52 protein-coding genes and 1 riboswitch (2 of these 53 only partly in view) are annotated in these 56,879 nt (G+C 64.8%); of the genes, 22 read left to right on the forward strand and 30 right to left on the reverse strand.

Annotation, left to right across the window (positions count from 1 at the left end; translation table 11 throughout):
• From ACT54B_RS19090 to ACT54B_RS19130, 9 genes are all read left to right on the forward strand, one after another.
• A protein-coding gene (locus ACT54B_RS19090; protein WP_476047229.1) for a chemotaxis protein CheW crosses the window boundary here: on the forward strand, positions 1-347 show its 3' portion. It extends 1,195 nt beyond the left edge of the window; only the last 347 of its 1,542 coding nucleotides appear in the window; its start codon lies off the left edge, out of view; its stop codon occupies positions 345-347.
• Positions 348-361: 14 nt separating this feature from the next.
• Positions 362-1,474, forward strand: a complete 1,113-nt coding sequence (gene cheB, locus ACT54B_RS19095) for a chemotaxis-specific protein-glutamate methyltransferase CheB (protein WP_476047231.1) — start codon at positions 362-364, stop codon at positions 1,472-1,474.
• Between the two features lie 9 nt (positions 1,475-1,483).
• Positions 1,484-2,101, forward strand: coding sequence for a HEAT repeat domain-containing protein (locus ACT54B_RS19100; RefSeq protein WP_476047233.1), 618 nt, complete (start codon positions 1,484-1,486; stop codon positions 2,099-2,101).
• 6 nt (positions 2,102-2,107) lie between these two features.
• A complete protein-coding gene (locus tag ACT54B_RS19105; RefSeq protein ID WP_476047235.1) occupies positions 2,108-2,944 on the forward strand; it encodes a CheR family methyltransferase in 837 nt (278 codons plus the stop codon).
• A gap of 8 nt (positions 2,945-2,952) precedes the next feature.
• Positions 2,953-3,321 carry a response regulator gene (locus ACT54B_RS19110; RefSeq protein WP_476047236.1) on the forward strand — a complete coding sequence of 123 codons (369 nt, stop codon included), beginning with the start codon at positions 2,953-2,955 and terminating at the stop codon, positions 3,319-3,321.
• Positions 3,321-5,981, forward strand: coding sequence for a chemotaxis protein CheA (locus tag ACT54B_RS19115; RefSeq protein WP_476047237.1), 2,661 nt, complete (start codon positions 3,321-3,323; stop codon positions 5,979-5,981). Before ACT54B_RS19110 ends, ACT54B_RS19115 begins: the two co-directional genes overlap by 1 nt.
• Positions 5,971-6,219, forward strand: coding sequence for a hypothetical protein (locus tag ACT54B_RS19120; protein ID WP_476047238.1), 249 nt, complete (start codon positions 5,971-5,973; stop codon positions 6,217-6,219). Before ACT54B_RS19115 ends, ACT54B_RS19120 begins: the two co-directional genes overlap by 11 nt.
• A gap of 1 nt (position 6,220) precedes the next feature.
• Complete coding sequence (locus ACT54B_RS19125) at positions 6,221-6,586, forward strand: response regulator (RefSeq protein ID WP_476047240.1); 366 nt, start codon at positions 6,221-6,223, stop codon at positions 6,584-6,586.
• A 134-nt stretch (positions 6,587-6,720) separates the two neighbouring features.
• Positions 6,721-7,596, forward strand: a complete 876-nt coding sequence (locus tag ACT54B_RS19130) for a MerR family transcriptional regulator (protein WP_476047242.1) — start codon at positions 6,721-6,723, stop codon at positions 7,594-7,596.
• A 131-nt stretch (positions 7,597-7,727) separates the two neighbouring features.
• Here the strand turns inward: ACT54B_RS19130 and ACT54B_RS19135 are convergent, their stop codons facing one another.
• The 10 genes from ACT54B_RS19135 to ACT54B_RS19180 all read right to left on the reverse strand — a co-directional run bounded on the left by ACT54B_RS19135 (position 7,728) and on the right by ACT54B_RS19180 (position 19,332).
• Positions 7,728-8,096 carry a response regulator gene (locus ACT54B_RS19135; protein ID WP_476047243.1) on the reverse strand — a complete coding sequence of 123 codons (369 nt, stop codon included), beginning with the start codon at positions 8,094-8,096 and terminating at the stop codon, positions 7,728-7,730.
• A gap of 249 nt (positions 8,097-8,345) precedes the next feature.
• Complete coding sequence (locus tag ACT54B_RS19140) at positions 8,346-9,776, reverse strand: APC family permease (protein WP_476047411.1); 1,431 nt, start codon at positions 9,774-9,776, stop codon at positions 8,346-8,348.
• A gap of 120 nt (positions 9,777-9,896) precedes the next feature.
• The gene (locus tag ACT54B_RS19145) at positions 9,897-10,403 is read right to left on the reverse strand and encodes a flavin reductase family protein (protein WP_476047244.1); all 507 of its coding nucleotides are present in this window, start codon (positions 10,401-10,403) and stop codon (positions 9,897-9,899) included.
• A 5-nt stretch (positions 10,404-10,408) separates the two neighbouring features.
• Complete coding sequence (locus ACT54B_RS19150; protein ID WP_476047246.1) at positions 10,409-11,758, reverse strand: glutamine synthetase family protein; 1,350 nt, start codon at positions 11,756-11,758, stop codon at positions 10,409-10,411.
• Positions 11,755-12,435, reverse strand: a complete 681-nt coding sequence (locus tag ACT54B_RS19155; RefSeq protein ID WP_476047248.1) for a TetR/AcrR family transcriptional regulator — start codon at positions 12,433-12,435, stop codon at positions 11,755-11,757. The genes ACT54B_RS19150 and ACT54B_RS19155 overlap by 4 nt, the downstream gene beginning before the upstream one ends.
• A complete protein-coding gene (locus tag ACT54B_RS19160) occupies positions 12,432-13,721 on the reverse strand; it encodes an alpha/beta fold hydrolase (protein ID WP_476047249.1) in 1,290 nt (429 codons plus the stop codon). The genes ACT54B_RS19155 and ACT54B_RS19160 overlap by 4 nt, the downstream gene beginning before the upstream one ends.
• A 3-nt stretch (positions 13,722-13,724) precedes the next feature.
• On the reverse strand, positions 13,725-15,035 hold the full coding sequence (locus ACT54B_RS19165) for an acyl-CoA dehydrogenase family protein (RefSeq protein ID WP_476047251.1): 1,311 nt from the start codon (positions 15,033-15,035) through the stop codon (positions 13,725-13,727).
• 26 nt (positions 15,036-15,061) lie between these two features.
• Positions 15,062-16,111: a 2,5-dihydroxypyridine 5,6-dioxygenase NicX family protein gene (locus ACT54B_RS19170; RefSeq protein ID WP_476047252.1), complete on the reverse strand. Its 1,050-nt coding sequence runs from the start codon at positions 16,109-16,111 to the stop codon at positions 15,062-15,064.
• A 234-nt stretch (positions 16,112-16,345) separates the two neighbouring features.
• Positions 16,346-17,344 carry an Ldh family oxidoreductase gene (locus tag ACT54B_RS19175; protein ID WP_476047254.1) on the reverse strand — a complete coding sequence of 333 codons (999 nt, stop codon included), beginning with the start codon at positions 17,342-17,344 and terminating at the stop codon, positions 16,346-16,348.
• Positions 17,345-17,346: 2 nt separating this feature from the next.
• Positions 17,347-19,332: an oxidoreductase gene (locus tag ACT54B_RS19180; RefSeq protein WP_476047256.1), complete on the reverse strand. Its 1,986-nt coding sequence runs from the start codon at positions 19,330-19,332 to the stop codon at positions 17,347-17,349.
• A 144-nt stretch (positions 19,333-19,476) separates the two neighbouring features.
• Here ACT54B_RS19180 and ACT54B_RS19185 point away from each other — a divergent pair, with 144 nt between their 5' ends.
• On the forward strand, positions 19,477-21,513 hold the full coding sequence (locus ACT54B_RS19185; RefSeq protein WP_476047413.1) for an oxidoreductase: 2,037 nt from the start codon (positions 19,477-19,479) through the stop codon (positions 21,511-21,513).
• Between the two features lie 170 nt (positions 21,514-21,683).
• Here ACT54B_RS19185 and ACT54B_RS19190 read toward each other — a convergent pair whose 3' ends face one another.
• Positions 21,684-23,138 carry a TadE/TadG family type IV pilus assembly protein gene (locus tag ACT54B_RS19190; RefSeq protein ID WP_476047258.1) on the reverse strand — a complete coding sequence of 485 codons (1,455 nt, stop codon included), beginning with the start codon at positions 23,136-23,138 and terminating at the stop codon, positions 21,684-21,686.
• Between the two features lie 206 nt (positions 23,139-23,344).
• On the opposite strand from ACT54B_RS19190, the gene ACT54B_RS19195 reads away from it, so the two are divergent.
• Positions 23,345-23,605 carry a PilZ domain-containing protein gene (locus ACT54B_RS19195; protein ID WP_476047260.1) on the forward strand — a complete coding sequence of 87 codons (261 nt, stop codon included), beginning with the start codon at positions 23,345-23,347 and terminating at the stop codon, positions 23,603-23,605.
• On the opposite strand, the gene ACT54B_RS19200 is transcribed toward ACT54B_RS19195, so the two are convergent.
• The 16 genes from ACT54B_RS19200 to glpD all read right to left on the reverse strand — a co-directional run bounded on the left by ACT54B_RS19200 (position 23,592) and on the right by glpD (position 40,134).
• The gene (locus ACT54B_RS19200) at positions 23,592-24,371 is read right to left on the reverse strand and encodes a hydroxymethylpyrimidine/phosphomethylpyrimidine kinase (protein WP_476047262.1); all 780 of its coding nucleotides are present in this window, start codon (positions 24,369-24,371) and stop codon (positions 23,592-23,594) included. The two genes, ACT54B_RS19195 and ACT54B_RS19200, sit on opposite strands and share 14 nt — an antisense overlap.
• Positions 24,362-24,967: a thiamine phosphate synthase gene (locus ACT54B_RS19205; protein WP_476047264.1), complete on the reverse strand. Its 606-nt coding sequence runs from the start codon at positions 24,965-24,967 to the stop codon at positions 24,362-24,364. The genes ACT54B_RS19200 and ACT54B_RS19205 overlap by 10 nt, the downstream gene beginning before the upstream one ends.
• Positions 24,964-25,737 carry a thiazole synthase gene (locus ACT54B_RS19210; RefSeq protein WP_476047266.1) on the reverse strand — a complete coding sequence of 258 codons (774 nt, stop codon included), beginning with the start codon at positions 25,735-25,737 and terminating at the stop codon, positions 24,964-24,966. The genes ACT54B_RS19205 and ACT54B_RS19210 overlap by 4 nt, the downstream gene beginning before the upstream one ends.
• A gap of 3 nt (positions 25,738-25,740) precedes the next feature.
• Positions 25,741-25,938, reverse strand: coding sequence for a sulfur carrier protein ThiS (gene thiS / locus ACT54B_RS19215; RefSeq protein ID WP_476047267.1), 198 nt, complete (start codon positions 25,936-25,938; stop codon positions 25,741-25,743).
• The gene (gene thiO / locus ACT54B_RS19220; protein ID WP_476047268.1) at positions 25,935-26,894 is read right to left on the reverse strand and encodes a glycine oxidase ThiO; all 960 of its coding nucleotides are present in this window, start codon (positions 26,892-26,894) and stop codon (positions 25,935-25,937) included. The genes thiS and thiO overlap by 4 nt, the downstream gene beginning before the upstream one ends.
• A 3-nt stretch (positions 26,895-26,897) precedes the next feature.
• Complete coding sequence (thiC, locus tag ACT54B_RS19225) at positions 26,898-28,727, reverse strand: phosphomethylpyrimidine synthase ThiC (protein ID WP_476047270.1); 1,830 nt, start codon at positions 28,725-28,727, stop codon at positions 26,898-26,900.
• A 108-nt stretch (positions 28,728-28,835) separates the two neighbouring features.
• A riboswitch (TPP riboswitch) is annotated at positions 28,836-28,947 on the reverse strand.
• A gap of 113 nt (positions 28,948-29,060) precedes the next feature.
• Positions 29,061-30,194 (reverse strand): GTP cyclohydrolase II RibA, encoded by a 1,134-nt coding sequence (ribA, locus tag ACT54B_RS19230; protein WP_476047272.1) that lies wholly within the window; start codon positions 30,192-30,194, stop codon positions 29,061-29,063.
• A 124-nt stretch (positions 30,195-30,318) separates the two neighbouring features.
• On the reverse strand, positions 30,319-31,125 hold the full coding sequence (locus ACT54B_RS19235; protein WP_476047274.1) for a RibD family protein: 807 nt from the start codon (positions 31,123-31,125) through the stop codon (positions 30,319-30,321).
• Between the two features lie 116 nt (positions 31,126-31,241).
• Positions 31,242-32,297: a GGDEF domain-containing protein gene (locus ACT54B_RS19240; protein ID WP_476047275.1), complete on the reverse strand. Its 1,056-nt coding sequence runs from the start codon at positions 32,295-32,297 to the stop codon at positions 31,242-31,244.
• A gap of 168 nt (positions 32,298-32,465) precedes the next feature.
• The gene (locus ACT54B_RS19245; protein WP_476047278.1) at positions 32,466-34,190 is read right to left on the reverse strand and encodes an ABC transporter substrate-binding protein; all 1,725 of its coding nucleotides are present in this window, start codon (positions 34,188-34,190) and stop codon (positions 32,466-32,468) included.
• 95 nt (positions 34,191-34,285) lie between these two features.
• Positions 34,286-34,687 (reverse strand): DUF2160 domain-containing protein, encoded by a 402-nt coding sequence (locus ACT54B_RS19250; RefSeq protein ID WP_476047280.1) that lies wholly within the window; start codon positions 34,685-34,687, stop codon positions 34,286-34,288.
• On the reverse strand, positions 34,687-35,490 hold the full coding sequence (locus ACT54B_RS19255) for a carbohydrate ABC transporter permease (protein WP_476047282.1): 804 nt from the start codon (positions 35,488-35,490) through the stop codon (positions 34,687-34,689). Before ACT54B_RS19255 ends, ACT54B_RS19250 begins: the two co-directional genes overlap by 1 nt.
• A complete protein-coding gene (locus tag ACT54B_RS19260; protein ID WP_476047283.1) occupies positions 35,490-36,362 on the reverse strand; it encodes a carbohydrate ABC transporter permease in 873 nt (290 codons plus the stop codon). The genes ACT54B_RS19255 and ACT54B_RS19260 overlap by 1 nt, the downstream gene beginning before the upstream one ends.
• Positions 36,362-37,435: an ABC transporter ATP-binding protein gene (locus ACT54B_RS19265; protein WP_476047285.1), complete on the reverse strand. Its 1,074-nt coding sequence runs from the start codon at positions 37,433-37,435 to the stop codon at positions 36,362-36,364. Before ACT54B_RS19265 ends, ACT54B_RS19260 begins: the two co-directional genes overlap by 1 nt.
• A gap of 7 nt (positions 37,436-37,442) precedes the next feature.
• Positions 37,443-38,531, reverse strand: coding sequence for an ABC transporter ATP-binding protein (locus ACT54B_RS19270; protein WP_476047287.1), 1,089 nt, complete (start codon positions 38,529-38,531; stop codon positions 37,443-37,445).
• 7 nt (positions 38,532-38,538) lie between these two features.
• Entirely contained in the window at positions 38,539-40,134 is a 1,596-nt protein-coding gene (gene glpD, locus ACT54B_RS19275; protein WP_476047288.1) for a glycerol-3-phosphate dehydrogenase, read from the reverse strand.
• 296 nt (positions 40,135-40,430) lie between these two features.
• On the opposite strand from glpD, the gene ACT54B_RS19280 reads away from it, so the two are divergent.
• The 4 genes from ACT54B_RS19280 (at position 40,431) to ACT54B_RS19295 (ending at position 45,788) form a co-directional block, all read left to right on the forward strand.
• Positions 40,431-41,195 carry a DeoR/GlpR family DNA-binding transcription regulator gene (locus ACT54B_RS19280; protein ID WP_476047290.1) on the forward strand — a complete coding sequence of 255 codons (765 nt, stop codon included), beginning with the start codon at positions 40,431-40,433 and terminating at the stop codon, positions 41,193-41,195.
• A 137-nt stretch (positions 41,196-41,332) separates the two neighbouring features.
• A complete protein-coding gene (locus ACT54B_RS19285; protein WP_476047292.1) occupies positions 41,333-42,346 on the forward strand; it encodes an NAD-dependent epimerase in 1,014 nt (337 codons plus the stop codon).
• Positions 42,347-42,739: 393 nt separating this feature from the next.
• The gene (locus ACT54B_RS19290; protein ID WP_476047294.1) at positions 42,740-43,690 is read left to right on the forward strand and encodes a sugar-binding transcriptional regulator; all 951 of its coding nucleotides are present in this window, start codon (positions 42,740-42,742) and stop codon (positions 43,688-43,690) included.
• A 43-nt stretch (positions 43,691-43,733) separates the two neighbouring features.
• Positions 43,734-45,788: a bifunctional aldolase/short-chain dehydrogenase gene (locus tag ACT54B_RS19295; RefSeq protein ID WP_476047296.1), complete on the forward strand. Its 2,055-nt coding sequence runs from the start codon at positions 43,734-43,736 to the stop codon at positions 45,786-45,788.
• 360 nt (positions 45,789-46,148) lie between these two features.
• On the opposite strand, the gene ACT54B_RS19300 is transcribed toward ACT54B_RS19295, so the two are convergent.
• The 3 genes from ACT54B_RS19300 to ACT54B_RS19310 form a co-directional block, all read right to left on the reverse strand.
• Positions 46,149-47,192: a substrate-binding domain-containing protein gene (locus tag ACT54B_RS19300; protein ID WP_476047298.1), complete on the reverse strand. Its 1,044-nt coding sequence runs from the start codon at positions 47,190-47,192 to the stop codon at positions 46,149-46,151.
• 69 nt (positions 47,193-47,261) lie between these two features.
• Positions 47,262-48,308: an ABC transporter permease gene (locus ACT54B_RS19305; protein ID WP_476047300.1), complete on the reverse strand. Its 1,047-nt coding sequence runs from the start codon at positions 48,306-48,308 to the stop codon at positions 47,262-47,264.
• Entirely contained in the window at positions 48,305-49,831 is a 1,527-nt protein-coding gene (locus ACT54B_RS19310; RefSeq protein ID WP_476047302.1) for a sugar ABC transporter ATP-binding protein, read from the reverse strand. The genes ACT54B_RS19305 and ACT54B_RS19310 overlap by 4 nt, the downstream gene beginning before the upstream one ends.
• A gap of 145 nt (positions 49,832-49,976) precedes the next feature.
• On the opposite strand from ACT54B_RS19310, the gene mtnK reads away from it, so the two are divergent.
• The 7 genes from mtnK to ACT54B_RS19345 form a co-directional block, all read left to right on the forward strand.
• Positions 49,977-51,245, forward strand: a complete 1,269-nt coding sequence (gene mtnK / locus ACT54B_RS19315; protein WP_476047304.1) for an S-methyl-5-thioribose kinase — start codon at positions 49,977-49,979, stop codon at positions 51,243-51,245.
• A complete protein-coding gene (gene mtnA / locus ACT54B_RS19320) occupies positions 51,242-52,336 on the forward strand; it encodes an S-methyl-5-thioribose-1-phosphate isomerase (RefSeq protein ID WP_476047305.1) in 1,095 nt (364 codons plus the stop codon). Before mtnK ends, mtnA begins: the two co-directional genes overlap by 4 nt.
• 6 nt (positions 52,337-52,342) lie before the next feature.
• Positions 52,343-53,278, forward strand: coding sequence for a transketolase (locus ACT54B_RS19325; RefSeq protein ID WP_476047306.1), 936 nt, complete (start codon positions 52,343-52,345; stop codon positions 53,276-53,278).
• Positions 53,279-53,280: 2 nt separating this feature from the next.
• Positions 53,281-54,282 (forward strand): transketolase family protein, encoded by a 1,002-nt coding sequence (locus ACT54B_RS19330; RefSeq protein WP_476047308.1) that lies wholly within the window; start codon positions 53,281-53,283, stop codon positions 54,280-54,282.
• Entirely contained in the window at positions 54,282-55,403 is a 1,122-nt protein-coding gene (locus tag ACT54B_RS19335) for a RuBisCO large subunit C-terminal-like domain-containing protein (RefSeq protein WP_476047309.1), read from the forward strand. Before ACT54B_RS19330 ends, ACT54B_RS19335 begins: the two co-directional genes overlap by 1 nt.
• 93 nt (positions 55,404-55,496) lie before the next feature.
• Entirely contained in the window at positions 55,497-56,459 is a 963-nt protein-coding gene (locus tag ACT54B_RS19340; RefSeq protein WP_476047310.1) for a glutathione S-transferase family protein, read from the forward strand.
• A 302-nt stretch (positions 56,460-56,761) separates the two neighbouring features.
• Positions 56,762-56,879 carry the 5' end (the start) of an ABC transporter substrate-binding protein gene (locus ACT54B_RS19345; protein ID WP_476047311.1) on the forward strand. The gene runs 1,583 nt beyond the window's last position, so 118 of the gene's 1,701 nt are visible here — the first part of the coding sequence; the start codon lies at positions 56,762-56,764; the stop codon falls past the right edge of the window.

The raw sequence follows: 56,879 nt of genomic DNA on the forward strand, positions 1-56,879 counted from the left end.
AGGCGCCGGGCTTCGTGGAAGGCGTGATCAACCTGCGCGGCTCCGTCCTGCCGGTCATGGACCAGCGGCGACGCCTCGGGCTGGAAGATGCCGCCCGCAACGACCGGCAGCGCATCATGGTCTACGTGCTGGACGGCAAGCGCATGGGCTTCATCGTCGATGCGGTCTCCGAGGTGCTGAAGATCCCGCGCCAAGCCATCGATACGGCGCCGAAGCTCTCCGGCGAGCAGCAGAAGATTCTGGGCCGCGTCGCCAATCTGGAGAAACAGCGTCGCATGATCATGCTGGTCGATCCGGCCGCCCTGCTTTCGGGCACGGAAATGGCCGATCTGGCGAAGGTCGCTTGAGGGGAGAGCCGGGGATGACCGCTGTTCTGGTTGTCGATGACTCCGCCCTGATGCGCAAGCATCTCAGCACCCTGCTGAAGGGCGCCGGCATGGATGTACGCACCGTCAGCAACGGCGTGGATGCCGTGCGGGAAGTGCTGAACAATCCGCCCGATGTGATCACGCTCGACGTGAACATGCCGCAAATGGATGGGCTCACCGCCCTGTCGCAGATCATGACGGCGCGCCCGACGCCCGTCGTCATGGTTTCCTCCCTCACCTCCAAAGGCGCCATGGCCACGCTGGAAGCGCTGGCCATGGGGGCCGTCGATTTCATCGAGAAGCCGGGCGGCACCATTTCGCTTTCGCTCGACAGCGTGGCGGCAGGCCTGGTGGAAAAAGTGTCGACCGCCGCCCGCGCCCGTCTGAAGGCGCGGCCGGGCGCCGCTGTTGCCCGGGCTCGCGTGGACGCCCCGATGCCGGCCCCTCCCGCCCGGCCGATGCCGGTCGCGGCCGCTGCGCCGGCGCCGGCGCCAGCCCCGGTGACGGTCGCCCGACCCCGGGCCGCCGGTCTGCCGGACGGCCTGGTGATCATCGGCATTTCCACCGGAGGTCCGAAGACGCTGGAGGAGGTTCTGCCGCACCTGCCCGCCGACCTGCCCTGGCCGGTGCTGGTGGTGCAGCACATGCCTGCCTCCTTCACCGGGCCACTGGCGCGGCGTCTGAACGGGCTCTGCGCGCTGGAGGTCAAGGAAGCGGAGCAGTTCGAACGCATCGCCCGCGGAACGGTCTATGTTGCCCGGGGCGGCACGGATCTGGCGGTCGGCCTGCGCAACGGCATGATGGTGGCGATCAACAAGCCGGAATCCCCCCGCCATCCCTGGCACCCGTCGGTCGACGTGCTGGTCAGTTCGGCCATGGAGATCCTGCCAGCGGCAAGAATCCTCGGCGTGCAGATGACCGGGATGGGCAGCGACGGTGCGGAAAGCATGGCGGAGCTGAAGCGGCGCGGCGGACGCACCATCGCCGAGAGCGAAGAGAGCTGCATCGTGTTCGGCATGCCGCGCGAGCTGATCGAGATGGGCGGCGCCTCGGTCGTGCTGCCGTCACGCGGGGTGGCCTCCAAGATTATCGAATGGGTCAGGTAGGAGACGATCATGCCTCTCAGAAAAATGAAGGCCATACCGGGCGATCCTTCCGGGGAACTCCAGCCGCTCGATCCGGTCACGGCCGTCGCGGAACTGGATGCCAAGGAGCCGCACCGGCGACAGGCGGCGGCGCGCAGCCTGCACGGCCAGGCCGGCGCTGCCCTGGCGCTCTGCGAGCGGTTTGCCGTCGAGACCCATGTTCCGACGCGCGAGGCGCTGGCGGTGGCGATCATGCGCACCGGCGGAGCGGCGGCGGTGGAGCGGTTGCTGCCGCTTCTTTCCTCCGAAGATGCCGCGCTGCGCAACAGCGTGATCGAAATTCTCCAGGCGCTGCCCGACGACGTCGGCCCCCAGATGCGGCGATTGCTGGGCGATGCCAATTCCGACGTGCGCATCTTCGCCGTCAACGTGCTTCAGGCCCTGAAGCATCCGGATGTGGAAACCTGGCTGATCGACGTCATCTCGAGGGACCGCCACGTGAATGTGGTGGCCACCGCACTCGACATTCTGGGCGAGGTCGGCACCGAAGCGGCCATGGAGGCCCTGACCGGGGTCACCGAACGGTTCGCAGACCAACCCTATGTGCGCTTTGCCGCCTCCCATGCCATCAAGCGGATCGGAGCCTGATCCCTCATGTCGAACCTCACCATTGGACACGAGGATTTCCACAAGTTCCGGGAGTTCTTCTATCGGAAAACGGGGATCCTGTTCGAGGACAACAAGCGGTATTTTGTCGACAAGCGCCTGATCGAACGGATCGAGGCGACGGGAAGCGAAAGCTTCCGCAGCTATTTCACCATGCTGCGCTTCCAGACCTCCAGCGAAGAATTGCAGGCCCTGACCAACAGCATGACGGTCAACGAGACCTATTTCTTCCGGGAATCCTACCAGTTCGACTGCCTGGTCAATTCCCTGATGGATGAGGTGACGGCCCACAAGCAGCCCGGGCAGCCCATCCGCATCTGGTCCCTGCCCTGCTCCACGGGAGAAGAGCCCTATTCGATCGTGATCTACCTGCTGGAGCACTGGAAGAAGCTCGAGCGTTTCGACGTGGAAATCCTCGCCTCCGACATCGACACCGAAGTCCTGAAGGCGGCGGCGCGCGGGGTCTTCACCCAGCGCTCGGTGCAGCATCTGCCGAATGCGGTGCTGCGGAAATACTTCACCCGCCAGCCCGGCGGCACCTACCGCATCGACCCGGATCTGGCCGACTCCATCGACTTCTCGCGGGTCAACCTGCTGGACCCGCTGGATACCCGGCCGTTCCGCAATATCGACGTGGTCTTCTGCCGCAACCTGCTGATCTATTTCGACGACACGTCCCGGCGCGGCGCGGCGGAGACCTTCTACAATGCCATGAGCCCCGGCGGTTTCATCTGCCTTGGCCACTCCGAATCCATGAGCCGGATTTCCGACCTGTTCCAGGTCCGCAAATTCAAGGACGCCATCGTTTACCAGAAGCCGTTGTGAGCCCGACCATGAAATCAATTCTCATCATCGATGATGCATCCACGGTACGCCTATATCACCGCTCCCTGCTCGAGGAGGCCGGCTTCAGCGTCGACGAGGCAATCAATGGCATCGAGGGGGTCGAGAAGGCGCTGACCAAGCCCTATGACCTCTTCGTCGTGGACGTCAACATGCCGAAAATGGATGGCTATGCCTTCCTGCGCGAGGTGCGCAAGCGTACGGATATCCACCAGGCCCCCGCCGTCATGGTCTCGACCGAGGCGGAGGAGAAGGACCGGCAGCGGGCCTATGCCGCCGGCGCCAACTATTATCTCGTGAAGCCGACGCGCCCGGAAGACCTCATCGGCGTCGCCTCGCTGATGACGGGAGGCCGCTGATGCCCCAGCTTCTCCGGCAATTCATCCACGATGCCCACGACATTCTCGAGCGGATGGGCCAGGCCCTGCTGGCGCTGGAAAAGCAGCCGGACGACGAAGGCGTGGTCGACGAGCTCTTTCGCGCCGTCCACACGCTCAAGGGCAATTCCGGCCTGTTCGACCTGCCGACCTTCACCCGCGTCGTGCACGCGGCCGAAGATCTGCTCGACAAGGTGCGCGACCGCGAACTCGCGATCGACAACGACCTGACCGACGAATTGCTGGATTCGATGGATTTCATCCAGCGCATGGTCGAGATGGTGGAGGCCACGGGCTCGATCCCCGATACCTTCACCGACGAGGCCGAGGCCCAGATCGAACGACTGCGCGCGCGTTTGCCGGAACCGGACCCGAACGCCATCCAGCCGGAAGAGGCCTCGGCCGACCAGATCGCGCCCCCCGAAAGGCTGGACTGGATCGGGAACCTCCCGGAACCGGAGCGCCTCGCACTGCTTGCCGAGGCCGGCGAACGGCTGATGGGTATCCGCTATCTCCCGGAGCCCGATTGTTTCTTCAAGGGCGAAGACCCGCTTCTTCTGCTGCGGGGCGTGCCGGAGCTCAGGCTCTTCCACCTCGCGCTGATCGAGCCCTATGAGGGACAGGAGAGCATCGATGTCTACCGCTCCAATATCGAGATCCATGCGCTCAGCCTCGCCTCCCGGGAAGAGCTGAAAGACCATTTCCGCTATGTATCGGAGCAGGTCGCCCTCTATCCGCTCGACCGGGTCGCGCTGGCGCGGCCCGTGGGCGAAGAGGGTCTGGAAGACGGCCTGAAGGCCACGTTCCTCGCCGAAGCGGAGGGTTTGCTGGCCCGGGACGATCTGCAGGGCCTCGGCGAGGCCGCCAGGGCCATGCTGGACATGCTGAACCCGGATCTTCGGGCCGCCTCCGTCCTGCACGGGATCGAGGCGCTGGTCCGGTGCGGCGGAACGGCCGCAGAGATAAGGCCGCTGATCCGGGTTCTGGAGACCGGCGAGATGCCTGACTTCACGGCACCGTCCGAGACGGCGGCCGCAGACCTGCCCCTTCCGGACGACCGGGAGCCCGGGGCCGGAACCGGTTGGTCGCTCGATGGCCAAAGCGACCCGCTTCTCTGCCGCATTGTCGAGACCCAGCGGGCGCTTCTCGATATCGCTGTTCCGGACGATCAATGGGCGGGCCGCCTGCAGGCGATCGGCAACACCTTGCGGTCGCTGTTCCGCTCCCGCTCGCTGGACGCCGCGCTGGCCGACATCGAGAGGGCTCTTGAAGATTGCGAGGCCGAGGGCAGCTTCCTGCCCCTCGCGTTCCTGCTCGACGGGAAACTCGCCGAGGCGGAAGAAGCGGTCGCCGAAGCGCCGGCTGTGGACGAGGCCGCGGCCGATCCCTCCCCCGAAGCCGGCGGCCTGCGGCGCACGGAGGATGGCGGCACCGAACATGCCCGGGTGCCGGGCGAGACGGCCCGCGTGCTCAAGGTGCCGCAGGAAAAGGTCGACCGGCTGATGGAGCTGATCGGGGAAATGGTGGTGGCCAAGAATGCCCTTCCCTATCTCGCCAGCAAGGCCGAGGACGTCTACGGCTCGCGGGAGCTGGCGCGGGAGATCAAGGCCCAGTTCGCGGTCATCAACCGCATTGCCGAAGACATGCAGGATGGCATCATGCAGGTGCGCATGCTGCCGATGGGATCGGTTTTCCAGCGCTTCCCGCGGCTGGTGCGCGATGTCGCCCGTCAGCTCGGCAAGAAGGTGCGGCTGGTGCTCGAGGGCGAGGATGCGGAGGCGGACAAGCATATCGTGGAATCGCTCGGCGATCCGCTGATCCACATTCTCCGCAACAGCCTGGACCATGGGCTGGAGCGGCCCGAAGTGCGCCGCGCCGCCGGCAAGCCGGAGGAAGGCCGCATCCTGGTCAGCGCCACCCAGGAAGGCGACCGGGTGGTGATCGTCATCGAGGATGACGGCAAGGGCATCGACCCCGCCATCATCAAGCGAAAGGCCTTCGAAAAGGGGCTCATCGACGAGGCGCGCCTGGAAAGCATGACCGATGCGGAGGCAATCCAGCTCGTCTTCGCGCCGGGCTTCTCGACGGCCGACCAGGTGTCGAGCCTGTCCGGCCGGGGCGTGGGCATGGATGTGGTGAAGAACAGCCTGGAGAAGATCGGCGGCCAGGTTCGCCTGACGAGCGAGAAGGGAACGGGCACCCGCATCCAGCTGACGCTGCCGCTTTCGGTCGCCGTTTCCCATGTGCTGATGGTGCGGATGAACGGCCAGCGCTATGGCGTGCCGATGGATATGGTGGTGGAGACCGTTCGCGTCCCCCGCGCGGAAATCCACGTGATCAAGGACCGCCGCGTGGCGGTGCTCAGGGGGCGGATCGTGCCGCTCTTCGGCGCCGACGAGCTCTTGTCGCTGCCCGAACCGCCTCTCGCCAATGCCGAAGGCGAATATGCCGTACTCGTCGCCCGGGTGAATGGGGCGACGGTCGGCATGATGGTCGACGGCTTTGCCCAGACCACCGATGTCATTCTCAAACCGCTCGAAGGACCGCTGTCCGCGCTCGCCGGCTTTGCCGGCAGTGCCCTGCTCGGCGATGGCAGCGTTCTCCTGGTGCTCGATCTGAAGGAGTTGATGCATGCCGCTTAAGGCCACCAAATCCCGCATGACGCTGACGGGCGATGTCGTCGTCGACGATGCCGAAACGCTCTATGGCTGGCTGGCCAGCCACAAGAAGGCCACGGTGTCCTGCGCCGGGGTCCACCACCTGCACACGGCGGTCCTTCAGGCGCTGGCCGCCGCGCCGCGTCCGATTGACCCTCTCCCCAACGATCCCTTCCTGGCCGAATGCATTCGCCAGCTCACCCCGAAGGCGAAGGAAAACTGACATGAAAAACGTCTTTGTCGTCGACGATTCCCCCCTGATCGTCTCCTTTCTGCGCACCACGCTCGAAGGCGCGGGCTATCGCGTCCAGAGCGCAGCCGATGGCGCGCAGGCCGTCGCCGCCCTCAAGGTGGCCATGCAGAAGCCGGACCTGATCATCACGGACATCAACATGCCGAACATGAACGGGCTGGACCTAATCAAGAATGCCCGCCAGATGTTCCGCTTCACGCCCATCCTCGCCTTGACGACCGAGAACCAGGCGTCGAAACGCGACGAGGCGAAGAAGCTCGGCGCCACCGGCTGGCTCACGAAGCCGGTCACCCCGGTCGACCTGCTGAAGGTGGTGAAGCAGGTGCTGCCGAACTGAGTTTCGGACACTCCACCCGTGCCGGTCATGGCGAGGCCGGCACGATCTGGCGAAGCGTTTGAAAAAGCGCTATCTTCCGCGCGACGCAGGGACCGGACGGGCGGTGCCCGCGAAAGCCCATGGCCTGGAAGAACATGATTGAGAACGACCACGGCGAAAGCCTTCTCGCGCTCGATGAGCTTTTGAAACTGACGGGGTTGAACCGCAACCTCCTGCATGCCTGGGAAAGGCGCTACGGATTGATGCCCGACCGGCGCAATGCGGCCGGCCGGCGTTTCTACAGTCCGGAACAGGCCGAGCGGTTGCGCCGGCTGAAGAAGGCGGTGGATGCGGGCCACCGGATCGGCGCCATCGCCGATCTCTCCATCGAGGCGCTCGCGGCGCTCTCGCACGGGTCCGATCCGCAGGAACCCTTGAAGGAAATCATCGACTCCGCCCTGCTGCTCGACAGTCAGCGCATCGCCGGGCTGCTGCGGGTGCGGCTGCGCAACCAGGGGCTCCGGCCCTGGCTGCTCGAAACCGTCGTGCCGCTGCTGCGTCAGGTGGGCATGATGTGGAGCGAGGCGCGGCTGCCGGTCGCAAGCGAGCATATTCTCTCGGTGGCCCTCCGTCAGGTGCTTCTGACCTGCCTGCTCGACCAGACGGTGCCGGAGGGCGCCCGCAAGGCGGTGGTGACGACGCTCGAAGGGGAAAGCCACGAATTCGGCGCGCTCACGGCCGCCCTGCTGGCCCGTCTGGAGGGCATCGACGCGGTCTATATGGGACCCACCCTGCCGATCCGGGACATTGCGGCCTCCGCATCCCGCCTGAAGGCCGACGTGGTCATGGTCAGCATCATCATGATGACGCCGGAGGCGTTCGCGCGCCCTCTGGCCGATCTGAGGGCGCAATTGCCGGCCGATATTCTGATGATCGTCGGCGGCCGCAACCTGCACGGGCTTACTCCCACCGTCAACCTGATCGTCCAGCCCGATCTGGAAGGCCTGCCCGCCCTCCTTCGCACGCTCTGAATCCTTGCCGCCGGGAAACGCTAAAAAGCCCGCTCTCCGGGGAGTGCGGGCCTTTTAGCGCTCGATAAAGTCGGGAAAACCGTGCTGATACCTTTCCCGAGGAGAGACTCCGGAGACTGCCGGCTGGCCGGTCAGGCCATTTCAGGCAGCACTTTCGCGATGATGCGCAACAGCTCGTTCGGCTGCACGGGCTTGACCAGCCATCCGGTGGCACCCGCGCGCTTCGCCTCTTCCTTGCTGCCCATCTGCGATTCCGTGGAGACCACGATGATCGGCGTGAAGCGCAGCTTCTGCCGAACCGCCTTGATGAGCGCGAGGCCGTTCATGTGGGGCATGTTGAGATCGGTCAGGATCAGATCGGGGCGCAGCCCGCCATCGATCCGCTTCATCGCCTCATGGCCATCCGGGCACGATTCGACCCGATATTCCGCCCCTTCGAGCGTGGTCTTCAGGGACCACTGAATGAGCGTGGAATCGTCCACGACGAGGATCGTCTTCATGCGTTTGCTCCTGGCCAGATTTTTCCTTGGACGTTCAAGACGTGCTTTGCGCGATAGTCCGGAAGAAGGGCCTCAGCGAAAACGCCGGTCGGGCAGATATTTGGCCAGGGCTGTTTCTTGTCCGTGCAGCCAGATGTATCTTTAATATTATTACACAATGTAAAATGTATATTTAAAATTTTATATATTCGATGGTATTGTTGGGTCTTCCCCGGTGCGCGCGGCGCACCGGGGAAGGAAGCCTGTGGCCTAGCGGTTTTCGCCCATCCGCGCGAAAGCAGCCGGATCCCGGGCTTTCAGCCGTCCGGCCATCACCACGCCGACGAGTGCGGCGAGCGGAATGAGCGCGGGCAGGACGATGCCGAGCACGCCGCCGGTCGTCTGGGTGAGATCGCCGAAATTCACCGCGATGTAGACGAAGAGCGCGGCCATGATCAGGCCGGAAACCGCCGGCAGGATCAGCGTCGAGATCACCGATCCGCCGCCGCCATTCTTCTGGAAGAAGACGATGACCGAAAGGGAGGTCATCGCCATCATGCCGAGCACGCCGAGCGTGCCCACCTGGCTGATCCAGGTGAACATGTTCAGCACCGGATCGAGGCCGAGACCGGCGAAGATGCCCAGCACGATCAACGCCATGACCGTCTGCACCACGGAGCCGATATGCGGGCTCTGATGGGCATCGTGGGTGCGGCCGAAAGCCTCCGGCAGCAGGCCTTCACGACCGGCCACATAGCTGTAGCGGGCGATGTAGTTGTGGAAGGCGCTGATGGCGGCAAAGAGGCTCGACACCAGCAGCAGGCCCGCGATGGCCGGGAAGGGACCGCCCACATACTGGCCCGTCAGGTCGAAGAAATAGGTGGTCGGGTCGGACAGGGCGCCGATGGTGGGCACGATCTTGTCCGCCCCCGTGCCGACGATCATCAGCCAGGTGGTGAAGACGAAAAAGACGCCGATCATCAGCACCGAGAGATAGGTGGCGCGCGGAATGGTCTTGTCCGGGTCGCGAGCCTCCTCGGCATAGATGGTGGTGGCCTCGAAGCCGATGAAGGAGCCGAGGCAGAAGAGCACGGCCGCCGTCAGCGAGCCGGAATTGAAGGCCACCGGATCGAAGATGTTGAGCGCCAGCCCGTTCGCGCCGCCCTTGCCGAGAATGGCGAAATCGACGAGAAGCACGATCAGATATTCCAGCATCACGAGCACGATCATCACCTTGGCGGAGAGATCCACCTGGCGATAGCCGAGGATGCCGACGAGCAGGATGGCAATCAGGCTCCAGACATACCAGGGCAATTCGATGCCGAACCCGGCGAAAACGCCGGAAGCGACACCCCCCAGGAGGCCGATCAGGCCGAACTGCATGGCATTATAGGCCACCACCGCGGTCATGGCGACGGCGCCGGCGGCCCGCCCGCCAAGCCCCCGCGCGGCATAGGCGTAAAAGGCGCCCGCATTGGTCACGTGCCGGGACATGGCCACATAGCCGACCGAAAAGGCCAGCATGATTGCGGTCATCAGCACGAAGGTGGCGGGAATGCCCGCCCCGTTACCGAGCAGGAAGGCGAGCGGCATGGCGCCGGCCACACCGGTGAGCGGTGCGGCCGCCGAGATGACCATGAAGGTCACCGCGATCAGGCCGAGTGAATTCTTTCTAAGCTGGTTTACCCCAGCAGACGTCATGTCAGTCACTGTCCTCTCCATTGCAGTGGTTGCTGTTCCCGTTCTTTCTTGAAACCGGTCTTTTGCCGGCTTTTGTCTATTCATGGTCTATTTTAGGCCGGATGCAACGTTTGATTAACGTCAAGCGAGCTGAACCGCGCGCCGATAGGCGCGCTGGCCGTAGAGAAGGGCTGCCGGATCGTCGGAGAGGCGGATCGAGCAGACCCGTCCGACGACGATATAGTGGGTTTCCCAAAGCACGGAGGTGGCCACCTGGCACTCGAAGCTCGCCGTCGCACCCTCCAGAACCGGCTGCCCGAGCGCACCCGGCGCCCAGTCGACCGCGTCGAAACGCCCGGCATGATCCCCGGGCACGGTGCGGCCCGCGAAGAGATCGGAAATCCGGTGCTGCCCCTCGTGCAGGAGATTGGCGCAGAAGCTGCGGTTCTTCAGCACCGCTGCTGCGGCCGGGCTCTGGTGATGCAGGCAGGCCAGAAGCGACGGCCGATCGCCGTCTGCGGAGACCGATGTCAGCGAGCTGATCGTAACGCCGAAGCGGCCCGCCTCTCCGTCTGTGGTGACCACGGCGACGAAGGTCGCCGCGCGGCTCATGCCTTCCAGGAACTGCTTGCGGAGATCGTCAGCCATCGGCCCTATCCCAGATCGAAGAAGCGTTGAAGTTCCACATCGGGAACCCGGCGGCGGAATTCGTCGTGCTGGCTTTCGCGGCTGGCCGTAAAGGCCTCCACGAAGCGCTCGCCCAGCCAGTCCCGGGCGAAGGCAGAGGCGCGCAGCCGCTCGATCGCTTCCGGCATGGAGCGGGCGAAATCCGGACCCGCCGGTGCCCGGGCATAGCCGTTGCCGATCACTTCCTCCTCGGGCTCGATCCGGTCGAGAATGCCGGCAACGCCCGCCGCAATGGTGGCGGCAGCCGTGAGGTAGGGATTGGTATCCGCGCCCGGAAGGCGGTTTTCCACCCGGAGCGAGCCCGCATCATGCCCGACGACGCGGAAGCAGGTGGTGCGGTTCTCGAAACCCCAGGTCAGCCCCGGCGGGGCGAAGGTGCCCGGCGCGAAGCGGCGGTAGGAATTGACGGTCGGCTGGAAGATCAGCGTCATGTCGCCGATGTGGCGCTGCAGGCCGCCGATGAAGTGGCGGAAGGTTTCCGACATGCCGTTCCGTCCGGCGGGATCGTGGAAGAGCGGCTTGCCCGCAGGATCGACGAGACTGACATGCAGGTGGATCGACTGGCTGTCGGCCTCCTCCGACCAGCGCGGCATGAAGGTGACGCAGCGCCCCTGGCGCTGGGCAAGCACCCGGATGAAATTCTTGAGCAGCACCAGCTGGTCGGCGGGCTCCAGCCCGGTTCCGGCGGCGATGCAGGCTTCCAGGAAGCCGCCGCCGATTTCCTCGTGCATCTTGGCCAGGTCGATGCCGAGCGGCTCGCACATGTCGGCCACCGCCTCATACCATTCCGCGTGCTGGGCCTGATAGAGAACGAGATCGTGGCTCTTGTGGAGCGTCGCAGTCTTCAGGTTGCGGTAGCCCTTGTCGCGGGCGCTTTCCGGCGTTTCGTCGAACAGCGTATATTCCAGCTCCATGCCATATTTCGGCACGAAGCCGCTGGCCCCCACCCGCGACAGCACCTGCGACAGGCGGGTGCGCGGGCAAAGCTCGGCCGTGGGGCCGGAATGGTTCGAGAGCACCAGCAGGTCATGCCCGGGCCTCGACCAGGGCAGGCGGCGCACCGTGCCGGGATCGATGACGAGCGGATCGTCGTGGAAATCGGACGTCTCGTCGGAAACGCCGGGAATGGTCAGCACCACATCGGTCGGATCGAGAGCATAGGTCACGGGCGACATGCCCATGCCGTTTCGGGCAATGCCCTTCAGCGAGCGCGCAGACACCATCTGGCCGCGCAGCAGGCCATTGGTGTCGGTCATCGCCACGGTTGCGAAGCGGCCGTCGGGGTTGGCTAGAAATTCATCCAGGGTCATCGTCATTCCGTTTCTGCGGCGGGTGGTGGTGGGGCAAGGGTTTGAAGAAGGGCCAGATCGTCTGCGGGGCGGGTGGAATAGGCCCGCAGGAACACGCTGAGGCCGTTGCGGATATAGCGTTCGACCGTCGCCCGGTCGGGCATGGCATCGGGAATGTGCAACACCTTGTTGCGGGGCGCGGAGAGAATGAGGCCCCAGAGGTCTTCGGCGGCCAGTTCCGCATCCTCGAAGGCCAGCCGGCCCCGCGCGCGCTGGCCCAGGAGATAGTCCATCATGCCGGCCAGCACCCGGTCCGGTCCGGAGGACTGGTAGACCCGGCCGATATCGGGCAGGCGCTGGGATTCCGAAATGATCAGCCGGGCGAGCGAGAGCATGTCCGGCCGGAGCACGATCTCCGCATAATGCCACGAGAAATCATAGAGTTCGGCCACCATCGGGGTGTCGCCGGAGGGATCGAAGGAGGCCAGCATATGGTCCCGCTCCTCCGCCATGATGGCGAGGAAGAGCTCGTCCTTCGAGGGGAAATACTGGTAGAGCGTCGGTTTCGAAATGCCGGCAACCGTGGCGATCTCGTCCATGGAGGCCCCGGTGAAGCCGCGCTCCGCAAAGACCTGCAGCGCCGCCTTCAGGATGCGCCTTTCCCGTTCGATGCGGTTCTGCTCGCGCTTCGAGAGGCTGCTCATCGCACCACCTCCTTGAGGAAGTCCGACAGCAGCCGGTTGAAGGCGTCAGGCCGCTCCAGATTGCAGACATGGCCAGCGCCGGCAATCACTTCGAAACGCACCGAAGGCCGGTCGGCGGCGGCGAGGATGCGGCGCGAGACGCCCCGGATTTCGGCGGGCGAGGCCAGCCGGTCGAATGCGCCGGTCATCATCAGCACGGGCATGGAAAGGCGCGAGAAATCGAAGCGCTCCGGCGGATGGGTGAAGCAGCCGAGCGCATCCCGGTAGGTGGCGGCCGGAATGGCAGCCATGGAGGCCCGGAGCGTCTCGCGCAGGTCAGGCCCCGCATCGGGCCCGGCCAGCACGTTCACCACGCCGAGGGCAAAATCGGCGGGCGTCTTGCCCTGGTCGAGCGGCACTTCGCGCGCCAGGCGGAAGGCCTCGCGCTCTGCCGGTTCCGCTTCCGACATGCCGGTGCAGCCTCCGGCCAGGATGAGGCCGTCGAGCCTTTCCGCATGGCGCATGGCATAGGAGGTTGCAATCCAGGAGCCGTAGGAAAGGCCGCAGAGGATCAGCCGGTTCGCCCCGAGGGAACCGGCCACCCGGTCGATATCGGCACAATAGTCCTCGATCGCCGAGGGGTGGTCGCCGAGGCCGCTATGGCCATAGCCGCGCAGGTCGAGCGCTGCCGCCCGGCAGTGGCGGCCGGCGGCCCGCAACTGCGCGAGCCAGTTGGTTCGCCCCCCGCCGATGCCGTGCAGAAAGAGGAGAAGCGGACCGGATTTGGGTGGCGTGACGGTGAGCGCGAGCTCGGGCTTTCCCTTGATCAGCACGGTTTCGAGCGTTGCATCGCCGCCGTCGGGCGACGCCGCCCCCGCGCCCGGGGACGCCGGCAAGGGATCGAGCGCGGCAATGCCCATCTCGAAGATCGCCCTGGTGCCCGCCGCGATCTCTTCCGCCCGGCCGGGAGCAGCGACAATGCGGGCCTGCCACAGGATGCGGCTGCCGCCTTCGGTTGCGGGTTCGACCCGGAGTTCCGCCTCATAGGCCTCGGCGCCCCGGATGCCCTCCACATGGGTATAGGCAAGCACCCGGTCGGTGTCGGACCGGTAGGTCAGCTGCTCGCGGTAGAGGGTTTCCTCGCCACCGGCGCGAAATGCGCGCACCAGCGCACCGCGCCCGTTCCGCTCGGCCCGCATCTCGTCGATCAGCGGATGCCAGTGCCCGGCAAAATCGCCGACCACGGCCCAGATCGCCTCCGGCTCCGCCGCGACATGCCCGATGACCTCGACGCGCTCCTCCGCCATGGCTCAGCGCAATCCCTTCAGCGAACCGGACTCGCCCCGCCACAGCGAGTTGCGGGCGCCGCCCTCGTCGCCCGGCGCGGTGTCGATCTCGTCCATGTCGTAGAGGGAGAGGACGGAGAGATAATCCTCCATGATCTCCGATGTGTAGGGCAGCATCAGCGCGCCGCAGCGGCTGTCGCGATACATCCGTTCCAGCGGCATGGATTTCAGCATGGACTGGCCGCCGCAGGTGCGAATGGCGAGGGCTGCAATTTCCTGCACGCCTTCCATGATGTTGTACTGCGCGGCATACATGCGCATGACCTCGCCCTTGGTGGGGAAGCCCTTGGATTCGCTGAAGGCCTGCCACCAGAGCGCCCGCATGTTGGCGAGCCGGGCATACATCTTGCCGACCGTGATGCGCTTGGTGGCGAACATGCGCCGGTCGATGGGCGGCTGGCCGGGCACCTTGCCCTTCAGATAATCCACGGTGAAATCGAAGGCGCCTTGCGCCACGCCCATATAGGTGGGCGAAAGCGTGGCCATCATGTGCGGCCAGTTCGGCAGCGTCTTGCCGAAGATGCCGGCCGGCATCAGCAAGTCCTCTTCGGTGACGAAGACATCCTTCAGGATGAGATCGCGGCTGTTGGTGCCGCGCATCCCGAGCGGATCCCACTCGCCCTTGACGGAAAGGCCGGGCGTATCCTTGTGGACGACGAACAGCATCGTGTCCTGGTGGCGCGGTTCCTGCCCTTCGAACACTTCCGTGCAGACGATGGTGTAATAGTCGCAATAGCCGGCAAGCGACGCGAATTTCTTGAAGCCGTCGATCTTCCAGCCCCCGTCCACCTTGCGGCACTGGGTCTGGTTGGGCTTCGAGGTCCAGTTCTGCCCGCCTTCGGAAATCGGCTGGGAATAGATCGCCCGCTCGGCCATGGCCCGGCGGAACTGCCGTTCGCGCAAGGGGGCGAACGCCGCCTTTTCCTCCGGCGTCAGGTTCGGCATGTCGAACATGAAGCGCGACCAGGCCATGGAGGAATTGTGCATGTTGAAGGTGAGCGCGGTCGCGCCGCAATATTTGCCGATCTCCGCGCCGATCATCGCATATTCGAACATGGAGAAGCCCCAGCCGCCGAATTCCTCCGGAATCGAGAGGCCGAGAAAGCCCTCGTCGGCGAGATCCCTGTAGTTTTCGACCGGGAAGGAGGCGTCGATGTCGATGGCGGCAGAGCGCGGCGCGAAGCGCTCGCGGCCGAGTTCGTTGATGCGCCGCAGCTTCTCCGCCACGACCGGGCGGATGCGGGAAAGATCGTAATAGTCCTCGATGTCGCTCATGGCTGCGTTCCGTATCTGGCTGAAGATCAAAGGGAGAGGTCGCCCTGCAGCACGCCGTTCTTCACGACGATGCGGCCGTCGAGCGCGATGGTGCAGTTGCGCATCGGCAGGTCGAAATGGCCGAGCGTGTAGCGCCCGGCATACTGGTTGGCGCCCGTGGACCACAGGAAGGACCCGGCGAGTGCCCGGAACTCCACCGCCTGCATGTCGCGCTTGTCATACATGGCCGCCGAGACCCAGCGCGCACCGGGATTGACGCCCCAGCCCACATGGCTGATGCCATAGGCGTTCCGGTCTTCCCAGGCTTCCATATATTCGCGGAAGTGCAGGGCATCGATGCCGTCACCCTTGATTTCGGTGACGAAATCGTTCTCGACCGTGAAGTCGATGCGGCTGGTCAGATAGGTCTTGAAGGTCAGGTTCATGTCGCCGACATCCATGACGATGCGGCCATTGACCGAATTCTTGCCCGGGAAGGCGAGGCAGAGGCCGCCCGGCCAGTGGGCGACCGCGCCCGGATGGGTGCCGAAGCCCGGCGTGCCCCCGCAGGGCGCATCGGTGAGATCGATGACCAGATCCGTGCCGGCGGCGGAGGTGACGCGCATCTCGCGCGCTTCCTTCAGCATCTGGATGCCGATCCGCACCCGCTCCGCATCCTCGGCCTTGGGTTCGGTGCGCTCGAGGATTTCGGGATGTTCGTTGGTGATCACGAGAAGCCGGGTGCCGGCCTCCTCGATCTCCGGCCATTCCGGCGCATGGATGAGGCCTTCGACCGTGCAATCCACCACGACCTCGACCCGCTTCAGCGCCTCGATCACCGCGCGATTGCCCGCAATCGCCCAGGATGTCCCCGTGGACTTGACCGGGACGGGAGCCGTCTGTGGCGGCGTCGGCATCTGGATCATCAGGAAGTCCGCCCCGAGATCATAGGCCGCCAGTTCCGAAAGCTGGATGAGAACCGGACGCGACTGCGTCTCGGAAATGATCGCGACCCGGGTGCCCTTGACGATCCCGTTGAGCGCAAAGACCCGTCGGAAAGCGGCAAGCCACTTTCCTTCAATGCGTTCCTGCAGCATTGAATGCCTCCTTGTTTGCAGCACGTTCCCTGACGCGGCGGCCAAAAGACCGCCGGGGCATGCCGGTTGCGAGCGTTCCCGATTTTTCGATTTCTTTACTCGCGAGTTAAGAAATTCATTGAGGTTTAAACTTTTGTCAAGTGGCAATTTCGAACAGGGGAAAATGAAGCCCGCACCCTTGTGCAGGCCCCGGAAAAACAATTTTGTTTCAAGAGGTTGGGAAAAGGCGGCCGCTCAGCCGGCAACGGACAGGTAGGAAACGATCTCGGCATGCAGCGGGCAGTCGATCACGATCCGGTCGGTCTCGCCGGTGCGGCCAAGGCCCGGCACATGGACGCCGGCGGCCTGAAGACGGTCGATGAAGGCTGCGCCCCGCGCCTGGACGTCCTCCGGCCCCGCCCCCGGATGGATGGCGATGACGGTCAGGCTGGCATCGAGCGTGCGGCTGCCCGACTGGAAATCCGGCATGTCGGCGGACCAGAAGCCGCCGGCGAGACCGGCCGCCATCATCTCCACCATCAGGGCGATATTCGCCCCCTTTCTTCCGCCGAAGGGCAGGAGCGCGCCTTTCAGCGCCTGAAGCGGATCGAGCGTCAGGCGGCCTTCCGCATCGACCGCCATGCCTTCCGCAAGCGGCTCGCCCTTTTCCGCGGCGGCGGAGAGGTTGACGAAGGCCGTGGAGGCGCTCGACTGGTCGATCAGGAGGGGCGGACGGTCCCGGCCCAGCGGATAGGCAAAGGCCAGCGGATTGGTGGAATAAAGCCGGGGAAGGCCGGGCGCCGGGGCCACGAAGGCATTGGCATTGGTGAAGGCGAGAGCGATCAGCCCTTCCGCCGCCAGACGGCGGGCATAATAGCCAAGCTCGCCCGTGGTAAAGCTGTTGCGCTGGGTAAGGATGGCAATGCCGAATGTTCGGGCCGCCTCTGCGAGGGTGCCGGAAAAAAGATCGAAGCCGAGCTGGGCGATGCCGCCATCCGCATCGCAGTCCAGAAAAGCGGGAAAGGGCCTTTCGAGCGCAGGGCGCGGCCTGCGGTGGATGCGCCCTTCCCGGTAGGCCGAGAGATAATCGCGCAGATGGGCAAAGCCTACTTCCGGCCGGCGCGCCAGATGGGCCGCCACGGTGGCGGATGCCAGCGACCGGGCACTCGGTTCATCCGCGCCCGCTCCGCGCAAGGCCCCGAATGCCAGCCCATGGGCCTCGTCCGGGGAAAGGCTGACCGTCGTATCGGGCATGGTCATAGCTCCAGCCCGGCCTTGCGGCCCTCGTAGAAGGCATAGGGGGCCTGCCGTGGCGCGGCGCAATCCCCGATCAGCCGGAAGGCGATGCCACGGGCAGCCAGATCCTCCGAAAGGGGATCGAAAGCCATGTTGGTGGTCGCCAGCACCAGCGTGTCGCCGGCAAGGAAACGTTCCTCGCCGGTATTGTGGTCGACGAGCGTGACGCCATTGCCATGCCACTCCAGCAGCGTCTTCTCCGTTTCCGAGACAACGCCAAGCTTGCCGAGAATCTTGCGCAACGGCGCATCGGCGGCCGTGCGCACCAGCTCCTTGCCGACCATGGCATCGGGGGTGACGAGCGTGACCTGATGGCCTTCCTCGGCCAGCTTCCAGGCCGTGCCGCCGCCGCGCCAGCCGCCCGCTTCGTCGAACAGGATCACCTGCCGTCCGGGCTTCACCTGCCGCGACAGCACCTCCTCCACCGCATGAACGCCGCCCTTTTCGATGCCGGGCAGCATCTCCACCCCGGGCAGCGCCTTCTGGAAACCGGTGGCCGGGGACAGCGAACCGGTGGCGAGAACCACCGCATCCGCGCCGACGGCCTCCACCTCGTCCGCCTCCATATAGGTGTTCAGCCGGAGCTCTACCCCCAGCTTCTCAAGCTGGCCCTCATACCACTGGATGAGATCGAGGATCTGCGCCCGGCGCGGCTGGTGACCGGCCAGCAGGAACTGGCCACCGAGGCGGCTCGACGCTTCCGCCAGGATCACGTCATGCCCGCGCTCGGCAGCCACGCGCGTAGCCTCGAGACCGGCCGGCCCCCCGCCAACCACGAGCACGCGCTTTCTTTCGGGCGCCGCCGTGAACCGGTCGCCGCCCCAGAGATATTCCCGCCCGGCGGACGGGTTGATCAGGCAGCTGATCCAGTAGTCGCGCGAGCGCCGGCCCCAGCACATCTGGTTGCAGGAAATGCAGCCGCGAATGTCGCCTGCCCGGCCCTCCCGCGCCTTGTTGGCAAGATGCGGATCGGCAATCTGCCCGCGCACGATGGAGACCAGATCGGAGGCCCCTTCCCCCAGCACCGTCTCGGCATTTTCGGGCGTGCGGATATGGCTTTCGGCGGTCACGACCGCGTTCTTCACCACCCGCTTCAGCGTGGCCGCCAGATCGGCGCCGAGCTTTTCCGGGAAGAGGAAGGTCGGCATCAGCCGGTAGAAATCGAGATAGCCGCCCGAACCGCAGGTGACGTAATCGAAGAGCTTTTCCCGGTCATGCAGGGCGACGATCTCCGCCAGCTCCTCTTTCTGGAGGTTGACGGCATTGGTGGGATCGTCGCTGACCGAAAGGCCGATGATGAAATCCGGCCCGCAGGTTTCGCGGATGCGCCGCAGGATCTCCCGCGACATCCGCGTGCGGTTTTCGAGGCTGCCGCCCCAGCGGTCCTCGCGCCGGTTGCTCCAGGGCGTCCAGAACTGGTCGACCATGCCGAGATAGGCGGCCCAGACCTCCACCCCGTCGAAACCCGCCTCGCGGCAGCGCCGCGCGGCCTCCACGAAACCGTCGATGGTTTCGAGGATTTCCGCTTCCGTCATAGCATGGGACCCGTCGCTGTCGTGGTAGCTCGGCAGACCGGAGGGCGACCAGTGCGGGTGGAAGGAGAGATCGGAATCCCCGTGTGCGCCCACGTGATAGAGCTGCTGGATCGCCACCGCGCCATGGCGCTGGATCGCCTCCGTCACCTTGCGGAAATGCGGGATCACGCTGTCGTCCGAATGGCGGAAATTGCCGCGCGTCAGCACCGCCGCTGCATGAACCGGCATGGGCTCGACCACGATCATCGCCGCCCCGCCGATCGCGCGCTCCTCGTAATAGGCCACGTGCTGTTCGGTCGGCAGTCCATTGGCCGCCATGTTGGCGGTATGGGCGCCGAACACGATGCGGTTCCTCAGGGTGCGGGACCCGACCTGCAGCGGCGAGAAGAGATGCGGATAGGCGGTTTTCATGACACTCTCCGGCAAGTTCAATCCATCCAAGCCTAGCCGAGGCAGGAACGACCTGCAATAAAAATGTACAGCGTTGTTTTCAATATTGACAGTAGTGTACATTTCTCGGTAAATGGCACCATCAACCTGACGAGAGCCGCCGCCATGTCCAACGATCCGCTTCTCCAGCCCTTCCAGCTGAAGCATCTGACGCTCCGCAACCGCATCATCGTGACCTCGCACGAGCCGGCCTATCCGGAAGACGGCATGCCGAAGGACCGGTATCTGCATTATACGGTGGAGCGGGCGAAAGGCGGCGTCGCCATGACCATGACGGCCGGTTCCGCCGCCGTTTCCAAGGACAGCCCGCCGGTCTTCAACAACCTGCTGGCCTACAAGGACGAGATCGTTCCCTATGTGAAGCGCATGACCGATGCGGTGCACGAAGAGGGCGCGGCGATCATGATCCAGCTCACCCATCTCGGCCGCCGCACCCGCTGGGACAAGGGCGACTGGCTGCCGGTCGTTGCCCCTTCCCATCATCGCGAAGCAGCCCACCGCGCCTTCCCGAAGAAGATCGAGGACTGGGATATCGAGCGCATCATCAAAGACTTCGCCGATGCCGCCGAACGCATGAAGGCGGGCGGCATGGATGGCGTGGAACTCGAAGCCTATGGCCACCTGATCGACCAATTCATCTCGCCGCTGACCAACGAGCTGGACGGCCCCTATGGCGGCTCGCTGGACAACCGCATGCGCTTTGCCTTCGACGTCCTGGGCGCGATCCGCAAGCGGGTCGGCAATGATTTCATCCTCGGCCTGCGCTACACGGCCGACGAGCGCCTGCCCGGCGGCACCGACCATGCCGAGGGCATCGAAATCTCGAAGCGGCTCAAGGAAAGCGGCCTGATCGACTATCTCAACGTGGTGCGCGGCCATATCGACACGGACCCGGGCCTCACCGACCTGATCCCGATCCAGGGCATGGCGAGCGCGCCGCATCTCGACCTCGCCGGCGAAATCCGCGCCGCGACGAATTTTCCCACCTTCCACGCCGCCCGCATCCCCGATGTGGCGACCGCCCGTCACGCCATTGCGTCGGGCAAGGTAGACATGATCGGCATGACCCGTGCGCACATGACCGACCCGCATATCGTGCGCAAGATCATGGAAAAGCGGGAGGAGGACATCCGCCCCTGCGTCGGCGCGAACTACTGTCTCGACCGCATCTATCAGGGCGGCCTCGCCTTCTGCATCCACAATGCGGCGACGGGCCGCGAGACCACCATGCCGCACCGCATTCCGAAGGCGGAAAAGCCTCGCAAGGTGGTGATCGTCGGCGCCGGCCCTGCCGGTCTCGAAGCGGCCCGCGTCTCTGCCGAGCGCGGCCATGAGGTGATCGTTTTCGAGGCGCAGGACAAGCCGGGCGGCCAGATCCGCCTCACCGCGCAGAGCCCGCGCCGCAAGGAAATGATCTCGATCATCGACTGGCGCATGGCCCAGTGCGAGAAGCTGGGCGTGACCTTCCGCTTCAACACTTGGGCGGATGCGGACAGCATCCAGGCCGAGAACCCCGATGTGGTCATCATCGCCACCGGCGGCCTGCCGCATACGGAGGTGCTGTCGGCCGGCAACGATCTCGTCGTCTCCTCGTGGGATATCATTGCCGGCGACGTGAAGCCGGGCACCAATGTGCTGGTTTATGACGATGCCGGCGATCCGGCTGCGCTGCAGGCGGCGGAAGTCATTGCCCAGAGCGGCGCCAAGGTGGAAATCATGACGCCGGACCGCTCTTTCGCGCCGGAGGTCATGGCCATGAACCTCGTGCCCTACATGCGGTCGCTGCAGAAGCTCAACACCGTCTTCACCGTAACGTACCGGCTGGAATCGGTCGAGAAGCGCGGCAACGAGCTGCTCGCCACCATCGGCAGCGATTACGGCGGCGTCTCCAAGCAGCAATCCTTCGACCAGATCGTCGTGAACCACGGCACGGTGCCGATGGACGAGCTGTATTTCGAGCTCAAGCCGCTTTCGAGCAATCTGGGTGCCGTCAACTACAACGACCTGATCGACGGCAAGCCGCAGGTCGAGACCCGCAACCCGGACGGCCGCTTCCAGCTTTTCCGCATCGGCGATGCGGTTGCCGCCCGAAACACGCATGCGGCGATCTATGACGGTCTGCGGCTCGCCAAGGACCTGTGATGCAAGATCCCGCCGGGCGCGAATGTCCGGCGGTTCTGGGAACTCCCTTCCCCGGCCCATCTGGGCCACCTCGCTGCCGCAGGGTCACCCCTGCCGGCAGCTTTTTCTTGTCCGGCAAACACCTGTTTGCCGAAATGGAAACGCGTGGTTACACCGTTCCGTGACATGCCCTAATTCGTGAATCTCAGGCCGCCATTTGCCACGTCCAGACCTTTGCTGGCGAGATCCGTAAGCCCCTTGACGATCTCGGTGGGCATGGTTGCGGCCAGGAAGAAATCGGGTGACGACGCGCATTTCGACAGGGCGCCGGGCAGGAAATCGATCCCCTTCATATTCGGCGGCGAGGGAAGCACGCCCTCCCAATATTGCTGAAAAGCACCGAGGGAGAGCGGATTTCCGATACTGGAATCATAGGCGACGTTGCCCGGCATGGGCGAATATTGCGTGTAGAGCACCGCCACGGTGGCGCCGCGATCCTTCAACGGCTGGCACCAGAGCGGGTTCAGCGGCGTGATGAACTGCCCGCCCCCGAACACCCAGGTTTCAGAGGACTGAACGCCATCCGTGATCAGGATGACGAGCTGCTTCGGCTGCGAGGCGGATTTGCCGTCGCCGGCGCGGTTCACCATCGGGGCAAGGTCTTTCAGCGAGCGGAAATCGCTGGTCGTATAGCCCTTTCCGACCGCGAGTTCGGGATTTGTCGCCAGCGCGGTACGGACCGCGGATAGGTCGAATGTCGGGCCAAGGACCTGGCGGATGCCGTCCGCCGTCCGGTAGGGCGGCACATCGTCAAGGGCGTCCCCCTGCTGGTCCCCGTAGCGAACCTGGGCGATGAGCGCGTACGGATCGGCATCCGATCCCAGGGTGAACAGGTTGACCCGGATCCGTTCGTGCGCGGGATCCTGCTGGTCCAGCAGATCCAGAACCGATGCGACGGCTTCCGCCTGCACATCGGCGCGCAGCCTCACCCCCGCCGCGCGGGCGAAATCGTAGCGGTTCTCGTAGGTGGTGCCGTTCCACACGCCGCCGCCGCCAGCCACGCCGTTCTTGTGGCAGGCAAAGGCGCAACTGGTGGGCGAACCACCCCAAAGTTCACTGGGCGGAACCATCATCTGGTCCATTTTCAGCGCATCCGCCCGGGTGGCCGCCACCAGCATGGACATGGTCTTGTCCATCACGATGTTCACATCCACATATCCGGAAGGGACGGTGGAAGAACCAACCCGGGACGTGAGGGTGATCACGAACGGATCGGCCCCGAACATGGACAGGAAGGCGGGCGTGACCTGCGCGGTGGCATCGAGGCTCAACCCGGTACCGGACTCGTCGATGGCAACGGAGTATTTTTCCAGACGATAGGACGGGTTCCCGCTCGCCAGCGAGACCAGCGTTGCCTGCGCGGTCTCGATGCCTTTGGTCGCGGAGCCGGAAGACAGGATTTTCGCCCCGCTCAGCGCAGCCACATCCATGTCCGCCTGGAGCATTTGCCGCCCGTTGCTGGCGTCGTTGTAATCCATGGCAAGTCCGATCACCATCAACAGCGGCAAGAGGATGATCGTTGTCGACGTGGCGAAGTTGCCTGCCGTATCGCGGGCAAGTCGCCGTAACGACCGCAAGAAAGGCATGAGATGGTTCCGTTTCAGGTCAATGTTGAAATCTTTATCCCAGTCTCCCATTAAGTAAGAATGAAAGCATGTTTTGAAAAGCCTTGCCAGCCTCGGTGCCCCAGTCTATTTACTCTAGGTTAAGAGGTCTTTCATATAAGAATCTCCGTATTAAACGCAAAGCTGTTTCTGAAATCGATTTGTTTGACGAACGGATTGAGGTTGCCATGGGGAATACCGAAGCAGATCGCCGCTCCGATGAAAGAATAAAGGCCCTGAAGGGGGCCCGGATCGTGTTCAACAACCGGTCGAGCATTCTCGATTGCACGGTCCGGAACCTGTCCGCAAACGGGCTCAAGCTGTCGCTGGGAACACCGGCCCGCGTGCCCGACGAATTCGACCTTCGCTTTGCCAACGGAGAGGAGCGTCGGTGCCTGGTCCGCTGGCGCAAGCTCTCCGAACTGGGCGTCCAGTTCATCGACCGTTAGTCGGTTCGGCCAGGGGCAAGCCTTCGCTCAGAAGCCGTTCGGTCACATGCACCTTGGCGGCTGCGATGCTCTCAGCCAGCGGTTCGCCCAGGGCCAGCCGAGCGGCAATGGCCGAAGACAGGATACAGCCGGTTCCGCGCAGGGTCAGCGCCGCCCGGGGGGCGGAAAAGCGCTGGAGGGCGCGAGGCGGCATGACCAGCAGATCATCCGCCATCGCACCCTCGGCATGGCCACCCTTGACCAGCACGGCCCGGGGGCCGCGATCGAGCAGCCGCACGGCCTGAGCCACCGCATCCGCCTCGCAGCCCGCTTCCGGGCTTCGATCCAGCAGGGCGAGTTCGGGCCGGTTGGGGGTTACCAGCGTCGCCATTGCGAGGAGGGGGGCGAGGGCCGCGCCCGGATCGGCCGCCATTAGCAGGCTTCGCCCGGCACTGGCCGCGAGGACGGGATCGAGCACGACCGGACAGGCGGGATGACCGGCGAGGACCGCCGCCACCGACTCGGCGATATCCGGCAGCGCGAGCATGCCGATCTTTACCGCGCGGATCTCATGAACGGCGAAGGCGGTACGCATCTGCTCCGCCACCAGCGCAGGCGGCAGGGTCTGGATGGCGGTGACGGCCCCATGGGTCTGGGCCGTCACGGCCGTAGCCGCCAGGGCGGCCCGCACGCCATGCGCCGCAAGCGTGCGCATATCCTGAACGATGCCGGCGCCGCCCGAGGAATCCGATCCCGCGACGACAAGAACGACGGGCTCTAGCGCCATGGCGCGGTGGCCTCCAGCCATGCCCGCGTGCGCGCTTGGGGATCGGGATTGAGGGTGATGTCGGTGACCACGGCGGCGCTGTCCGCCCCCTTTTCGAGCACGATCACCGCCCGTTCCGGGGTCAGCCCGCCGATGGCCACCAGCGGCACGGCCCCGATCCGCGCTTTCCAGACCGGCAGCTTTTCCGGCGTCTGCGGTGCCCAGGGCATGGCCTTCAGGATGGTTGGCCAGACGGGGCCGAGGGCGATGTAATCAGGGGCAGCGGCAAGCGCCGTCTCCAGCTCGTGGTCGTCATGGGTGGAAAGCCCGAGGCAGAGGCCCGCCCTGCGGATCGCCCCGAGATCGGCCCCGGCCAGATCTTCCTGTCCGAGATGCACGAAATCGCAGCCCTCGCGGATGGCGAGCCGCCAGTAATCATTGACGATCAACTGGCAGCCATGCCGGTCGCAGACAGCTCTCGCCCGGCCGATTTCGCGGCGGTAGTGGTCGTCCGTGCCGTTCTTCATCCGCAACTGCACCAGCCTGACGCCGAGCGGCACGAGCCGTTCGATCCAGCTGGCGCTGTCGACGATGAGGTAAAAAGGATCGAGCCTCATGAGAACACCGCCTTGCCGATGACCGGCGTCGAGGGAACCGCCATGTCGCGCGGCTCCAGCGGTCCGGCGAGGAAAGCCTTGCGCCCCGCCTCGACCGCAGCCGCAAAGGCTTCCGCCATGCGGACGGGATCGCCGGCCCCGGCCACCGCCGTGTTCAGCAACACCGCATCGAAGCCCAGTTCCATCACCGCCGCCGCATGGGACGGACGGCCAAGACCCGCATCGACGATCAGCGGCACATCGGGGAAATGGGCGCGGAAGCTCCGCAGCGCGCCGATATTCACCGGTCCCATGGCCGAGCCGATCGGCGCGCACCAGGGCATCAGCACCTCGCATCCCGCCTCGAGCAGACGCTCGGCAACGCCGAGGTCCTCCGTGGTATAGGGGAAGACCTTGAAGCCGTCGGCAGCGAGAATGCGGGCCGCCTCCACCAGCGCGAAGACATCCGGCTGGAGCGTATCGTGATGGCCGATCACCTCCAGCTTGATCCAGTCGGTGCCGAAGACCTCCCGCGCCATGCGGGCCGTCAGCACCGCCTCGGCGGCCGTGTGGCAGCCGGCGGTATTTGGCAGCACCGTCAGGCCGAGATCGCGGATCAGCGAGAAAAAGCCGCTGCCCGCCCGGCCGCCCGCCATTTCCCGCCGCAGCGAAACCGTCACGATCCCGCAGGCGGCCGAGCGGATCGCCTGTTGCAGGATGTCGGGCGAGGGATAGCGCGCCGTACCGAGCAGCAGGCGGCTCTCCATGGTCGTTCCGTAGAGTGTCAGCATGGGTCAGCCTCCCTGCATGGGCGTGAGAATTTCAATCCGGTCACCGTCCTTCAGCCGGAATTCCGGCCGCTCCTCCCGGTGGACGAGTTCGCCATTGACGGCGGTGGCCAGCCATTCGCCCTCGTGATCGAGGGCCGCGAGCAGCCCGGCCAGCGTGTCCGCCGGGCCGTTCCAGTCTTCTCCGTTGACGACGAGGTTCATCCTGCCGCTCCGATCTCGCGCACCGCTGCCCGCGCCAGCGCCGGGGCGAGCAGGAAGCCGTGGCGGTAGAAGCCGTTCAGGCTGAAATGCCTGTCGGCCAGCTTCGCGAAGCGGGGCAGGTTGTCCGCATAGGCGGGGCGGATACCGGTGGCCGTCTCCACGATCCGCGCCTCGCCGAAAGCCGGATGCAGCGCATAGGCGGCGTTCAGCAGTTCCATCGTCGAGCGCACGCTCACCGGCCCGTCATCGGCGCTTTCGATCATGGTGGCCCCCACCATGAAGCGCCCGCCCTCCCGTGGGACCACGTAAAGCGGAATGCGGGGGTGCAGGAGCCGCACGGGGCGGGACAGCGCGATCTCCGAGGTTTCGAGGATCAGCATTTCGCCCCTCACGCCCCTGAGCCCGGGCCGTTCGCCAAGGGCGGCCGCGCCGGTGCAATCGACCACCGCATCGGCCTCGCCGACGGCACCGCTGCCGCCGAAGCGAAGCCGGACGCCCATGCCTTCGATCTTCACGGCAAGCGCCCGAAGCGCCTTGCGAGGATCGAGATGGGCCTCGCCGGCAAAGAACAGGCCCGATGCAAACCGGCCGGCGAGATGGGGTTCGAGCGCCGCTATGGCTGCCGGATCCACTGGGATGTGTCCACGAGTGCGGGCCGCGAAGCGGCGCAGTTCCGCCGCATCCCGCGCCGGAGCCACCACCAGCGTGCCCTGCCGGGTAACCTCTCCCGGAAGCGTTGCGTCCCACCAGTCCGCTGCCTGTTCTCCCAGCTCCACCACCGTGTCCGGCGCGCTTTCCCCCTCGCAAAAGGGCGCCAGCATGCCGCCCGCGTGGCGGGAGGCGCCGGAGCCGGCCTCGGGGGCCGGGTCATCGAGCGTGACCGCGTGGCCGGCTCCCGCCAGCTCATGGGCCAGGACGAGGCCGGCTATGCCGGCCCCCCTGATCAGGATTTTCATCGCTCAGGCCTCCGGTCCGGTCTTCGGGGAAGCAACGGGCATGTAGAGCGCGCCACCCGCCCGGAAGCGGGCCGCCATGGCCTCCATGCCCTCTTTCTGCGACTCGGCGCGCAAATCGTGGGATATCCGCATGGAGCAGAATTTCGGGCCGCACATGGAGCAGAAATGGGCGACCTTGTGCGCCTCCTTCGGCAGGGTCTCGTCGTGGAAGGCCCGGGCGGTTTCCGGGTCGAGCGACAGGTTGAACTGGTCTTCCCAGCGGAACTCGAACCGCGCCCGCGACAAGGCATCGTCGCGCAACCGTGCCGCCGGATGGCCCTTGGCGAGATCGGCCGCATGGGCCGCGATCTTGTAGGTGATCACGCCCGTCTTCACGTCGTTGCGGTCCGGCAGGCCGAGATGCTCCTTGGGCGTGACGTAGCAGAGCATGGCCGTGCCGTACCAGCCGATCATCGCCGCGCCGATGCCCGAGGTGATGTGATCGTAACCCGGCGCGATATCGGTGGTGAGCGGACCGAGCGTGTAGAAAGGCGCTTCTCCGCAGGTCTTCAGCTGCTTGTCCATGTTTTCGCGGATCTTGTGCATGGGCACATGGCCGGGACCCTCGATGATCACCTGGCAATCCTTGGACCAGGCGATTTTCGTCAGTTCGCCAAGGGTCTCCAGCTCGGCAAATTGCGCAGCGTCGTTGGCATCGGCAATCGAGCCCGGGCGAAGGCCGTCGCCCAGCGAGAAGGAGACGTCATAGGCGCGGCAGATATCGCAGATCTCCTCGAAATGCTCATAAAGGAAGCTTTCCTTGTGATGATGCAGGCACCACTTCGCCATGATCGAGCCACCGCGCGAGACGATGCCCGTCACCCGGTCGACGGTCAGCGGGATATAGGCGAGGCGCACGCCCGCATGGATGGTGAAATAGTCCACCCCCTGCTCCGCCTGCTCGATCAGCGTATCGCGATAGATGTCCCAGGTGAGGTTCTCGGCAATGCCGTCCACCTTCTCCAGCGCCTGATAGAGCGGCACCGTGCCGATCGGCACCGGCGCGTTGCGGATGATCCACTCCCGGATGTTGTGAATGTTGCGGCCGGTCGAGAGATCCATGACCGTATCGGCGCCCCAGCGGGTGGCCCAGACCATCTTCTCCACCTCTTCCGCCATGGAGGAGGTGACCGCCGAATTGCCGATATTGGCATTGATCTTCACCAGGAAGTTCCGGCCGATGATCATCGGCTCGGCTTCCGGATGGTTGATGTTGGCGGGGATCACCGCCCGCCCGCGCGCCACCTCGTCCCGCACGAATTCCGGGGTGACGTGATCGGGGATCTCCGCCCCGAAGCTTTCGCCGTCCCGGGCGCGGGCCGCAGTGGCCGCCCTGCGACCCAGGTTTTCCCGGATGGCGATGAATTCCATTTCAGGCGTAATAATGCCCGCCCGCGCATAGGCGAGCTGGGTCACCGCCCTGCCCTCGCGCGCCCGGAGGATGCGGGGGCGCACCGGAAATTCCGGCACGGCCTTTTCGGCGGAGACATGGCCGTTATCTTCCGGGCGCACCGCCCTGCCCGCGCAGGCTTCCACATCGCCGCGCGCCTCGATCCAGGCGGTGCGGAGCCGCGGCAGGCCCTTCTCGATGGAAACGGTGTGGGAAGGATCGGTATAGGCGCCGGAGGCATCATAGACCCGAAGCGGCGGTTCGCCCGCCGTCGGATGCAGGTCGATTTCGCGCATCGGCACCCGGATATCCGGATGGATCTCGCCCGCCACATGGATCTTGCGGGAGGCGGGAAGCGGCCCGGTGGTGACGGTGGGGTGGAGAGGTTTCTGGGCAATCGTCATGGTTGAGGCTCCAAGGTTTTCGGTTGGAGACCCAGTCATTGCGCGAATTGGCGGGGTTATGGACGGGCTTGAAAGCCGGATGCCGTCGAAGACATCTGAAGGCCGGATGAGCCCGTCGTGACACCGTCCCTACGCCAGTATGAACTGGATCAGGTTCAACGGGTCACTGCGCGCGCTAGCAGAATCTCAGCCCCTTGCCGGGACACCCCTGGTGAATGCGTGCCTTTTATTCACCCTTCCCGGCTCGACGTCAAGCGAGCCGGACGCGGGCAAAGAAAAACCCGGATGCAGGGGAGCGATCCGGGTTCAGGTGCGCCTGGGGTTGGGCGTCGATCAGGCGTGGCTGCGTGCAAGCCAGCTTTCGGAGGCGGTTCTGAGCTCGTCGAGGTCGAGCATGTGCCCGGCCCGAACCGTCTTTGTTTTCAAATAATTGGCATTCTCTGCCGTGACGCGGCCCTTGACCGGTTCGCGCGTATCCACCTGGATGCCGCCACCCCGGAGAGCGGCGATCTTGGTGGGGTTGTTCGTATAGACGGCGACGCTTTGAATGCCGAGCAGGTTCAGCATGGCGATGGCCGCCTCGTAGCGACGATGGTCCTCGGCGAGCCCGAGTTCCGCATCGGCATCGATCGTGTCGAGGCCGCGATGCTGGTAGCCATAGGCCCGCATCTTGGCGCCGATGCCGGTGCCGCGGCCTTCCTGGTCGAGATAGAGCAGCACGCCGCCGCCGGCCCGCTTCAGGCTCTTCAGCCCGTTGCGCAGCTGGTCGCCGCAATCGCATTTCAGCGAGCCACAGAGATCGCCGGTGATGCAGGAGGAGTGGATGCGGATCGGTACCGGCCGGCTGAGGTCCGGTTCGCCGACGATGATCGCCACCTGGTCCTTCTGCGAGAGACCGCCGCGGAAGACGGCAAATTCCGCCAGCCCAAGGCCGGTGAGCGGCACCGGCGTGCGCACCACCAGCTCGAACCGCTGCCGGGCGAGCGCGGATTCGGAAATCCTGCTCCTGTCCAGCACCGCGCAGGCCGCAAAGCGGCCGGCGGTCTCCGTCACGTCCGCATGGATCATCGCGGGCAGCAGGAGCGCCAGCCGGGCCAGCTCCGTGGAAAGGCTCGCCAGCGGATCGGCCGGCTGCCAGAGCGCCGGTGCCTCCTGGCCGAGCTGGTAGGCGAGGCGCGAGGCCTGATCGAAGGTGACGCCCTTCAGCGGAACGGAGATGTCGCCCGTGCCGGAAAGACCCAGCCGTGCGGCCCGGGGTGCGGTCAGCAGCAGGCTGTGACGGTCCCCGGTCGCATGGGCGAACTGTTCGTAGACACCGGGTGCGACGCAATCGAGCGACAGCACCGCCATTCGCCGCGCACCATCGGCGAGCACGACCGGCCGGCCATGGCGCAGCTCGGATACGGCCCGTTCCACTTCCACCGCGGGATCGAGCCCCGCAAAATCAAAACCATTCTGAATAGACATGGACACTCCCTGGCGCCGAATTGTCAATTTTCAAATTCTGATATAGGGCGCTTCGCTTGGCTGTTGAGGGGGCGATCGTTGAAATTCCCGTGATCGGAAGGGACAGAATGCCGCAGGCTGCGACCTATCCCGCTTCCGCCTCAGCAAGCGCCCTTTCGAGCCTTGCCGGCGCCGCCGGGGGCCGCAGCGCGCAGTCGAACAGCACGTCCCCGTCCAGCGAATAGACCTCGACCGGCGGGCGCAGAGCCGAGGACAGCCGGTCGATCGGCGGCAGCAGGAGGCCGGTCGGACCCGAGCCGATGATCAGCGGCGCCACCGCCACATGCAGCCGGTCCACCAGTCCCTTCTCGATGAAACGGGCAATGGTGCGGGCTCCGCCCTCCACCAGCACATGGTCGAGCCCCCGCTCCGCCAGCACATCGAGGATCATCGCGACATCGAGCCCGGCGTCACCGGGGGCGAGGCGGACGACGTCCGCCTGCCCATAGGCGCGCCGGGGTGCATCGGTGCTCTGGAAGACGATCACGGGCGCGCCGTCGTCGTGAAACAGCCGCTGGGTTCCGTCCAGCGCGCCGCGGCAGTCAATCACCACGCGGACCGGATCGGGACCCGTGACCTCGCGGACGGACAGGCGCGGATTGTCCATCGCCACGGTGGAGGCGCCGACGATGACTGCATCCATCAGCGCCCGGCAGCGGTGCAGATGGCGCAGGCCTTCCGGGCCGGAAATATCCCGCGCATCGCCGCTTGGCGTGGCGACGCGCCCATCGAGCGACTGCCCGACCTGCGCCATCACGAAGCGGCCGCGGCTTGCGGCAAGCGGGCCGTAAAGCCGCTGCGCCGCCGACACCGCCCCCGAAACGGCGCGCCGCTCGGCCCGGGCATCGAGCAGATCTTTCCAGGCGGTTCCGGACATGGTCATGACGTGCATGGAGAACTCCCGCGACCCCGCCTAAGGCGGCGGCCCGCTTCGCTACAGACAATCTATTAGCTAGGCGGAAGCCCTGCCTTTGCCATAGGTCGCGCAGATTTTTTCGTTCGGAACGATCAGGCTGCGGCGCGGGCCTGGTTTCGGCCTGCCATCTTGGCGGCATAGAGGGCGCGGTCGGCGCGCTGGAAGAGCGCGTCGGCGTCCTCCCCCGGATGGGCATGGGCTATGCCGGCCGAGAACGTGTAGTGCAGGAGCGGATGTTCCGCGACGGGCCTTGCCGAGCGGATCGTCTCGATCATCCGGTTGACGATCGTGGTCGCCGCCTCGAGCGGGGTGCGCGGCAGGATGAGGATGAATTCCTCTCCGCCGATCCGGCCGACCGTATCGGTCTTGCGCAGGCAGGGCCCGAGCCGCGCGGCAAAATCCTTGAGCACGACATCGCCGACCTTGTGGCCGAACGTGTCGTTGATCGTCTTGAAATGATCGATGTCGAGGATGGCGAGGCTGCAGATCCTGGTGCCGTCCGCGGGCTTCTCGAGCAGCAGCTCCTCCAGCACAGACATGACATAGCGGCGGTTCGGCAGGCCGGTGAGTTCGTCCGTCTGCGAGGCCCGCAGCGCCCGGTCCCGGTCCTTGCGCAGCGAACGCTGGCTGCTGCGGATCGAGGTGATGTCGGTGGCCACCGACATCAGCCAGCCATTCGCCTGCACGGTTTCGGTCATCCACAGCCACCGGCCGTCATGCAAGTCGGTCTCGAAGGCGCGACGGGTGATCTTGCCGCGGCGCGCGGCAGTCGCATGCAGCCAGGCCTCGATATCGTCGGTCTCCACCACGGTGCCGCGCCGCTGATGGTAATTGCGGCGCATGATCTCGGCCCAAGTCGGGTTCTCGTCGGGGACAATCGCCCAGGCTTCCCGAAAGGCGCGGTTTGCGTAGCGCAACCGATCCTCCGTATCGTAGACGGCGACAAGGGCGCTGGCTTCTTCCAGCAATTGCAGGATTTCGAGCGCCGTATCGCCGTCCGCCAAGCTGTGCATCACCCCGTTCTGCCCTCCCCCTGCGAACTGCCCGTCCAGTGCCGATCCTGCTCCATGATAGCGGCCTATCGTGAACGTCTGCTTGCCAGAATAGCTCGTATTGGGCGGATCGCCATCGCGGATGCGGAACCGCACGCCGGGGATAGGCCTCAACCGGCATCGATCGTGGGATTTTTTGAAGAAGCGTTTGTCCGGTCCGGCCCCGAAGGCCCGCGCGGCCCGTCCGGATCCCGTTCGCGAGATCGTCGCGAGGGGGAGAATGGCGCGGCATCTTGTCCGCCGCGCCATCCGTTATTCTAGAGATCAGCTCTTCTGCCAGGACTTGACCAGCTCGTCATAGGAGATGGTTTCCGGCTTCGGCTTTTCGTTTTCCAGCGGGCCGACCGGCGAACCGGGCTGGTCGATCCAGTACTGGGCGTCCTTCTCTTCGTTCAGCTTCGGGCCGATATCGCCCTGAACGCCGGACTTCTCGATACGGGCCAGAACCTTTTCCTGTTCGGCGCAGAGCGAGTCGAGGGCTTCCTGCGGAGACTTCGCACCGGACATGGCGTCGCCGATGTTCTGCCACCACAGCTGGGCCAGCTTCGGATAGTCCGGAATGTTCGTGCCGGTCGGCGACCAGGCCACGCGGGCCGGCGAACGGTAGAACTCGACCAGACCGCCGAGCTTCGGCGCACGATCGGTGAAGGACTGGTGGTTGATCGTCGATTCACGGATGAAGGTCAGGCCCACATGGGACTTCTTCACGTCGACGGTCTTCGAGGTCACGAACTGGGCATAGAGCCAGGCGGCCTTGGCGCGGTCTTCAGGCGTGGACTTCATGAGGGTCCAGGAACCCACGTCCTGATAGCCGACCTTGGTGCCTTCGCTCCAGTAGGCGCCGTGCGGAGACGGAGCCATGCGCCACTTCGGCGTACCATCCGAATTCATGACCGGCAGGCCTTCCTTGACCATGTCGGCGGTGAAGGCGGTGTACCAGAACATCTGCTGGGCCACTTCGCCCTGGGCCGGAACGGGACCGGCTTCGGAGAAGGTCATGCCCTGGGCTTCCGGCGGGGTGAAGCGCTTCAGCCAGTCGATGGCCTTTGTGACGGCGTAGACGGCTGCGGCGTCGTTGGTCGCACCGCCACGGGCCACGCACGAGCCGACCGGACGGGACTTCTCGTCCACGCGGACGCCCCATTCGTCGACCGGCAGGCCGTTCGGCTCACCCTTGTCGCCCATGCCGGCCATGGACATCCACGCATCGGTGTAACGCCAGCCGAGCGAGGGGTCCTTCTTGCCGTAGTCCATGTTGCCCCAGGCGCTCTTCGGACCGCCGATATAGGACATGTCGCGGCCGGTAAAGAATTCCGCAATGTCTTCATAGGCGGACCAGTTCACGGGAACGCCGAGATCGTAGCCATACTTGGCCTTGAAGTCGTCCTTGGTCTTCTGGTCGTTGAACCAGTCGTAGCGGAACCAGTAGAGGTTCGCGAACTGCTGGTCGGGGAGCTGGTACAGCTTGCCGTCCGGCGCGGTCGTGAACTTGGTGCCGATGAAGTCGGCGAGGTCGAGGCCGGGATTGGTGACATCCTTGCCTTCGTTGGCCATCCAGTCGGTCAGGTTGCGGGCCTGCTGGTAGCGCCAGTGGGTGCCGATCAGGTCCGAGTCGTTGATGTAGGCGTCATAGATGTTTTCGCCCGACTGCATCTGGGTCTGCAGCTTTTCGACGACGTCACCCTCGCCGATCAGGTCATGGGTGATCTTGATGCCCGTGATCGCCGAGAAGGCCGGCGCCAGCACCTTGGATTCATATTCGTGGGTCGCGATGGTTTCGGAGACCACCTTGATTTCCATGCCGTTGAACGGCTTGGCGGCGTCCACGAACCACTGCATTTCCTTTTCCTGATCGGCGCGCGACAGCGACGACAGGTCACCGATTTCCTTGTCGAGGAACGATTTCGCCTCGTCCATGCCGGCGAAAGCCGGGGCGGCGCTGAACAACAGGATCAGAGCCAAAGCAGTTGTCGTATGCGATCGTCTCATTTACGTATCCTCCCGGAATGAAAGACGGTCTCGGTTTTTCTTTCATCCGGGCGTGGGAGGAGCTAGCTCCCGCGCCCGGCATTCTCATGCCCTCCCTAGACGAAGCGGAACACCGCCACCGCCCAGGCGAGGCAAAGGATCAGCGCCCAGGTGAGCGGAGCGCCGAAGAAAAAGAGCCAGCCAAGGCAGATGAAGGCTGAGCCCAGAAGCGAAATGAACAGGCGGTCGCCGCGCGTGGTCTCGATGCCGAGCACGCCACGCTTCGGCGTTTCGGGAAAGCGGATCGCGAGGATCGTGAAGACCGCGAGAAGGGCGGCAACCACGGTGAAGAACAGGGCGACCGGGAAGGTCCAGGCCATCCAGCCATTCCTGACCAGCGGCGCAAACCAGTCGCGCGCGCCGTCCTTGACCGGAACGGCCATCACGAGGCCGGCAAGCACCAGCGCAAAGACGAGCGCGGTGACGACATAAACCAGGTTCCAGCGGGTGCTTTGCATCAGACCCTCCCCAGGGCGAAGCCCTTGGCGATGTAATTGCGGACGAACCAGATCACCAGCGCGCCGGGAATGAGCGTGAGGACGCCCGCGGCGGCCAGCACGCCCCAGTCCATGCCGGAGGCGGAGACGGTGCGGGTCATGGTAGCGGCGATCGGCTTGGCATTGACCGAGGTGAGCGTGCGCGACAGCAGCAGTTCCACCCAGGAGAACATGAAGCAGAAGAAGGCCGTGACGCCGATGCCCGAGGCAATCAGCGGCATGAAGATCTTCACGAAGAAGCGGCCGAAGGAATAGCCGTCGATATAGGCCGTCTCGTCGATCTCCTTCGGCACGCCGCGCATGAAGCCTTCGAGGATCCAGACCGCCAGCGGCACGTTGAACAGGCAGTGGGCGAGCGCCACGGCGATATGGGTATCGAAGAGCCCGATGGACGAATAGAGCTGGAAGAAGGGCAGCGCGAAAACGGCCGGCGGCGCCATGCGGTTGGTCAGGAGCCAGAAGAACAGGTGCTTGTCGCCCATGAAGGTGTAGCGGCTGAAGGCATAGGCCGCCGGCAGCGCCACCGCGATCGAGATCACCGTGTTCATCACCACATAGATGATCGAGTTCACATAGCCCATGTACCAGGCCGGATCGGTCAGGATGGTCCTGTAGTTCTGGAAGGTCAGGTTGACCGGGAACAGCGAGAAGGTGGAGTTGATCTCCGCATTGGTCTTCAGGCTCATGTTGAGCAGCCAGTAGATCGGCACCAGCAGGAAGATCAGGTAAAGCGCCATGACGAGCGCGGAGCTGCGGAGCTTCATCACTTGGCCTCCTCTTTGTCGAGATTGGTCATGACCGTGTAGAAGACCCAGGACACGAGCTGGATGACCAGGAAGTACATGATCGAGAAGGCGGCGGCGGGACCGAGGTCGAACTGGCCGACGGCCATCTTCACGAGATCGATGGAAAGGAAGGTGGTGGAGTTGCCCGGACCGCCCCCGGTGACCACGAAGGGTTCCGTGTAGATCATGAAGCTGTCCATGAAGCGCAGCAGCACGGCAATCAAAAGCACGCCACGCATCTTCGGCAGCTCGATATAGCGGAAGATGCTCCAGCGGCTCGCCTGATCCACCTTGGCCGCCTGGTAATAGGCGTTGGGAATGGATTGCAGGCCGGCATAGCACAGCAGCGCCACCAGCGAGGTCCAGTGCCAGACATCCATGACGATGACGGTGATCCAGGCATCCACGGGATCGTTCGTGTAATTGTAGTCGATGCCGACGGCCGCCAGCGTATGGCCGAGCAGGCCGATATCGACGCGGCCGAAGATCTGCCAGATCGTGCCGACCACGTTGAAGGGGACGAGCAGCGGCAGCGCCATCAGCACGAGGCAGAGGCTGGCCCAAACACCGCGCTTCGGCATGTTGAGCGCGATATAGATGCCGAGCGGCACCTCGATGGCAAGAATGACCGCCGAGAAGATCACCTGCCGGCCAAGCGCCTCGTGCAGACGGTCGGAGGTCACCATTTCCTCGAACCATTCGAGGCCGGCCCAGAAGAACTGGTTGTCGCCGAACGTGTCGTTGACCGAATAGTTGACCACCGTCATCAGCGGGATGATGGCCGAGAAGGCCACCAGCACGAGAACCGGCAGCACCAGGAACCAGGCCCGGTTGTTGAGCGTCTTTTCCATCAGAGGGCTCCTCCCGTGACGCGCCAGTCATCGGCATAGACATTGATGCGGTCCGCCAGGAATTCCACCCGTGCATTTTCGGACGGCACCGGCATGCCCTCGGGCAGGATCACGTTCATGGCCTTGCCGAGTGTCTCGCCCCGCACGATCCGGTGCCGGCCGACATCCTCCACCCGGCGGATGGCAAAGGGCAGGCCCCTGTCGCCGAGCAGCGAATATTCGGGGCGAATGCCGATCTGCACCCGGCCCGAAAGTGCGGGATAGCTGGCGCCGAGCGCGATCTGGTGACCGCCGATCATGGCATGGTTGCCCTGCACTTCCGCATCGAACAGGTTCATGCCCGGCGAGCCGATGAAATAGCCGACGAAGGTGTGGGCGGGCGTCTCGAACAGTTCCGCCGGCGTGCCCATCTGCACCACCCTTCCGTCATACATGACGACGACCTTGTCGGCGAAGGTCAGCGCCTCGGTCTGGTCATGGGTCACGTAGATCATGGTATGGCCGAATTCGCGGTGCAGCGTCTTCAGCTGGGTGCGCAGCTCCCACTTCATCAGCGGGTCGATCACCGTCAGCGGCTCGTCGAACAGAATGGCGTTCACATCCTCGCGGACCATGCCGCGCCCGAGCGAGATCTTCTGCTTGGCATCGGCGGTCAGCCCGCGCGCCTTGCGGTCCAGCATGGCTTCCATGCCGATCATCTTCGCTATCTGGTCAACCCGCCGGGCAATGACGGGGGCGGCCATGCCGCGGTTGCGCAAGGGGAAGGCGAGGTTCTGCCGCACTGTCATCGTGTCGTAGACGACGGGGAACTGGAAGACCTGCGCGATGTTGCGCTCGGCGGTCTCCGCATCCGTCACATCGCGCTCGCCGAAGAGCACCCGGCCCTCGGACGGCTTCAGCAGGCCGGAAATGATGTTGAGCAGCGTGGTCTTGCCGCAGCCGGAAGAACCGAGCAGCGCATAGGCGCCGCCATCCTCCCAGACATGGTCCATGGTCTTCAGGGCATAGTCCTGCTCGCCCTTCGGCTGGGGCAGGTAGGAATGGGCCAGATTGGAAAGCGTGATCTTTGCCATTTTACCCTCACGCCGCCAGGGCATAGGACGCCGGGGCGGCAAGCCGCCCGTCGGTTCCGAACAGATAGACATGGGAGCGTTCCAGCCAGACGCTGACGCCATCCCCCGGTTTCAGGTTGTGCACCCCGTGCACGAGGCCGACGCAGGCGCCATCCGGCGTGTCCACATGGAGGAAGGTTTCCGAACCGGTGATCTCGATCGCGCCGATCGACCCGCGGAATTCCACGCTGTCGCCGCTGTGATGGTTGAGCCGCAGATGGTTTGCCCGGAAGCCGGCGAGATAATCGCCATCCGCAAGACCTGCGAGCACCCCATCGGCCGGCACATGTCCATGGCCGCCGAGATGCAGGCTGTGGCCCTGCTTGCGCGCCTTGACGAAATTCATCGGCGGATCGGAGAAGACGCGCGCCGTGATCATGTCGACGGGGCGGCGATAGACCTCGATGGTCGGCCCGAACTGGGTGATGCGACCTTCCCAGAGGGTTGCCGTATGGCCGCCGAGCAGCAGGGCCTCCTCCGGTTCGGTGGTCGCGTAGACGAAGATCGCACCGGACTTTTCGAAGATGCGCGGAATTTCCGCGCGCAGTTCCTCGCGCAGCTTGTAGTCCAGATTGGCGAGCGGCTCGTCGAGCAGCACCAGACCGGCGCCCTTGACCAGGGCGCGGGCCAGCGCGCAGCGCTGCTGCTGGCCGCCGGAAAGCTCCAGCGGCTTGCGGGACAGCATGGGCGTGAGCTTGAGGATTTCCGCCGTCTCGCGCACCCGCCGGTCGATCACGTCTGCGGCTTCGCCCTGCAGGCGCAGCGGCGAGGCGATGTTTTCATAGACGCTCATGGCGGGATAATTGATGAACTGCTGGTAGACCATCGCCACCTGCCGGTCCTGCACCCGCATGCCGGTCACGTCCTTGCCATCCCAGAGGATACGGCCGGTCGTGGGCTGGTCCAGCCCCGCCATCAGCCGCATCAGGCTGGTCTTGCCCGAGAGCGTCGGCCCGAGCAGAACGTTCATCGTGCCCTTTTCGAGCACGAGGTCGGCCGGGTGGATATGCACCTGGCCATTGACCGTCCTGCCTACGCCTTTGAATTCAAGCGCCATCGTCTCCTCACTCCGCCGCGGGGTTCTGCACCCCATTCTCCGCCACGCCGGCCATGAAGGCATCGAGCGCGGCAATCTCCTCCGTCGACAGTCTCAGCCCCAGCTTGCTGCGCCGCCAGACCACGTCCTCCGCCCGGCGGGCAAACTCGTGGCGCATCAGCCACAGCACTTCCTTCTCGGTCAGGGTCGCGCCGAACGCGCGTCCGAGATCCTCCGCCTTCTGGCTGCCGGCGAGGATCTTGCGGGCATCGGTGCCATAGGCGCGCACCAGCCGCTTGGCCCAGGCGGCGCTCAGGAAGGCATGCTCCTGGCGAAGCGACTGCGCCAGCGCCTCGGCACCGTCATGGGGGAAATCGCCGCCGGGCAGGCTCGCCCCCGCCGTCCACGGACCCCTGGCGGCCGGGAAGAAGGGCGCGAGCTTGGACAGCGCGCTTTCCGCCAGACGCCGGTAGGTGGTGATCTTGCCGCCGAAGACATTCAGCAGCGGCGGGCCGTTCTCGTCGAGCGACAGTACGTAATCGCGGGTGGCCGCCGTCGCGGATTTGGCCCCGTCATTGTAAAGCGGACGCACGCCCGAATAGGTCCAGACCACATCGGCGCGGGTAACCGGCTTTTCGAAATAGCGGCTGGCGAAGGCAAGCAGGTAATCCTGCTCTTCCGGCGTGCAGGCGACCTCGGAAGGCGGGCCCTGATGGTCCTTGTCGGTGGTGCCGATCAGGGTGAAATCGCCCTCGTAGGGAATGGCGAAGATGATGCGACCGTCCTCGCCCTGGAAGAAGTAGCAGCGGTCATGCTCGTAGAGCTTGCGGGTGACGATATGGCTGCCGCGCACCAGGCGCACGCCTTCGCTGGAATTGATCCGCGCCACGTTGCGGATGACGTCTTCCACCCAGGGGCCGCCGGCATTGACCAGCGCCCGGGCCGTGAAGGTCCTCTCCCCGTCCGGCCCCTTCACGCGCACGGTCCAGACATCGCCGGTCCGCTCCGCCGAGGTTACCCGGCTGCGGGTCATGACGATGGCGCCCCGTTCGGCCGCATCGCGGGCGTTCAGCGAGACGAGCTTGGAATCCTCCACCCAGCAGTCGGAATATTCATAGGCCTTGCGGAAATCCTTGCGCAGCGCCCGCCCGGCCGGATCGACCGAGAGATCGAGCGAGCGGGTGGCCGGCAGGATCTGGCGGCCGCCGAGCGTATCGTAGAGGAAGAGGCCGAGCCGGATCATCCAGGCCGGGCGCCGACCCTTCATCCAGGGCATGATCTTCTGCAGAAGCTGGCCGGCGGGCGTATCGCCCTCGAAACGCATGTCGCGGTGATAGGGCAACACGAAGCGCATGGGCCAGCTGATATGCGGCATGGCCTTCAGCAGCGTCTCGCGCTCTTCCAGCGCCTCGCGCACCAGCCGGAACTCGAAATATTCGAGATAACGCAGGCCGCCATGGAACAGCTTGGTGGAGGCGGAAGACGTCGCCTGGGCGAGGTCGCCCTGCTCGGCAACGGCGACCGAAAGACCGCGGCCGCTCGCATCGCGGGCAATGCCGCAACCATTGATGCCACCGCCGATGATGAAGAGATCGACCGTTGCCGGCCGTGCCTCTGATGCCACTTCCCGTCCTCCCTTTTCTTGCCAACAAATTTGCGCAAGTTCACTGGCTTGTCAATTCGCGTTTTCGTTTTTCTTCGAAATGAAGCAAAACGAACATTGTTGCACTGCAAAAAGCGCCAAAGGCGGCTATTTGAAGGCAAAAATGCGGCAGGATCCCCATTGACGGAGACGCGCGAACATTTTCGCTGCAGGGCAGCAAGGGCGGGCATGGTTTTTACGGGCATATTTACATCTTGACCGCGTTTCCGCGATCTCCGAAGAATTCGACACAAGCTTCGAAAAGAAAGGAACATGCGGTGGCCCTGAGTTTCCGTCAGACCGAAATCATGGACATTGCCCGCGCGGAAGGGCGGGTGGTGGTGGAGGATCTGGCGCAGCGCTTCGAGGTGACCTTGCAGACGATCCGCCGGGATCTGGCGGAACTGGCCGATGCCGGATTGATCGACCGGGTTCACGGCGGGGCCGTCGCCCGCACGGGCGTCGCCAATCTCGGCTACGATCACCGCCGGCGCATGAACGAGGACGCGAAATCGGCCATTGCCCGGGCCTGCGCCGCCGAGATTCCCGAGAACTGCTCGATCATCATGAATCTCGGCACCACCACGGAAGCGGTGGCCCATGAACTGCTCGGCCATACCAACATCACCGTTATCACCAACAACATGAACGTCGCCAACACGCTGGCGGCCAATCCGGGTTGCGAGATCATGGTGGCCGGGGGCGCGCTTCGCCGCTCGGACGGCGGGCTTGTGGGGGAGCTGACCACCCAGTTCTTCGAACAGTTCAAGGTGGATTACGCCATCATCGGCGCCTCTGCGCTCGACCATGACGGCGACCTGCTCGATTTCGATTTTGCCGAAGTGCGGGTCTCCAAGGCCATCATCCGCCAGGCGCGCCAGACCTTTCTCGTCTGCGATCACTCGAAGCTGAGCCGCTCCGCCCCGGTCCGGCTCGCCTCGCTCTCGGAACTGACCGCCATTTTCACCGATGTCCCCCTGCCGCCCGAGCTTGCAAGAAAATGCACGGAATGGGGAACGCGTGTTATCGTCACGGCACCCTGAAGATGCGTCAATCACGCCCACAGCTGCTCCCTGCGCCGAAAAGGGGTTGACTTACCGGCTCGCAGTCCTCGAAAAACGGCTTGGACGTCAATAAGCCTGGCTTCCGGCTTTGCCGGCGGCTGGCGGGAAGGGTTTACGTGAAGGTTTTACTGACGGGTGCCGCGGGTTTCATCGGTATGCATACCAGTATCCGCTTGCTGGAGCGCGGCGATACTGTGATCGGCGTTGATAATCTTAACGATTACTACGATGTAAGCCTGAAAGAAGCCCGACTTTCGAAGCTGACGGCCTATTCGAATTTCCAGTTCAAGCGCCTGTCGCTCGAAGATCGGGAGGCCACTGCGGCGCTCTTCGCGGAGGAACGCCCCCAGAGGGTTATCCATCTGGCCGCGCAACCGGGTGTTCGTTACTCCTTGCAGAACCCCCAGGCCTATATCGATGCCAATGTGCAGGGCTTCCTGAACATTTTGGAGGGCTGCCGGCGACAGGCGGTGGAAGCGCTGGTCTATGCCAGCTCATCCTCGGTCTATGGCGGCAATACCCAAATGCCATTCAGCGAGCATCAGAATATCGACCATCCGGTCAGCCTGTATGCGGCGACCAAGAAAGCCAACGAGCTGATGGCCCATACCTACAGCCATCTGTTTCGCCTGCCCACCACAGGTCTGCGGTTTTTTACCGTCTACGGTCCCTGGGGCCGTCCGGACATGGCCATGCACCAGTTCACGAAAGCCATCGTCGAGGGCCGCCCCATCGATGTTTTCAACAATGGACAGATGATGCGGGACTTCACCTATATCGACGATGTGGTGGATGGGCTGATCCGCGTTCACGACAAGCCTGCCGAGCCGGACCCGGCCTTCGACCCCTCGCATCCGGATCCCGCGACCAGCAACGCCCCTTACCGCATATTCAATATCGGCAATAGCCAGCCGGTGCCGCTCATGGAGTATATCGCCGCATTGGAAGCCGCGCTGGGTCAGAAAGCCGAAAAGAATTTTCTGCCCATGCAGCCCGGCGATGTCGTGGCAACCTCGGCATCGGCGGAAGAGCTGGACAAATGGGTCGGCTTTGCTCCGAACACGCCCGTTGCTGAAGGCGTGCGCCGCTTCGTGGCCTGGTACAAATCCTTCTACGACGTCGCGGGCTGAAAGAGCCGCGCCGAAGAGCGCAAGGCGTTTTCGGCCTTGGCGAGGAGGAGACCCCCCTGCTTCCCTTTCAATGAGCGGACAGGCGGGTGCTTGTTGCGTGCGGGGACGCCAGGTCCTTCAACAACCTGCCGGACAGAGGCTGGCTTCGAGAAAGGCCGGCCTTTTTTGCGTCTCCTTTTCCCCGGTCTTCCGCCGGCCAGCCGTGACGCCGCGGGGTGGCTAAGCTGACCCTCACCGGGGGCGCTATTTTCCATCGTCTGCCCGCGCGGCCATGCTAATCTTCGCTCCGGCCAAAGCCGCCGAAGCCGGCTTCCGCAGGCGGTTCGCGGAAAGGCTTTGACTTTTGTCACCGCACCTGAATAATGTCACCATCCTGCCGAGCGAAGGACGTCCATGCCGATCAGAACCACTGACCAGATCATTCACAAGGCTGCCTGGCTCTATTACAGCCATGGTCTCAGGCAGGATGAAGTGGCGCAGAAGCTCAATATTTCCCGCGCCTCGGTGGCCACCTATCTCCGCCGGGCGCGCGAGATGGGCATCGTGACCATCTCCACCTCCTCGCAGCTCTTTACCGATGACGTGCTTGCTCGCGAGCTTGAGGATGCGGCGGGCATCGCCTCGGTCTGGATCGTGCCGGAGGACCGCTCGGCGCTCGATCCCGCCACCGAAATGCCCGTGGTTGCGGCGTCCGTGTTCCAGAGCCTGATCCGCAAGGGCGACCGCGTCGGTGTTGCCTGGGGGCGAACCGTCTATCACATCGCCGATGTCATGCCCTTTGCCGACCTGCAGGATGTGACTGTGGTGCAGCTCTGCGGCAATCTCGGCGCGCCCTATTCCTACCGTCCGGACCAGTGCACGACGGAAATCGCCCGGCGGCTCAATGCGCAGGGCATCAACCTCTATGCGCCGCTGGTGCTGAGTTCGGAGCGGCTGGCCGAGGAGCTGCGCGGCGAACCGGTCATCCGCGAGCAGCTTGCCACCATCGCCGATTGCCAGCTGGCCCTCTATTCGGTCGGCGGCATCGAGGCGGACAGCCATCTGGTGAAATGCGGGGCGCTTTCTCCCGACGACATGCGGCGCATGGGCGAGGAAGGGGCGGTCGGCGTGATCGCCGGCCAGCTGATCGACCGCGACGGGCAGTGGATGGATTGCGCCCATAACCGCCGCTGCATTTCCGCCGATCTCGCCTCCATCCGGAAAATCGAGAAGCGGCTGATGGTGGTGCAGGAAGACGAGAAATTCGAGCCGCTGGTGGCGGCGATCCGGGGCGGCTTCGCCTCGCACATGATCGTGACGACCTCCATGGCCAAACGCCTTTTGAAGCAGTGGAACAAGGCCTGACGCCGGCCCCGAGCCGGGCCGGAGGCCGACGGAGGACGAGAGAATGGATAACCTGTGGCGCGACGATCAGGCCGAAGCCATGGTGGCGGCCTATGCCGGCAAGGGCATCAATCGCGACTGGGCGCTGAGGACCTACACGACCCGCCTGCTCGGCGGCGAGCCGCGGCTGGTGCTGCATGGCGGGGGCAATACGTCGGTGAAGACCACGCTGACCGACCTCGTCGGTGACAGCTGGGACGTGCTTTGCGTCAAGGGCAGCGGCTGGGACATGGGCACGATCGAGCCGCAGGGCCTGCCCGCTGTCAAGCTGGCGCCGCTCCTCAAGGCCCGCAAGCTCGACCGCCTGTCGGACGAGAACATGGTTTCGCTGCTGCGCGCCAACCTGATCGATCCCGGCGCCCCCAACCCGTCCGTGGAAGCGCTGCTGCACGCCTTCCTGCCGCACAAATTCGTGGACCACACCCATTCGACCGCCATCCTCGCCATTGCCGATCAGGCGGAAAGCGAGGCCATGGGCAACCGGCTTTTCGCCGGCAAGCTGGGTTACGTTCCCTATATCATGCCGGGATTCGCGCTGGCGAAGCTCGCGGCGGAGGTCTATGACGCTGACCCCTCGGTCGAAGGGCTTTTCCTCGACAAGCACGGCATTTTCACCTTCGGCGACACGGCCCGGCAAGCCTATGACCGGATGATCCACTATGTCAGCATGGCCGAAGACCATGTGAAGGCGCATGGCCGCAACCCGTTTACGGCGGTAAACTTGCCGGCGCAGATGGCTTCGGCCAGGGACATCGCCCCGCTCCTGCGCGGGGCCGTTGCCGTGCCGAAGGGCGATGGCCGCTTCGACCGCATGGTCTCCACCTTCCGCACCTCGCCGGCCATCCTCGAATTCGTCAATGCGGCCGAGGTGGAGGACATGGCCTCGCGCGGGGTCTCGACGCCCGACCTTTCGATCCGCATCAAGACCGGCCCCATGGTGCTGCCCGCCCCCGCGGCGGACCAGCTGGACGGCTATCGTGGCGTGATCGAGGAACGGGTGAAGGCCTTTGCCGATGCCTATACGGACTATTTCCGCTCGAACGACGCGCGCGACGAGGTGAAGCGCATCATGCTCGATCCCATGCCGCGGCTTACCCTCGTGCCGGGTCTCGGCATGTTCGGCCATGGCCGGACGCTGAAGGATGCGACGATTGCCGCCGATGTCGGCGAAATGTGGATCGAGGCCGCCCGCGATGCGGAATCCGTCGGCCGCTTCCAGCCGGTCAGCAAGCCCGATCTCTTCGATCTCGAATACTGGTCGCTGGAACAGGCCAAGCTTGCCGGCGCCAAGCCGAAGCCCTTCACCGGGCAGGTGGCGCTGGTGACCGGCGGTGCCGGCGCCATCGGCGCGGCGACGGCAAAAGCCTTTGTCGCCGAAGGCGCTCATGCGGTCGTGCTCGATCTCGACGGGGAAAAGGCCGCCGCCGTAGCGAAGGCCATCGGCAACCAGTCGATCGGTATCGGTTGCGACGTCACCGATCCGGCATCGATCCGCGCGGCATTCGACCGGGCGGTCGATCATTTCGGTGGCGTCGATATCGTGGTCTCCAATGCGGGCGCGGCCTGGGAAGGAGCGATTGCCACGCTCGATGACGGGCTGCTGCGCAAGAGTTTCGAGCTCAATTTCTTCGCCCACCAGTCGGTGGCGCAGAATGCGGTGCGCATCATGAAGGCGCAGAAAACGGGCGGCGTGCTGCTCTTCAATGTCTCCAAGCAAGCGGTCAATCCGGGTGCGAAATTCGGCGCCTATGGCCTGCCGAAGGCCGCGACGCTGTTCCTTTCCCGCCAATATGCGCTGGAGCACGGGGCCGACCACATCCGCGTCAATGCGGTCAATGCGGACCGTATCCGCTCCGGCCTGCTCAACGACGACATGATCGAAAATCGCTCCGCCGCCCGCGGCCTGACGGTCAAGGACTATATGGCCGGCAATCTGCTGGGTCTGGAAGTCACCGCCGAAGACGTCGCCCGCGCCTTCGTGCACCACGCCCTTGCCGAACGCACCACCGCCGATGTGACCACCGTCGACGGCGGCAACATCGCGGCGGCCCTGCGATAAGGCTTCTGTGATAGAGAGCAACAGCCGGCCGAAAAGACCGGCTGTCAGCGTCACGGGTCGAAGCGGTGACCCTCGATGCTCCGTCATCCTCGGGCTCGTCCCGAGGATCTGCACCATCCGACCCGCGGGAACGGCGGCAGATGCTCGGGACGAGCCCGAGCATGACGATCGTCGGTCGGCCTGGATTGACTCGCGGTCGCCGCTACCCTCACGGGTGTCGTCGGTCGTTCTTGTCTATTTTCCAAGCAAGTACGCGCAGGCGCACTCCCCCCGGCACCGCTTCAACACCGCCTATCGCCCATAGGAAAAGGGCGGCCCGTGGCCGGACCGCCCTTTCGCTTTCAGTCCCGGGAGGGAAAATCAGGGCTTCGGCATCCAGGCGGGCATGGCCACATCCGCATGGGCGAACTGGGGCAGCTTGGCGCCAAGTTCTTCCATGTTCTTGATGTCCTGGTCGTTCAGGTCCTTCTGGGTGATCAGCGTCGGGGGCACGATCACGTTGTGGCCCGGATCCTCGCCGGCGAGCAGCATGGCGAGCGCGCGCACGGAGACCTGTCCGACCACGGCCGGGTTGGTGGCAGCGGTCGCCGCCCAGGCGGAGCCCGGTTCGCGCATGGCGGCGATGTCGGACGTGGAAATGTCGGCGGAATAGATCTTCACGCTCGAGGACATGCCCGCTTCGTCGACGGCGATCTTCACGCCCTTGGCGAATTCGTCATAGGGGGCGAACATCACGGTGATATCGGGATTGGCCGAAACGACCGAACGGGCCTGGTTGGCGACCGAGTTGGCAATCGGGTTGTCCATGGTGCCGAACTGCGCAGCCTCGTTGATGCCAGGATACTTCTTCTTGAATTCCTTCCAGGTCTCGTCACGGCGGTCGAGCGGCGCGATGCCGGCGACATAGACATAGCCGGCCTTGAAGCTTTCGCCATTGTCCTTGATCGCCTGTTCCAGCGCCAGACGGGCGAGATCGCGGTCGGACTGCTCGATCTGCGGGATCTTGTCATTCTCGACATTGACGTCGAAGGCGACGACCTTGATGCCGGCATCGACGGCACGCTGGGCGGCTTCCTTCATGCTTTCGGTCAGGCCGTGCTGGATGATGATGCCCTTGACGCCGAGCGCGATGGCCTGGTCGACCATGTCGGCCTGAAGGGCGGCGTCCTGACGGCTGTCCAGCACCTGGAGCTCGACGCCGAGCGCCTTGGCCTGGGCTTCCACGCCCGCCAGATAGGACTGGAAGAAGTCGCCGGTCGAGAGATAGCGCACGAGCGCGATCTTCACCTCGCCGGGCTTGTCGAAGGGCTTCGGCATGTCGGCGGCGAAGGCCGGCAGGCCGAAGCTTGCGGTGGCGGCGAGGCCCAGGGCCATCTTGCCGAGCAGTCTGCGGGTGATCGTCATTCTCGTTCTCCTCCAGTTAAAGAATGAAGTCGTTTCAATCGGGTATCTGTCCGCCGGGCCTTGCGGCACTCAGCGCTTGGCCTTTCTCGAGAAGGCGAAGGTGAAGACCAGGGCGATGACAAGGACGGCGCCCTTGACGAAATCCTGGGTGTAGTAGGGCGCGTTCATCATGGTCAGCCCCTGCAGGAGGGTACCGACGAAGAGTGCGCCGATGGCGGTTCCATAGGCATTGGGCTTGGCAGCGCCCAGCACGGCAAAGCCGATGAGGGCAGCGGCGACGGAATCGAGCAGCAGGTTGTTGCCGGAGGCGATATCCCCACGGCCGAGGCGGGCGGCGAGCAGGATGCCGCCGATGGAAGCGAAGACGCCGGAGATCACATAGGCCGCGATCTTGTAGCTGTTCACAGGCGCACCGGCGAGCGCTGCGGCCCGTTCGTTCGAGCCGACCGCATACATCATCCGTCCGAACCGGGTATATTCGAGGAAGAACCAGATGAGGATTGCAAGCACGATCAGCACCACGACCGACACCGGCAGCAGGTTCGGCAGGATGAAATCGAAGCGGTGACGGCCGAGCGCCAGAAAGGCGGGGCTGAAGGCGCCCGATGCGGTCGAGCCGTCGGGCAGCGTCATGCCGGTCGCGATGGAGCGGCCTTCGGTCGGGATGCGCTGCAGGCCGACCAGCAGGAACATCATGCCCAGCGTCGCGAGCAGGTCCGGCACGCGCATGTAGACGATCAGCACGCCGTTGATCAGGCCGACGATGACGCCGATGGCGATGCAGACGAGCGCCGCCGTCAGCGCGTCGCCGCCGAGGATGACCATCACATAGGAGGACGCCATCATGGCGGTGGTCGCCACCGAGCCGATGGAGAGATCGAAGCCGCCGACCACGAGCGTTGCGGTGACGCCAAGCGCCAGAATGCCCGTGATCGAAACCGATTGCAGGATGAAGACCGCGCTCTGCGGCGACGCAAAGCCCGAGGTCGTCACCGAAAAGAACAGGATCATGCCGAGGAGCAGCACCAGAAAGCCGTAGCGGATCAGGAGATCCCGCAGACCGGTGGCCCGTGCCCCGGCCGGCGCGGCGGCTGTCTTGTCGATGTCAGTGCTCATGATGCGTCTCGTGTCCCCATGGTCTCGGCGGACCGGCCGGCGATTTCGGCCAGCAGGCGGTCCATGTCGATGCGGTCGTTGCGGTGCTCGCCTGTGATCGTGTGTTCCGACATGACGAGAATGCGGTCGGCGACCTCGAAGGCCTCGTCCAGTTCCGTCAGGAAAACGATGGTGGCCCGGCCGGATGCCGACTGGCGAAGCTTGGTGCCGATGTCGCGCCGTGCGGCGATATCGACGCCCTGAAAGGGCTCGTCGAGGATCAGCAGGCGGGAGGGCTGCGAGAGCCAGCGCCCGACCATGACCTTCTGCTGGTTGCCGCCCGACAGCGTCGACATCTCGTCCCGCTCGCCCCGGCAGACGATGCCGAGATCGGCGATCTGCTGGCGGGCCACACCCCGTTCGGTACGGCGGTTGAGCACCGAGGCGCTGGAATAGCGCGGCAGGAAGGGCAGGCTCAGATTTTCATAGAGGTTGAAATCGGATACGATGCCGCTCGTCGCCCGGTCCTTGGCAACCAGAAAGACGCCGTCGGCAATCGCCTGACGCGGCGAGGCGGGCGCATAGGCCCGGCCATCGAGCTGCATGGTGCCGGCAAGAGGCTGGCGGGCGCCGAAAAGCGTTTCGGCGAGCGCGGTCTTGCCGACGCCGACAAGGCCGGTGACGGCGACGATCTCGCCATCGCCGAGCGAAAGCGAGAAGGGCTTCGAACCGGGCGCGAGCCTCAGCCCATCCGCCTTGAAGATCACGGCGCTGGAATCGGTGACGACGACGGTATTATGCGTCACCTGCTGGCCGAGCATGGCATTGACGGCGCCCTGGTAATCGAGCTCCGGCCCTTCGAAACGGCCGGTGATGCGGCCATCCCGGAGCGAGACGATGCTGTCTGCCAGCCGGCGGATATCCGACATGCGATGGGAAATATAGAGGATCGCGACGCCCCGCGCCTTCAGCCGCTCGATCAGCGCAAAGAGCCGCTCGGCCTCCGCACTCGACAGGGACGAGGTGGGTTCGTCGAGGATCAGCACCTTCGGTTCATGCGCCATGGCGCGGGCAATCGCCACCATCTGCCGGTCGGCGAGCGTCAGATCGGCAACGGCGGCGGAGAGGTCGATGTCGAGACCCATGCGGGAGGCGACATCCGCCGCCTCGCGGCGCACCCGGCGCGGATTAAAGAAGAGACGCGCACCTCGGCCGGAGAGGCGGTCGAGGGTAAGGTTGGTGGCGACATCCAGATCGGCCACCACGCCGTCATTGATGTTCTGGTGCACGGTGACGACACCGGCGCGGATCGCATCGGCGGGCGTTGCCGGGTCGAAGGGAGCGCCGGAGAGCGTGATCGCACCCGCATCGCGCGGATAGACACCGGAAAGGATGCGCACGAGGGTCGATTTTCCCGCCCCGTTCGCGCCCATCAGCACGGTGACCGCCCCTGCACGCAAATCGAGATCGACGCCCCTGAGAACCGGCACGGCCCCAAAGGATTTGCGTACGCCCTCAATGCGAAACACCGCTTGCTCGCCCATGTCTTCCTCCCGATGACAGGCAGGTTAGGACAGCATTCCGTCAAATGTCAATGGCCTTGACATTTGACAGCACACGGATTTAGCTCAGGAAAAATGACCCGCACCGGGGCCGGTGGAGGCTGGCCCCACGCATGAGGAGGAGTTCATGGACAGCGAGACGTTCCAGCCCCTGACGCCCGAGACATTGCCGGCACGGCTGGGTGGAAACGAGGTGCTGAAGGCGAAGATCGGCCCGGATTGGGACCGCTGGTCGGTCCGCGAGGTGGGCGACGGCAATCTCAATCTCGTCTTCATCGTGGAAGGCACGGCGGGCGCTGCGGTGGTGAAGCAGGCGCTTCCCTATGTGCGGCTGGTCGGCGAAAGCTGGCCGCTGCCGCTGAAGCGCTCCTTCTTCGAATATCATGCGCTGACGCGACAGGCCGCGCGCGATCCCGGCATGGTGCCGGAAATCTACCATTTCGACGGCACCCAGGCGATCATCGTCATGGAGTTCCTGACCCCGCACGTGATCCTGCGCCGGGCGCTGATCGAGGGACGGCAGCTACCGAAGATCGGTCGCGATCTCGGCCTCTTCCTGGCCCGCACGCTCTTCCGCGGCTCGGATCTCTCCCTGGAGGCGCGGGCCCGCAAGCAGGATCTCGCCCTCTTTGCCGACAATGTCGAACTCTGCGACATCACCGAAAACCTCGTCTTTTCCGATCCCTATTTCGAGGCGGACCTGAACCGGCACACGCCGGAGCTTGACGACATCGTCGCGGAGCTTCGCGCCGACCGGGACATGAAGGTGGCGGCGCAGGGGATGAAGCACAAGTTCGCGGCCCATGCCGAAACCCTGCTCCATGGCGACCTGCATACGGGCTCTGTCATGGTCACGGCGGACAACACCCGCGTCATCGATCCAGAATTTGCCTTCTACGGCCCGATGGCATTCGATGTCGGCATGCTGCTCGCCAATTTCTGGATGAGCTATTTCTCCCAGTCCGGCCACGAGACGGCCACGGGCGAACGCGCGGCGATGCGCGACTATCTGCTCGACGTGATCGACGAGATCTGGGGAACGTTCCGGGCGGAATTTTCCCATCTCTGGCGCACCGAGCGCAGGGGCATCCTCTATCAGGCAAGCCTTTTCGAGAAGCGGGGCGATCCGCTCGCCTCCGAACAGGCCCTCAATGGCGTGATCGCCGATATCTGGACCGACATGCTCGGCTTTGCCGGCGTCGAGATGCATCGCCGCATCCTCGGCCTTGCCCATAATGCCGATTTCGAGACCATCGAAGATACGACCCGTCGCGCCGCCTGCGAACGCAAGGCGCTGAAGCTCGGCCGTCACCTCGCCGTCAACCGCCGCAGCATCCACAGCCTCGCCGAGATCCGGGCGACTGCCGAACTCTTGGAAAAGGAGGCCCTGTCTTGAAGGTCGGAAACCGCCATTACCGCACCATCTGGGTCAACGAGGACGGTGCCTCCGTCGACATCATCGACCAGCGCTGGCTGCCCCATGAATTCCGCGTGGTCACGCTGAAGACCGTGGATGACGTCGCCGTCGCGATCCGCGACATGTGGGTGCGCGGCGCGCCGCTGATCGGCGTCACCGCCGCCTATGGCGTGGCGATTGCCATGCGCGCCGACCCCTCGGATGACCATCTGGACAGGGTCTGGGACGAGCTCAACGAGACCCGCCCCACCGCGATCAACCTGCGCTGGGCGCTGAATGCCATGCGCGACTATCTGCGCCCCATCGCTCCGGACAAGCGCGCCGAGGCCGCCTATCTGCGCGCCGCCGCCATTGCCGACGAGGATGTGGATCTCAACCGCTCCATCGGCCGCTATGGGCTCGACGTGATCCGGGCCATCGCCGCGCGCAAGAAGCCCGGCGAGCCGGTCAACATCCTCACCCATTGCAATGCCGGCTGGCTGGCGACCGTCGATTACGGCACCGCCACCGCGCCGATCTATCTGGCGACGGAAGAGGGCATCCCGGTTCATGTCTATGTGGACGAGACGCGGCCGCGCAACCAGGGCGCCCAGCTGACCGCCTGGGAGATGAACGGCCATGGCGTACCGCACACGCTGGTCGTCGACAATGCCGGCGGGCATCTGATGCAGCATGGCGACGTGGACATGGTGATCGTCGGCACGGACCGCACGACGGCGCGCGGCGATGTCTGCAACAAGATCGGCACCTATCTGAAGGCGCTCGCCGCCCGCGACAATGGCGTACCTTTCTACGTGGCGCTCCCCTCCCCCACCATCGACTGGACGGTCCATGACGGGGTGAAGGAAATCCCCATCGAGGAGCGCAACAGCGACGAGGTGAGCTATGTGCAGGGCCGTCTGGCCGATGGCTCGATCACTACGGTGCGCATCTCGCCCGATGGCAGCCCCGCCGCCAACCCCGCCTTCGACGTGACCCCGGCACGGCTCATCACCGGCCTCATCACCGAGCGCGGCATTGCAACCCCTTCCGAGGAAGGCCTGAAGGCGCTCTTTCCGGAGCGGAGCTGAGACCCCATGACCCTCACCAATGAAAAGACCACCGAGGAGATCGCGCTCGGCATCCGCCGGCGCGTCTTCTTCCACACGATGAAGCACAATGGCGGCTATCTGAGCCAGGCCTGCTCGGCGGCGGAAAGCCTCGCGCTTCTCTATAACGAGCTGCTGACGCTCGGCGCGCCGACGCTGCCGAAAGTGCCCCTGCCCTTCCGGGGCGTGCCCTCGGCGCAGAACCCGGATGCCTTCACGGGGGCCGGCTATCACGGCCCCTTCGCGCCGGACTATGACCGCTTTTTCATCTCGCCCGCCCATTATGCCCTCGTCATCTATTCCGCCCTCATTGAGACCGGCCGGATGGACGAGCATGCGCTCGACCATTTCAACAAGGATGGCGGCTCGGTGGAGATGATCGGGGCCGAACACAGCCCCGGCATGGAGGTGACGACTGGCTCGCTGGCGCAGGGCCTCTCCATGGCGGCGGGCGTCGCCTGGGCGCGCAAGCGCAAGGCCGAGCCCGGCAAGGTCTGGGTCTATATGTCCGACGGCGAATTCCAGGAGGGCCAGACCTGGGAATGCCTCGCGGCAATTGCCTATCACGGCATCGACAATCTCCGCGTCATCGTCGACGTGAACCGCCAGCAATGCGACGGCGCCATGTCTTCCGTGCTCGATCTCGGCGATCTCGCCGGCAGAGTTGCCTCCTTCGGCGTCACCTGCCGGTCGGTCGACGGGCATGATCTCGACGCGCTGCGGCAGGCAGCAGCAAGCGCGGAACCCGGCAAGCCGCTGGTCATCCTCGCCAATACCTCGCCCTATCAGGGCATGGATTTCCTCAAGAAGCGGTTCCCCCGCCTTCATTATGTGCGCTTCAAAAGCACGGAAGAGCGGCTCGAGATGCAGGCGGCGCTGGCCGCCGAACTCGGCATTGATCCCGCACAGATCGAAGGGGCCTGATCATGGTCGAAATCGTTCACCGTCCCTATGCGAAAGCCTTCGAAGCCTTTGCGAGTGCCCGTCCCGAGGTGCTCTGCCTTTCGGCGGACCTCACCTCCTCCTGCGAGGTCGACGGCTTCCGCGACCGGCATCCGGAGCAGTTCCTGTCGCTGGGCATGGCCGAGCAGAACATGCTGTCCTTTGCCGGCGGTCTTGCCATGCAGGGCTACCGGCCCTTCATCCACACCTTCTCGGTGTTCCTCTATCGCCGGCCCTATGACCAGTTGATCAATTCGATTGCCTATTCCAACCGCAAGGTGCGCCTCATGGGCTTCCTGCCGGGGATCACCACACCCGGCGGCATCACCCATCAGGCCATCGAGGATATCGCGGTGCTGCGCGCCGTGCCGAACATGACCATCCTCGAAACCGGTGACGCGACCGAGGTGGAGACCGTGCTGGAGGTCGCAGACCAGATCGACGGCCCGGTCTATGTCCGCATCCTGCGCGGCGAAGTGCCCCGGCTCTTCTCGACGCCCTTCGCCTTCAACAAACTGCGCACGCTGTCCGAAGGCGACGATATTCTCGTCGTCTCCTCCGGGGTCTGCACGGAAGAGGCGCTACGCGCCGTCCAGCCGCTGAAGGCGCGCGGCATCGGCATCCACCACCTCCACGCCTCGACCCTGAAACCCTTCGACTGCGAGAGTCTTCTGAAAGCGGCGCGGGGCAAGAAGGGCGTGGTGACGCTCGAAAACCACACCATCGTCGGCGGTCTCGGTTCGCTGGTGGCGGAAATCCTTGCCGAGGAAGGCCTCGGCATCCGGCTGAAACGCCTCGGCCTCAACGACACCTTCGCGCATGGCGCGTCGAAGCCCTATCTGATGAAGAAATACGGCCTCGATGCGGGCGCGCTCGTTTCCGCCATTGGCGGCCTGCTCGGCAAGCCGCTCGACATTGCGGAAGAGGAACTGGCGGCCGTGCGCCTCGATCAGGTCCATTCCGCGCAGAAGGCGGAGGCGCTCTGATGGCAGAGCGCTTCACCGTCACCTATCTGGTGATTGCCGCCGACGAGACCGAGGCGCGGCAGCGGGCGCTCGACATCGCGCTCGAACAGACCGTGGAAATTCCGCGCAATGTTGTGCCGCAGGGCTATGTGGAGGACGAAATCCTCGGTCGCCTCGAAGCGCTTCGCGCCGATCCCGAGGGACGGCCGGGCTTTCTCGCCACGATCTCCTACTCGGACGACGATGTGGGCGGGGATTTTCTCCAGCTTCTGAACATCATCTTCGGCAACAGCTCGATCAAGCCGGGAATCAAAGTGGAGGATATCGGCCTGTCGCCGGGCATCCTGGCGCTGTGCCCCGGGCCGCGCCATGGCATCGAGGGCCTGCGCGCCCGGGCCGGCATCGGCGCCGTGCCGCTCCTGATGTCGGCGATCAAGCCGGTGGGCTTGTCGACCACAGCGCTTGCCCGCCTCGCCCATGATTTCGCGCTTGGCGGCATGCATTACGTCAAGGACGATCACGGGCTGGTCGACCAGAAGACCGCCCCCTTTGCCCAGCGGCTAAGGGCCTGCGTAGAGGCGGTCGGCGAGGCCAACGGCAAGACCGGCGGGCGCACTCTCTTCGTGCCCAACATCACCGGCCCTGCCGGTGCCATCCTCGAACGGGCGAAAATGGCGGAGGAAGCGGGCGCGGGCGCCGTGATGCTCGCGCCGGCCATGACCGGCTATGACATCGTGCGGCAGCTCGCCGCCGATCCCGCCTTTACGCTCCCGATCATCTGCCACCCGGCCTTTTCGGGCGCGAATGTGGTGTCGCCCACCTCCGGCTTCTCGCACCGCGCCTATTTCGGCACGCTGCACCGGCTGATGGGCGCGGATGCGGCGATCTATCCCAATTACGGCGGCCGCTTCGGCTTCACGCGGGAGGAATGCCGCTCCATCGCCCGGGCTTGCGCGGAACCGCTCGGCGGGCTGAAGCCCATCGTTCCCGCACCGGGCGGCGGCGTGAATTTCGACCGCATTCCCGACATGCGCGAGGCCTATGGCCCCGATGTCATGTATCTCGTCGGCGGCGCGCTTCTGCAGGAACCCGATCTTCCGGGGGCCTGCCGACGGCTGGCCGAAGCGGTGGCCGGCGGCTGATCGCGACGCTTTGCCCCTTGCCGCTGCCGGCTTCGCTTATATAAGGGAAAGGAACCGGCCCTTTCTGCCGGAAGCGACGGCGGAGGCGGGACAATGCTGGTGGAAGGCAAGTGGGTCGAAGACTGGCAACCGGTCCAGGCGACCGACAAGAAGGGCGGCTTCGTCCGCCAGGTCTCCGGCTTCCGCCACTGGGTGACGCCCGACGGCAGCGCCGGCCCCACGGGCGAAGGCGGCTTCAGGGCCGAGGCCGGGCGCTACCATCTCTATGTGGCGCTGATCTGCCCCTGGGCTTCGCGCACCCTCATCGGCCGCGCGCTGAAGAAACTCGAGCCTGTCATTTCCATATCGGTGGTCGAGCCGAAGCTTTCCGAACAGGGCTGGCGCTTCGGCGATTATCCGGGCGCGGACCGGGACAGCCTCAACGGCGCCACCTACATGCACGAGATCTATACCCGGGCCGATCCGCACTATACGGGTCGCGCAACGGTGCCGGTTCTCTGGGATCGGGAGCGGCAGACCATCGTCAACAATGAATCCGCCGATATCCTGCGCATGCTGAATTCCGGCTTCGGCGCGCTGGCGGACGACAGCGTCGATCTCTACCCGCAAGACCTGCGCAGCGACATCGATCCGCTCAGCGAAAGGATCTATCCCCGCCTGAACAACGGCGTCTACCGGGCCGGCTTCGCCACCACCCAGATCGCCTATGAGGAGGCCTTTGCGGAGGTCTTCGCCATGCTGGACGAGCTGGAGCAACGGCTGACGGAGACAGGGCCCTTCCTCTTCGGCGACCGTCTGACGGAAACGGACATCCGGCTTTTCGTGACGCTGGTGCGCTTCGATGCGGCCTATCACGGCCTGTTCAAATGCAATCTCCGCCGCCTTGCGGACTATCCCCGCCTCAGCCGTTTTGCCGAGGCGATGATCGCCGTTCCCGGCATCCGTGAGACGGTCAGCATCGACCATATCAAGCAGGGCTATTATTCGATCAAGGCGCTGAACCCGACCGGCATCGTGCCCGTCGGCCCGCTTCTTCCCCAATTCGCCCCCGCCTGAACGGCCCGCCCCCTCGTTCTCCAGCAGGTCCGGACGGGAAGCGCGAGCACATATTTCCGGGACATGCGCCGGATGACGCCCCGCTGCGCGCACCGCAGGACCGGATATCGCCTCCTATCGAGCGGGCACCGCGCGGCGCCATTCGCCTCGGCAGCCGCACCCTCTTCCTTTTCGCGAACAACAGTTTTTTGTCGCAAACAGACAAAAATCCGTCTCCCCGGATTGACCGGAAAGAATTTTCGGTATTGGATTAAATCAAATTGATTGACTTTATCGCGATCAATCCGGGAGGAGGAACAAAAATGAAAGCGAATTCCGTAACTTATCTCCATATTTCGCGTCGTGGATTGCTGCTGGGTGCAACAGCAATCGCGCTGGCGACATCGGTAAGCGGCCTTGCCGGCCGGGCCCAGGCGGCTG

The sequence above is a fragment of the Gellertiella sp. DMC107 genome (assembly GCF_056313605.1).

Excerpts from the sequence above, each read along its gene's own strand:
- cheB (WP_476047231.1), top strand. The coding sequence starts at position 362 with ATGACCGCTGTTCTGGTTGTCGATGACTCCGCCCTGATGCGCAAGCAT.
- ACT54B_RS19100 (WP_476047233.1), top strand. The coding sequence starts at position 1,484 with ATGCCTCTCAGAAAAATGAAGGCCATACCGGGCGATCCTTCCGGGGAA.
- ACT54B_RS19105 (WP_476047235.1), top strand. The coding sequence starts at position 2,108 with ATGTCGAACCTCACCATTGGACACGAGGATTTCCACAAGTTCCGGGAG.
- ACT54B_RS19110 (WP_476047236.1), top strand. The coding sequence starts at position 2,953 with ATGAAATCAATTCTCATCATCGATGATGCATCCACGGTACGCCTATAT.
- ACT54B_RS19115 (WP_476047237.1), top strand. The coding sequence starts at position 3,321 with ATGCCCCAGCTTCTCCGGCAATTCATCCACGATGCCCACGACATTCTC.
- ACT54B_RS19120 (WP_476047238.1), top strand. The coding sequence starts at position 5,971 with ATGCCGCTTAAGGCCACCAAATCCCGCATGACGCTGACGGGCGATGTC.
- ACT54B_RS19125 (WP_476047240.1), top strand. The coding sequence starts at position 6,221 with ATGAAAAACGTCTTTGTCGTCGACGATTCCCCCCTGATCGTCTCCTTT.
- ACT54B_RS19130 (WP_476047242.1), top strand. The coding sequence starts at position 6,721 with ATGATTGAGAACGACCACGGCGAAAGCCTTCTCGCGCTCGATGAGCTT.
- ACT54B_RS19135 (WP_476047243.1), bottom strand. The coding sequence starts at position 8,096 with ATGAAGACGATCCTCGTCGTGGACGATTCCACGCTCATTCAGTGGTCC.
- ACT54B_RS19140 (WP_476047411.1), bottom strand. The coding sequence starts at position 9,776 with ATGACGTCTGCTGGGGTAAACCAGCTTAGAAAGAATTCACTCGGCCTG.
- ACT54B_RS19145 (WP_476047244.1), bottom strand. The coding sequence starts at position 10,403 with ATGGCTGACGATCTCCGCAAGCAGTTCCTGGAAGGCATGAGCCGCGCG.
- ACT54B_RS19150 (WP_476047246.1), bottom strand. The coding sequence starts at position 11,758 with ATGACGATGACCCTGGATGAATTTCTAGCCAACCCCGACGGCCGCTTC.
- ACT54B_RS19155 (WP_476047248.1), bottom strand. The coding sequence starts at position 12,435 with ATGAGCAGCCTCTCGAAGCGCGAGCAGAACCGCATCGAACGGGAAAGG.
- ACT54B_RS19160 (WP_476047249.1), bottom strand. The coding sequence starts at position 13,721 with ATGGCGGAGGAGCGCGTCGAGGTCATCGGGCATGTCGCGGCGGAGCCG.
- ACT54B_RS19165 (WP_476047251.1), bottom strand. The coding sequence starts at position 15,035 with ATGAGCGACATCGAGGACTATTACGATCTTTCCCGCATCCGCCCGGTC.
- ACT54B_RS19170 (WP_476047252.1), bottom strand. The coding sequence starts at position 16,111 with ATGCTGCAGGAACGCATTGAAGGAAAGTGGCTTGCCGCTTTCCGACGG.
- ACT54B_RS19175 (WP_476047254.1), bottom strand. The coding sequence starts at position 17,344 with ATGCCCGATACGACGGTCAGCCTTTCCCCGGACGAGGCCCATGGGCTG.
- ACT54B_RS19180 (WP_476047256.1), bottom strand. The coding sequence starts at position 19,332 with ATGAAAACCGCCTATCCGCATCTCTTCTCGCCGCTGCAGGTCGGGTCC.
- ACT54B_RS19185 (WP_476047413.1), top strand. The coding sequence starts at position 19,477 with ATGTCCAACGATCCGCTTCTCCAGCCCTTCCAGCTGAAGCATCTGACG.
- ACT54B_RS19190 (WP_476047258.1), bottom strand. The coding sequence starts at position 23,138 with ATGCCTTTCTTGCGGTCGTTACGGCGACTTGCCCGCGATACGGCAGGC.
- ACT54B_RS19195 (WP_476047260.1), top strand. The coding sequence starts at position 23,345 with ATGGGGAATACCGAAGCAGATCGCCGCTCCGATGAAAGAATAAAGGCC.
- ACT54B_RS19200 (WP_476047262.1), bottom strand. The coding sequence starts at position 24,371 with ATGGCGCTAGAGCCCGTCGTTCTTGTCGTCGCGGGATCGGATTCCTCG.
- ACT54B_RS19205 (WP_476047264.1), bottom strand. The coding sequence starts at position 24,967 with ATGAGGCTCGATCCTTTTTACCTCATCGTCGACAGCGCCAGCTGGATC.
- ACT54B_RS19210 (WP_476047266.1), bottom strand. The coding sequence starts at position 25,737 with ATGCTGACACTCTACGGAACGACCATGGAGAGCCGCCTGCTGCTCGGT.
- thiS (WP_476047267.1), bottom strand. The coding sequence starts at position 25,938 with ATGAACCTCGTCGTCAACGGAGAAGACTGGAACGGCCCGGCGGACACG.
- thiO (WP_476047268.1), bottom strand. The coding sequence starts at position 26,894 with ATGAAAATCCTGATCAGGGGGGCCGGCATAGCCGGCCTCGTCCTGGCC.
- thiC (WP_476047270.1), bottom strand. The coding sequence starts at position 28,727 with ATGACGATTGCCCAGAAACCTCTCCACCCCACCGTCACCACCGGGCCG.
- ribA (WP_476047272.1), bottom strand. The coding sequence starts at position 30,194 with ATGTCTATTCAGAATGGTTTTGATTTTGCGGGGCTCGATCCCGCGGTG.
- ACT54B_RS19235 (WP_476047274.1), bottom strand. The coding sequence starts at position 31,125 with ATGCACGTCATGACCATGTCCGGAACCGCCTGGAAAGATCTGCTCGAT.
- ACT54B_RS19245 (WP_476047278.1), bottom strand. The coding sequence starts at position 34,190 with ATGAGACGATCGCATACGACAACTGCTTTGGCTCTGATCCTGTTGTTC.
- ACT54B_RS19250 (WP_476047280.1), bottom strand. The coding sequence starts at position 34,687 with ATGCAAAGCACCCGCTGGAACCTGGTTTATGTCGTCACCGCGCTCGTC.
- ACT54B_RS19255 (WP_476047282.1), bottom strand. The coding sequence starts at position 35,490 with ATGAAGCTCCGCAGCTCCGCGCTCGTCATGGCGCTTTACCTGATCTTC.
- ACT54B_RS19260 (WP_476047283.1), bottom strand. The coding sequence starts at position 36,362 with ATGGAAAAGACGCTCAACAACCGGGCCTGGTTCCTGGTGCTGCCGGTT.
- ACT54B_RS19265 (WP_476047285.1), bottom strand. The coding sequence starts at position 37,435 with ATGGCAAAGATCACGCTTTCCAATCTGGCCCATTCCTACCTGCCCCAG.
- ACT54B_RS19270 (WP_476047287.1), bottom strand. The coding sequence starts at position 38,531 with ATGGCGCTTGAATTCAAAGGCGTAGGCAGGACGGTCAATGGCCAGGTG.
- ACT54B_RS19290 (WP_476047294.1), top strand. The coding sequence starts at position 42,740 with ATGCCGATCAGAACCACTGACCAGATCATTCACAAGGCTGCCTGGCTC.
- ACT54B_RS19295 (WP_476047296.1), top strand. The coding sequence starts at position 43,734 with ATGGATAACCTGTGGCGCGACGATCAGGCCGAAGCCATGGTGGCGGCC.
- ACT54B_RS19300 (WP_476047298.1), bottom strand. The coding sequence starts at position 47,192 with ATGACGATCACCCGCAGACTGCTCGGCAAGATGGCCCTGGGCCTCGCC.
- ACT54B_RS19305 (WP_476047300.1), bottom strand. The coding sequence starts at position 48,308 with ATGAGCACTGACATCGACAAGACAGCCGCCGCGCCGGCCGGGGCACGG.
- ACT54B_RS19310 (WP_476047302.1), bottom strand. The coding sequence starts at position 49,831 with ATGGGCGAGCAAGCGGTGTTTCGCATTGAGGGCGTACGCAAATCCTTT.
- mtnK (WP_476047304.1), top strand. The coding sequence starts at position 49,977 with ATGGACAGCGAGACGTTCCAGCCCCTGACGCCCGAGACATTGCCGGCA.
- ACT54B_RS19325 (WP_476047306.1), top strand. The coding sequence starts at position 52,343 with ATGACCCTCACCAATGAAAAGACCACCGAGGAGATCGCGCTCGGCATC.
- ACT54B_RS19330 (WP_476047308.1), top strand. The coding sequence starts at position 53,281 with ATGGTCGAAATCGTTCACCGTCCCTATGCGAAAGCCTTCGAAGCCTTT.
- ACT54B_RS19335 (WP_476047309.1), top strand. The coding sequence starts at position 54,282 with ATGGCAGAGCGCTTCACCGTCACCTATCTGGTGATTGCCGCCGACGAG.
- ACT54B_RS19340 (WP_476047310.1), top strand. The coding sequence starts at position 55,497 with ATGCTGGTGGAAGGCAAGTGGGTCGAAGACTGGCAACCGGTCCAGGCG.